Consider the following 55898-nt stretch of genomic DNA (forward strand, 5'->3'; position numbering starts at 1 on the left):
GCCCCCCACCCCCCGCCCGACCCCGTTGATCATGAAGTTAGCGGCGGACGGCGTCCGATTTGTCGCCGCCAACTTCATGATCGACGAGGAGGACGGCGGGCGCGGGGGTCAGCCGGCCAGGTGGTTCCAGCGGGGTTCCAGGTCGCTCCAGGTGCCCTGGTCGGCCACCGTGCCGTCGATCAGCACCACCACCCGGTCGGCCCGCACCAGCGCGGCCCGCTTCGCGGTCGAGCCGACCACTGTCACCCCGTGCTCGCGCAGTGCCGCCCACAACGCCAGCTCCGTGCTCACGTCCAGCGCCGACGACACGTCGTCTGCCACCAGCAGTTCGGTACGCGGGGCGAGCGCCCGGGCCAGCGCCAGCCGCTGGAGCTGACCGCCGGAGAGCCGGGTGCCCTTGTGCCCGATCAGCAGCCCGAGCCCGCCCCCGGCGGCGGCCAGGTCGTGTTCGAGCTGGGCGGTCGAGACCGCCCCGGCGGCGTCCACCTGGTGGCCGAGCGCGATGTTGTCGGCCACCGTGCCGGAGAGCACCCGGGGTAGCTGCCCCACGTACCCGACCTGGTTGGGCCGCAGGAACATCTCCGGCTCGGTGACCGGGTCGCCGTTCCAGCGCAGCTCGCCGACGTGGTGCACGATCCCGGCGAGCGCGCGCAGCAGCGACGACTTGCCGGACCCGACCGGGCCGACGACCAGCACCAACTGCCCGCGTTCGACCACCAGGTCGACGTCGCGGACGGCGAGCGTGCCGTCGGAGTGCAGCGCGCCGAAGCCGGACAGCTCCAGGCGGCGCAGCGGGTGCCGGGGCGGCGGCTCGGGCGCGGGCGCGGTGCCGGCGACCAGGTCGAGCCCGGGCACCGGCGCCGCGTACACGGCCTCGCCGGTCATCGCCACCGTCCGCCTGGTCCACACGCGCGCCGACGGGTACTGCGACACCAGCGACGCGGTGGTCCACGCGAACCAGCGGGCCGCGCCCAGGGTGGAGACGGCCACGAGCGTGGCGCCGGCGGACAGCTCACCGGCCAGGTAGAGCGCCCACGCGCCGATCGGCAGCAGGCCACTGGCGACCGACGGGGTGGACCGGGCCCACACCTGCATCGCGATCTCGCGTCGCTGCCGCTCGCTGCGTACCTCGTCCAGCCGGGCGAGGTGGCGCAGCACCGGGCGGGTCGCGCCGGCCAGCTTCACCGTCCGGGCGGCGGACAGCGCGGACACCAGCGCGGTGGCGAACGCGGCGCGCGCCTTCACCGTGCCGGCCGCGGTGCGTTCCAGCCGGGGCCCGAACAGCGTCGCCGCCAGCCCGGAGACCACCATCGTGCCGACGAAGAACAGCGCCGGTACGAGACTGCCGGTCACCAGCGTCATGGTGATCACGATGGTCAGCGAGATGAACTGGTCCATCAGGTTGTCGGCGAGGTGCACCACCCGGTCGGTGTCGCCGCCCTGTGCGACCACCTCGGCCGGGGTGTGCCCGCTGACCCGGCGCGCGCCGGTCTGCCCGTGCACCAGCCGGGCGCTGATCCGCAGCATCTGCCGGATCCACCACTGCGGGAACCACAGGTTCGTCAGGTACGGCAGCGGCAGGACCACGAGCAGCGCCGCCACGATGCCCAGCGCGGGCAGCCACGGGTCGCCGCCGCCGACCAGATCGGCCCAGAGCCAGGGCAGCACCGCACCGTCCATCCCGAGCACCGTCATCACGATGAACAGGGCGACCGAGACCAGGCCGTACCGCGGGTCGTTGGTGCCCAGCCGGAGGATCTCCCGCATGGTCCGCGCGGGGGGCGTGGGCGGCGCGGGTGGCGGGTCGGCGCGCGGCACGGCGGCCGGCCGCGTCGCGGGCGCGGCCGGCGTGGCTGGCGCGTCGTCCCAGGCGGGCGCGTCGAGCAGGTCCACGCCACCGCGCCGGGAGCCCACTCCGGCGTACGCCCCGGCGTGGCTGGTGGCGAGCAGCTCGGCGAAGCGGGCCGACTCGCGCAGCGGACCGGCCTCCAGCACCGCGCCGTCGGCCATCACGACCACCTCGTCGCAGCGGCGCACGGAGGAGAGCCGGTGCGCGATGACGATGCCGATCCGGTCCGTGAGCAGCCGTTCGGTGGCTTCGCGTACCCGGTTCTCGGTGACCGGGTCGAGCCGCGCGGTGGCCTCGTCGAGGATCACCACGTGCGGGTCGCGGACCAGGATGCGGGCGAACGCGACGAGCTGCTCCTGCCCGGCGGAGAGCACGTAGCCGCCGTCGCCGAGCCGGGTGTGCACGCCGTCGGGCAGTTCGGCGATCCAGCCGGCCAGGCCCAGTTCGGTGAGCGCCCGCTCGGCGGCGTCCAGCAGTTCCGGGTCGAACAGCGCCACGTTCTCGGCGAGCGTGCCGGCCAGGATCTCGGTGCGCTGCGGCACCACGGCGATCCACCGGCGCAGTTCCTCCACGTCCAGGTCGACCAGGTCGGTGCCGCCGAGGAAGACGGTGCCGCGGGGCACGTCCACCGCCCGGGTGAGCACCTTGGCCAGCGTCGACTTGCCCGAGCCGGTACGCCCGACGAGCGCGTACGAGCGGCCGCGGACGAAGTCGAGGTGGACGTCGCGCAGCGCCGGCCCGCGCTCGTCCCCGCCGGCCGGGTAGCGGTAGGTGAGCCCGCGCACGGTCAGGTCCCCGTCGACCGGGGTGGCCCCGCCGTCCGGCTCCTGCGGCGACCCGGCGAGCAGCTGCACCCGGCCCCACGCGCCGAACGCCTGTTGCAGGTGCGGCACCCAGCGGGCGATGTGCTCGACCGTCGCGCCGAACGCGATGGCCAGCAGCCAGATCGCGGTCAGCCGCGCGGCGTCGACCCGGCCGGTGGCGAGCGCCCACGCACCGCCCAGCACCACGCCCGCGATGCCGACCCGGACCGCGCCGGCGGCGGCCGCGGTGACCCGGGCGGAGAGCCGGAACACCCGGACGCACCGGGTGATCACCTCGGCCGCACGGCGGGCGTAGAGGCGCAGCACGTACGGCCGGGCGAGGCTGGTGCGCACGTCGTCCTGCCCGTGCACCGCCTCCTCCATCACGGCCGCGAGGTCGGACCACGCCTCCTCCTCGGCCATCCGGGCCGGGGCGATCCGGGCGGTCGGTCGGCGCAGCGTCACCGCGAGCAGCGAGGTGAGCACGATCATGCCGACACCGGCGGGCCACCAGACGATCAGCGCGCTCACCGTCGCGAGGGCGCAGACCGCGAGGCCCTGCGCCAGCCGTACGCCGGTGTTCCGCATCTCGGCGGCGACCTGGTAGACGTCGTTGTCGATCCGGTCGAGCAGTTCGCCGACCGGTGTGGTCTCCAGGGTGGGCAGGTCCTGGCCGAGCGCGACCCGGCAGAGCCGCCGTCGCACGTCGGCCGACCAGTCGGCGGTGAGCCGGGCCATGATCAGGCCGATCAGCAGGTCGGTGACGACAGCGGCGACGAGCGCCACGGCGAGCGCGACGAACCAGCCGGACGAGCGGTGCACCAGCACCGGCCCGGCCAGCGCGGAGGCGGCCGCCTGGCCGGCGGCGCCGAGCACGATCAGCAGCAGGACCGCCGCCATCCGGCGGGGCGCCGTGGCCCAGAGATCTCGGAGCAGGCGCATGGAAGGTCCTCCGGACTCGGATCGGTGGGGGCGGTGCCCTCAGCCTCACCCTTCCGGCGGTCCGGAATCAACCGAATTACCGACCGCTGGTCAGGTGCGGGCGACCCGCCGGACGATGCCGAGCAGCGACTCCTGCACCTCGTCGATCGGCCGCTCCGGCGAGAAGACCAGCCAGTCCACGGCCACCACGAGCCCGACGCCGAACAGCGCCGAGCTGGCGGTACGCACGTCCAGGTCGGCCGGGAGGTCACCGCTGTCCACTCCGGCCTTCACGGTCTCGGCGATCACCGCGATGGCCTCGCCGCGCAGCAGCCGCAGCGTCTGCTGCCACTCCCGGTTGGTCCGCCACATCTCCGAGAGCAGGAGCTGGGCGAAGGCGCGGTAGCGGCGGATGTACTCCAGCTGGGCGCGGACCAGCGCGCCGAGCGCCTCCAGCGGCGGCAGCCCGTCGACGGCGGCCCGGAACTCGGCGGTGAGCAGGCCGATGCCGTGCCGCAGCAGCTCCTCGAACAGGACCGTCTTGGACTCGAAGTTGTAGTAGACGGTCCCCTTCGCCACGCCGGCCCGGGCCGCGATGTCGTCCACGGTGGTGGCCGAGAAGCCCTGCTCGGCGATGAGGTCCACCGCCGCCACGAAGAGGCGCTGGCGGGTGTCCTCGCGCCGGCGTGTCCGTCCGTCCGTCACCGGCTCATCCTCACATGGTCAGTTCGGGGTGCAGCTTGGCCGGGGTCAGCCGCCGGGAGCGGCGGGCCGCGCCGACGGTCAGCGCCATGGCGCCCAGCCCGAACGCGAGCAGCACCAGCGCGCCGGTGACCACGGGTGCGGTCGTACCGCCGTTGATGGTGTGCCGCAGGCCGTCCACCACGTACGTCATCGGCAGCCAGGGGTGGATCGCCTGGAAGAAGCCGGGCGAGGTCTGCACCGGGTAGGTGCCGCCGGACGAGGTGAGCTGGAGCATCAGCAGCGCCAGCGCGGCCAGCCGCCCGGCCGGGCCGAGCGCCACACCGAGCAGTTGCATGATCGCGGTGAACGCCAGCGAGGTGAGGGCGAGCAGCCCGAAGGTGGCGGGGCCGTGCCTCGGGTCGAGCCCGAGCCCGAGCGTCACCACCGTGTAGAGCACCGTGACCTGGGCCAGGCCGATCCCGGCGGCGGGGAGCCACCCGGCGAGCACGACCCGCCAGCCGGGCGCGCCGGACATGACGTGCCGCCGGTTGACCGGCCGCAACAGCATGTAGGTGATCATCGCGCCGACCCAGAGCGCCAGCGACAGGAAGTACGGGGCGAAGCCCACGCCGTACGAGCCGGCCGGGTTCTGCGAGTCGCGGATCAGGCCGACCGGGTCACCGAGGACGCCGGCGCGAGTGGCCGCGTCGTCGTACCCGGGCAGTTTCCGTTCCCCGGCGGCGAGCCCGTCGGCGAGGTCGCCGGCGCCGCCCTCCAGCCGGGTCAGCCCGTCGACCAGGCGGTTGCTGCCGCTGCCGAGCTGGGCCAGGCCGCCGTCGAGCTGGCGGGCGCCGGTGGCGAGCCGGTAGAGGCCGCCGCGCAGCTCGTTCGCGCCGGTCGACGCGTCGCCCAGCCCGTCGCGGAGCTCGGCGCTGCCCTGTGCCAGCGTGGCGAGCCCGCCGGCCAGCTCGTTGACCTTCGCGCGGGCGGAGGCGACGTCGTCGGCCAGGTGCGGCGCGGCGGCGGCCACCTCGCGGGCGGTCTTCGCCACGTCGGTCATCTGCTTGCGCAACGTGGCCATGTCGGTCTTGTCCAGCGCGGCCGCCACGGAGCGGGCCTGCGTGACGGCCCGGTCGGCGGCCTTGCGGGCGGCGGCGAATCCGGGATCGTCGGCCAGTTCGGGGTGTTCCTTCGCGACCGCGTCGAGCCGGTCGCGGACCTCCTCGGCGCTCGCGACCACCTCGGCGGCCTTGCCCGGCAGCGCGTCCAGCCCGGCGGCGAGCTGCTGCGCGCCGTCGGCGACGAGCGTGGCCGCCTTCTCGATCTTGTCGGCGTTGCGGCGCAGCACCGGCTCGTACCTGTCGGCGGCGGCGTTCACGGTGGCCGCCGCGGCCTTGGTCTCGGTAGCGGCGCGCCCGGCGCCGTCGGCGAGCTGGGCGGCGCCGGTGCGCAGCTGGTCGAGGCCCTTGGCGAGCTTGTCCGCGCCCTGGACCGACTGGTTCAGTCCACCGGCGAGCTGCCCGGCGCCGTCCCCGGCGTCACCGAGCCCGTCGGCGAGCTGGTCGGCGCCCCGCTGGGAGCTGCCGAGCCCGTCGGCGATCTTCCCGGCGCCGTCGGCGGCGCGTCCGGTCTCGGCCTTGGCGTCGGTGAAGCCGATCAGCATCTTGTCGAAGTAGCTGGCGGCGGTGCTCTGCGCGGCGGCGGCCCGGATCTCGCTGAACGCCGACCGGGCGAGCAGGCCGGAGAGGTAGTTGGTGGCGTCGTCGTTGACGACCTTCAGCTCGCCCTGCCGGGCCGGGCGGTCCGGTTCCGGGCCGGCGGCGAGCGTGGCGGAGAAGTCCTGCGGGATGGAGAAGACCAGGTGGTAGCGCCCGTCGCGCAGCCCCTTGGTGGCGTCGGCCTGGTCGGTCACGGTCCAGCCGAACACCTTGCGGTCGAGCAGTTCCTCGGTCAGGTCGCGGCCGGCGTGCACCTCGCTGCCGTCACCGGCGGTGGCCGGGCGGTCGGCGTTGACCAGGGCGACCGGGATCCGGTCCATCTTCCCGTAGGGATCCCAGAACGCGTACAGGTAGAGGGCGCCGTAGAGCAGCGGGACGATGGTGAGCACCGCGAGCGCGGCGCGTGGCAGCCGGCCCCGGGTCATCCGGCGCAGCTCGAACAGGGCCAGTCGCAGGACGCTCATGCGGGCACCTCGGCGGGCTCGGCGGGAACGGTCAGGGCGGGAGCGGGCTCGTCGGGAACGGTCAGTGCGGGAACGGGCAGGGCCGGGTCGCCGATGCGGTGCACGGTGGCGGCGACTCCGGGTTCGACGGCGCGGGCGCTGGCGACGACCGCGTACCCCTGGTCGGCGAGGCGTTCCAGCGCGCCCCACATCCACTCCCGCTCGGGGCGGTCGGCGCCGGCGTCCACGTCGTCGGCGACGATCAGGCTGGGGCCGCCGAGGCTGGCCAGCACCAGCCCGAGCACCTGGCGCTCGACCGGGGTGAGGTCGCGGCCGTACCGGTCGGGGTCGAGCGGCGCGTCGGTGAGTCCGGCGCCGGCGATGGCGGCGGCGTAGGCGTCGCGGCGGTAGGCGCGGCGGGCCCGTACCGCGGCGACCGGAACCAGCCGGCGCCGGCGGCGCGGCACCGGGCCGAGCAGCAGCAGGCGTTCGGTGATGTGCTCGGCGACGGTGAGCGTCGGGTCGGGTTCGTGCACGCCCGCCACCTGGCCGAGCGCGGCCGGGCCGCGGCGGCGCAGCTCGCCGTGGTTGTGCGGGAAGCGCCCGGCCAGCGCCAGCAGCAGCGAGGTGCGCCCGCTGCCGGGCGGGCCGGTGACGGCGTGCAGCTCACCGCTCGCGGCGGTGAGGTCGACGTCGCGGTAGACCCAGCCGCGGCGGGTGCGCAGCCCCAGGCCTCTGGCCTCGACGATGTTCATCCCGACCCCGAATTCCGAACTGACTAGTCAGTATAAAAACATGCCCAGCATAGCGTCGGGTGTCCGGTTCGGGGCGTCCGGCGGGAGTGATCCTCAGAACAGCACTGTGGCGAGCGTGCCGACCGGGCGGAAGCCGCAGCGCTCGTAGACCCGGCGGGCGGGCAGGTTGAAGTCGTTGACATAGAGGCTCACAGTGGGCGCGACCCGCTCCAGCGCGTCGCGGACCACGGCGGCCATCGCCGCGGTGGCGATGCCCCGGCCACGCCACTCGGGCGCCACCCAGACGCCCTGCACCTGCGCGGTCCGGCGGGTCACCACTGCGAGCTCGGCCTTGAACACCACCCGCCCGTCGACGAAGCGGGCGTAGGCGCGGCCGGCGCGCACCAGCTCGGTCACCCGCCGCCGGTAGCCGCGCCCGCCGTCCTCGGCCAGCGGCGACACCCCGACCTCCTCGGTGTACATCGCCACCGCCGCCGGGAACAGCAGGTCGACCTCGCTGCCGCGCACCCGCCGCACGTGCGGGTCGGGCCCCACGGCGGGCAGCGCGTCCGTCGCCAGCAACGGCTGGTTCGGGCGTACGTCCCGGGCCGGGCCCCAGTGCGCGGAGAGGCGGTCCCAGAGCCCGAGCACCGCGTCGGCCCGCCCCACGATCGAGGAACAGAGCCGCTCCTCGGCGCTCAACTGGTCGGCGAACGCGGTCACCGCCGACTCGGACGCGAGCACCGGGGTCAGGTTGCCGCCCAGCCAGCAGATCGACTCCAGGTGCCGGCGGGAGCCGTACCCGAGGATCCGCGCCTCGGCCCGCCACCACGCCAGGCCGCGTGCCGCCACCCGCTCGGCGACCTGCGCGCCGGCGTACGGGTCGAGGTCGAGCAGCCGCTCGACCGCGCGGCGCTCCGACTCCCCGAGTTGGCGTACCGGCACCGTGAGCACGGCTACCAGCCTGCCAGATCCACCCCGGCGCGCGCGGGCCGACCGGGCACCTGCCGCACCGCGCTCAGCCGGCCGGCGCCGGCACCGGTTCGGGCGTGGCCGGACGGGTCCGGGCGGCCCATCGCACCACGGGCGGCACCAGCGCGCCGAGCAGCATGAACACCACACCGAGCACCAGCCAGCCGGGCACGCCCCAGCCGATCGCGAGCGTGGTCACCACCACCGGGGCGACCATCGAGCCGAGCTGCATGCCCATCCCGTACGCGCCCTGGTACTGCCCGTGCGCGTGCGCCGGGGCCAGGCCGAAGGAGATGCCCCAGCCGGCCGCCGCGTGCCACAGCTCGCCCACGACGTGCACCAGCGCGCCGCCCAGCAGCAGCGGCACCGCCGCCGCGACCGGTACGCCGCCACCGGCCGCGAACAGCGCGCAGGCGACCGCGAGCAGGACACCCGCCCGGCGGGCGGCCCGGCCCGCGCCGGTCAGGTCCTCGGTGCCCCGCGAGGCGCGGACCTGGAACAGGATCACCACCACCGTGTTGACGAGCAGGCAGGCGGAGATGAGCCAGTTCGGCGCCGTGGTGTGCCCGGCGATCCAGAGCGGCAGGGCGATGTTGATCAGCGAGAAGTGCATGGACATGAGCCCGTCCAGCACGGTGAAGGCGAGGAACGGGCGGTCCCGCAGCGCGATCAGCCGTGGCCCGTGCGCCGGGGCGGGCATCGGCGGCACCGGCGGGAGCCGCAGCAGCACCGCCGCCGCCAGCACGTACGTGGCGGCGTCGAGCAGGATCAGCGTGACGTACGCGCCGCGGGTGTCGGCGGCGAGCGCGAACCCGGCCAGCACCGTGCCCACCGAGATGCCGACGTTGGTGACCGCGCGCAGGTAGGCGCGGGTGCGTACCCGCTGGTCGGGCGGGACGGCACCGGCGATCAGCGCGCCCCGGGCGCCACGGGTGCCCGCGTCGGCGACCGCCATCAGCACGCCGACGACCAGGAAGCCGGTGAACGAGCGCACCGCCACCAGGGCGGCCGTGCACCCGGCCGAGGCGAGCAGCGCGGCCATCTGGAGCCCGCGCGGCCCGAGGCGGTCGGCGAGGTAGCCCATCGGCGTGCTCGCCACCAGGCTGACCAGCGCGGTGAGCGTGAGCGCCACGCCGACCTGGGTGACCGACAGCCCGACCGACCGGGTGAGGAACAGCGCGCTGGCGGTGAGCCAGGTGCCCCGCCCGACGGTGTTGACGAGCGTGGAGAGGGCGAGGGTCCGGGACGGGCCCGGTTCGGGAAGCAGGCGCACACCGGCACCCTAGCAAGACGTACGTACGGTTTTCAGCCCCGTTTACGTGACGTCTTGTCGGCGATGCATTGCCGATATATCGTTGATGCATCAGCGATGCCACGACGGAAGGAGAACCGATGGGTTTCCATCGACGCATGCACGCCATGCACGACGAGATGCGCCGCCGCGGCGGCTTCGGCTTCCCGCCCGTACCCCCGGGTCCGCCGCCCTTCTCCCCCGGACCGCACGGTCACGGGCGGGGCCGGGGCGGGCGCGGACGCGGCCGGCGGCCCAACGTGCGCGGCGCCGTGCTGGCCCTGCTCACCGAGCGGCCGATGCACGGCTACGAGATGATCCAGGAGATCGACTCCCGTACCGGCGGGGCCTGGCGGCCCAGCCCCGGCTCGATCTACCCGACGCTGCAACTGCTGGAGGACGAGGGGCTCATCGCGACCGCCCCCGACTCCGAGGGCGGACGCAAGCGGTTCGCGCTGACCGAGGCGGGCCAGGCCGAGGCGACCGGCGCGGCGCAGACCCCGCCCTGGGCCGAGTTCGCCGAGCAGACGGTCAACAGCTGGCACGACATCCGCGACGCCGGCGCCCAGGCCATGCAGGCGCTGCGGCAGGTGATGACCACCGGCACCGACGACCAGCGCGCCCGGGCCGCCCAGGTGCTCGACGAGACCCGGCGCAAGCTCTACGCCATCCTCGCCGAGTCCGAGTGAGCACCGCCGCCGCGACGGCACGCCGGCCGGACGACGACCGGCGTGCCGTCAGGCGCGGCGCGCGGTGACGAGCAGGTACTCCCAGCGCATCACGCCGCCGTCCAGGTGCCGGGCCGCCAGGTCGGTCAGCGCGCGGTCGAGACCGGCCGTGCGCTCCGGATCGCCCGCGTTCGCCCGGTAGACCGCCACAGTCGGTCCGTAGTGGGTGGCGAAGAAGTCCCGGAACTGTCCGGGCGTGGCGAACCGGTCCACCACCACGACGTCGCGCCCCAGCGTGAGCGCGTCGACCCGGTCGCCGAACAACTCCCGGACGTGGTTCTCGTCGCCCCAGAGCGGGGGCGGCTGCGCACCCGGCGGCGGTGGCGGCGCATACGGCCGCATGGCCGCGAACAACTGGCCCACGAAGCCCTCCGGGGTCCAGTTGACCAGGCCGATCGTGCCCCCCGGCCGGCACACCCGCAGCACCTCGTCGGCGGCCGCCCGGTGCCGGGGCGCGAACATCACGCCCACACAGGACAGCACCGCGTCGAACGCGGCGTCCGCGTACGGCAGCGCCTCCGCGTCCGCCTCCTCCCAGGTCAGCGCCAAGCCCTCCCGCTCGGCCTCCGCCCGCCCGATCGCCAGCAACTCCGGGGTGAGGTCGCCGGCCACCACCTCCGCACCGGCCCGGGCCGCCGGCAGAGCCGCGTTGCCGGTCCCGGCCGCCACGTCCAGCACCCGCATGCCCGGCGCCACCCCCGCGGCCCGCACCAGCGTCGCCCCCAGCTCCGGGATCACCTGCGCGGCCACGGCGGCGTAGTCGCCCATCGCCCACATCGCGCGGTGCCGGGCCTTCACCGCGGCGTCCTGTTCCCGTTCCTCGATCATTCGTCGCTCCTCACCTGTCGTCCCTGCACAGGACGCTAGGCAGCGGACGACCCCACCCCCAGTACGAGATCTGTACCGCTCCCGACAGGCCGCTGGCCGGGTCGGCGGGCCGGGCGTAGCGTGCCCGCCATGGGGGCCTCCTACCACCAGTTCTGCCCCGTGGCGAAGGCCATGGAACTGCTCGACGAGCGGTGGACGCTGCTCGTGGTCCGGGAGCTGGTCAGCGGCTCGGAACGCTTCAACGACCTGCGCCGGGGCCTGCCCCGGATGTCGCCCACGCTGCTGTCCCGCCGGCTGCACCAGCTCGTCCGCGCCGGAGTGGTGGAGCGGCGGGTCGACGGCGCCGACGTGCGCTACGTCCCGACCGCCGCCGGACGCGAGCTGCGGCCCGTGCTGGAGGCGCTCGGCGCCTGGGGCGTGCGCTGGATCGGTGAGCTGGGCGACGCCGACCTGGACCCGAAGCTGCTGCTGTGGGACATGCACCGGCACGTCGACCACGACGCGGTTCCGCCGGGGCGTACCGTCGTGCGGTTCCGCTTCCGGGACGTGCCGGCGGCGCAGCGCGACTGGTGGATGGTGATCGCCGCCGGCGAAGCCGACGTCTGCGACATCGACCCCGGGCACGACGTGACGGTGACCGTCACGGCGGACCTGCGCGCCCTGGTCCAGGTCTGGATGGGCGACCTGGAGTGGGCCCTGGCGCTGCGCGGCGGCGCGGTGGAGGTGACCGGACCGGAGGCGCTGCGGCGCGCCGCGCCGGGCTGGTTCACCCTCTCCCCCTTCGCGGCCGTGCCCCGGCCCTGAGACGGCGCGTGCGGCCGCCCCCTGCCGGGAACGGCCGCACGGCGACGCGGAGAACAGATCAGTGCACGGTGACTGTGGCGCCACCCGGCACCAGGTCGCGCAGCTCCTCGGGGATCTCGGCGCCCATCTCGTCGGCGATGCGCAGCGCCTCCTCGATCAGCGTCTCCACGATCTGCGCCTCCGGCACTGTCTTGACGACCTTGCCCTTGACGAAGATCTGGCCCTTGCCGTTGCCGGAGGCCACACCCAGGTCGGCTTCGCGGGCCTCACCCGGGCCGTTCACCACGCAGCCCATGACCGCGACGCGCAGCGGCACCGGCAGGCCCTCCAGCCCGGCGGTGACCTCCTCGGCCAGCTTGTAGACGTCGACCTGCGCCCGGCCGCAGGACGGGCAGGAGACGATCTCCAGGCCACGCTCGCGCAGGCCCAGTGACTCCAGGATCGCGGCGCCGACCTTGATCTCCTCGACCGGCGGGGCGGACAGCGAGACCCGGATGGTGTCGCCGATCCCCTCGGCCAGCAGCGCGCCGAACGCCACCGCCGACTTGATCGTGCCCTGGAACGCCGGGCCCGCCTCGGTGACGCCCAGGTGCAGCGGGTAGTCGCACTTCTCGGCCAGCAGCCGGTACGCGCGGATCATCACCACCGGGTCGTTGTGCTTGACCGAGATCTTGATGTCCCGGAAGCCGTGCTCCTCGAACAGCGAGCACTCCCACAGCGCCGACTCCACCAGCGCCTCGGCGGTGGCCTTGCCGTACTTGGCCAGCAGGCGCTTGTCCAGCGAACCCGCGTTGACGCCGATCCGGATCGGCACGCCCGCGTCGCCGGCGGCCCGCGCGATCTCCTTGACCTTGTCGTCGAACTGCCGGATGTTGCCCGGGTTCACCCGCACCGCGGCGCAGCCGGCGTCGATCGCCGCGAAGACGTACTTCGGCTGGAAGTGGATGTCCGCGATCACCGGGATCTGCGACTTCTTGGCGATCGCGGGCAGCGCCTCCACGTCGTCCTGCGACGGCACGGCGACCCGGACGATCTGGCAGCCGGACGCGGTCAGCTCGGCGATCTGCTGGAGCGTGGCGTTGACGTCGGCGGTGAGGGTGGTGGTCATGGACTGCACCGAGACCGGCGCGCCCCCACCGACCGGCACCGAACCGACCATGATCTGGCGGCTGGCCCGGCGCGGGGCCAGCGGCGGCGGCGGTACGGGGGGCATACCGAGACTGACAGCGGTCACTTCAGGCACTCACCTTGAGAAGAGCGTGATGGGGTTGATGACATCAGCGGTGACGGTGAGCAGCGTGAACGCGCCACCGATCAGGATCACCGCGTACGTGACGGGCATGAGTTTGAGGTAGTCGACGCGGCCGGGATCGGCGCGGCCGATGCGCGCGTAGAGCCAGGAGCGCGCCCGTTCGAACCAGGCGATGGCGATGTGGCCGCCGTCCAGCGGGAGCAGCGGCAGCAGGTTGAACACGCCGATGAAGAAGTTCAGCGACACGAACAGCATGAAGAACACCAGCCAGGCGTTGTTCTCCACGGCCTCGCCGCCGAGCCGGCTGGCGCCGACCACGCTGATCGGGGTGTCCACGTCGCGCTCGCCGCCGGTGATCGCGTTCCACAGCGCGGGCACCTTCTGCGGGATGCGCTGCATTGCGTGCGCGGTCTGCACGGCCATGGTGCCGGTGAAGTCGGCGGTCGCGCCGAACGCGGCGACCGGGCCGTACTCGACCCGGGTCGGGGTGGTGGGCGAGAGCGCCACGCCGAGCGCGGACACCGCCGAGGTGGCGCCCTTCGGGTCGCCCAGCGGCGGACGCTGCACCGAGGCCAGGTCGACCCGCGCCTCGTCCGGCTTGCCGTCGCGCACGAAGGCGACGGTGGCCGTACCGGGCGGGGTGGCGCGGACCACGTCGAGCATGTCGCCCCAGGTGGAGACCGGCTTGCCGTTCACCGCGGTGATCCGGTCGCCGTCCTTGAGCTGGGCCTTCTCGGCCGGGCTGGCCGGGTCGCCGGACTCGCAGGCGCGGGCCGCGTTCTCCACCACCACGCACGGCGCGATGGCGATCACCGCCGGCTCGGCCCGGAAGCCGGCCTCGGTGCTGGGGAACTTCGGGTTCGGCAGCCCGACCGACACCGCGATGATCCAGAGCGCGATCAGGGCCAGGGCGAAGTGGGTGATCGAGCCTGCGGACATCACGATCGTCCGCTTCCACACCGGGTAGCGCCACATCGCACGCTTCTCGTCCCCCGGCTCGACGTCGTCGTCCTGTGGGGTCATGCCGACGATCTTGCAGAAGCCGCCGAGCGGGATGCCCTTGATGCCGTACTCGGTCTCGCCCCGCTTGAACGACCACAGCGTCGGGCCGAAGCCGACGAAGTAGCGCGTGACCTTCATCCCGAACGCCTTGGCGGTCAGCATGTGCCCCGCCTCGTGCAGGCTCACCGAGATGAGGATCGCCAGGGCGAACAGCACCACCCCGAGCAGATAGCTCATCGAGCTCCTTCCACCGACCCGACGATGATCTCCTGGGCGTGCGCCCGTGCCCACGACTCGGCGGCGAGCACGTCCTCGACGGTACCTGGTTCGTCGAAATCGGGAGCGTCCTCCAGCACCCGCTGGAGGGTGTCGACGATGCCGAGGAACGGCAGCCGGCCCGCGACGAACGCGGCCACGCACTCCTCGTTCGCCGCGTTGTAGATCGCCGGGCGGCAGCGCCCGGCCTCGCCCGCCGCCTTGGCCAGCGCGACCGCCGGGAACGCGGCGTCGTCGAGCGGGAAGAACTCCCAGGTGTGTGCAGTGGTCCAGTCCACAGCCGCGGCGGCGCCGGGCACGCGGTCCGGCCAGCCGATGCCCAGCGCGATCGGCAGCCGCATGTCCGGCGGGCTGGCCTGGGCGAGCGTGGAACCGTCGGTGAACTCGACCATCGAGTGGATCACCGACTGCGGGTGGACCATCACCTCGATGTCGGCGTACGGCACGTCGAACAGCTCGTGCGCCTCGATCACCTCCAGCGCCTTGTTGACCATCGTGGCGGAGTTGATCGTGACGACCGGGCCCATGTTCCAGGTGGGGTGCGCCAGCGCCTGCTCCGGCGTGACGGCGGTCAGCTCGTCGCGCCGCCGCCCCCGGAACGGGCCGCCGCTGGCGGTGACCACCAGCCGCCGCACCTCGCCCCGGGCGCCGCCGCGCAGGCACTGCGCCAGCGCCGAGTGCTCACTGTCAACAGGAACGATCTGGCTATGACCCGGGTGCCGCGACAGCGCGGCCTTGACCAAGGGGCCGCCGGCCACGAGAGACTCCTTGTTGGCGAGCGCGAGGGTACGCCCGGCGTGCAGCGCGGCCAGCGTCGGCGGCAGGCCCAGCGAGCCGACGACCCCGTTGAGCACCACGTCGCACGGCCACTGCGCCAGCTCGGTCATCGCGTCCGGCCCGGCCACGATCTTGGGCAGCTTGAAGTCACCGCTGGCCCAGCCGCGCATGCTCGCCTCGGCGTAGAACGCGAGCTGGAGATCCTGCGCGGCGGACGCGCGGGCCACACCGACCGCGTCCACGCCCAGCTCCAGCGCCTGCGCGGCGAGCAACTCCACGTTGCCGCCACCCGCGCCGAGGGCCACCACCTTGAAGCGGTCCGGGTTGCGCTTGACGATGTCGATGGCCTGGGTGCCGATCGAGCCGGTCGAACCGAGCAGCACGAGATCTCGGGGAGTGGTCACCGGACCATTGTTCCCCAGCGCCTCACCCCGGTTCGTCCCGGAGTGCCCGCCGACATGATCGACTCCACTTCGCCGAGGTGGCGGCATCAAGGTTGCCGCGATGCCACCACTTCGGCGATCCGGTGTCGATCACGCCTGCGGCGCCGCCTCGTGAGGCTACGAGGGCGCGATCGTTCCGTCGGGCGCGGTGAGGTGCTCCAGGTGCCCCAAGGGCAGATGCGAGGGCTGCCACTCCAGGAACAGCGCGGTGGCGTCGTCGTCGAGCTGGTCCTGCTGGTAGGCGAGGACGGCGCGCACCAGCCGGCGCATCGTCTCCGGGCTGGGCAGCCGCTCGTTGAGGGAACGCTCGACGAAGTCGACGAGCCGGTCCAGCCCGAACCGTTCCCCGTCGTCGCCCCGGGCGTCGGTGATGCCGTCGGTGTAGGCGAGGATGCGGTCGCCCGGGTGCAGCGCCTCCTCGTGCGCCCGCGGGCGCCGCGTCGACAGGTTGCCCAGCCCGAGCGGCAGCGCGGTCGGTCCGGGCAGTGCCCGGACGGCCTTGCCGTCCCGCAGCAGCATGGCGCCGGGGTGGCCGGCGTTGATGATCCGCAGCACGCCGGTCCGCCGGTCGAGTTCGGCGAGCAGCGCGGTCGCGAACAGGCCGGGGTGTTCGGAGCGGACCCACCTGTCGATGCTGATCGCCGTGTCGACCAGGTCGAGACCGGTGCGCCGGGCGTTGCGGTACGCACTGACCACGAGCGAGGCCATCGCGCTCGCCTTGATCCCGTGCCCGCAGGTGTCGAAGAGCCCGACGCTGAGCACGTCACCGTTGAGCGCGTAGTCGAAGATGTCCCCGCCGACGTCGTAACACGGTTCGAGGATGGCGGTGATCACCAGTTCGTCCGTCGCGAAGGTCAGCGGCGGCAGCAGCCCCCACACGGTCTCGGCGGCGACCTGCATCGGCAGGCGACGGCGGATCCGTTCCACGACGTCGCCGTAGAGCCGGCGGTTCACCAGGACCTGAGCGACGGCGACCGCCACCTCCCAGGCCGGCCGGTCCAGCGCGGGGTCGCCGGCGCGCGACGACACGATCTCCAGCGCCCCCAGCCGTTCGCAGCCGAGCAGCAGGGGCACCCAGAGCCGGTCCGGGCGGTCGGGAGCGCGCTGCACCTGGAGGCCGGTGAACGCCCGGCCGGCCAGCGTCGTCTCGATCGTGAGCTCGTCCCGAGGCGCGCCCGCGCCGACCAGGGGTACGAGCGAGGACTGCGTGTAGTCGGCCAGGTAGATCACGATGTCGGTGGCCCCGATGGCGGGCGCGACCCGGTTCACCAGGAGCGACAGGTCGTCCGGGCCGCCCCGGGCGGCGTGGAGGTGCAGCCAACGCGCTGCGTCGCCACCGTCGACCATCCGTGCCTCCCCCGTGTCCCCACCACCGTAGGAGGCCGAGGGCGAACTGCCAACGGCACGGCTCAGGCGGGGCGCTCCAGGACGAAGGTCTCCAGTTCGACCCCGCCGTACCAGTCGGTGCGCACGCCCGCGTGCGTCATGCCGAGGCGCCGGGCCACCGCCATCGACGGGTCGTTCCCGGCCATCACCACCGCGTACACCCTCGGGGTGCCGGTGGCGAACTCGCGTTCCAGCACCGCGCGGGCCGCCTCGGTGGCGTAGCCGCGGCCCTGGGCGTCGGGGTGCAGGTGCCAGCCGACCTCGATGTCGTCGGTCAGGGTGACGCCGTCGCGACCGGGTAGCGGCTTGAGCAGGATGCTCCCCGCCACCGGCCCGCCGTCGCGCGGCTCGATCGCCCACAGGCCCCAGCGGCCGGCGTACGGCGCCCAGCGCTCCCGCCACATCCGGACCCGTTCACGCGCCTCGGACGGGTCGGTCATCCGCCCCTTGCCGCCGCCCAGCCAGCGCATCACCTCGTCCCGGGAGTAGATGTCGTAGACCCGGGCGAGGTCGTCGGGCGACTCGGTCCAGTCCCGTAGCACCAGCCGGTCGGTCGTGGCGATCGTCATGCCGCCGGATCGTAATGCGTGGCGCGGGGTCGTACGGGGAACGAGAGGGCGATGGGCGACGGGTGGGAGCGGACGAAGCGGATCACGGCTGCGGCGTTCCGGCCGGTCCGCGGCCGGGACCTGTCGCTGCACGCCGCCGCGATCACCTTCTACGGCGCGATCGCCGTGGTGCCGGTGGCGCTGCTGGCGATCTGGCTGACCGGGCTGCTCGCCGGGGCGGACCGGGTACGGCGGCTGACCGGGTACGCCATCGACACGCTGCCCACCGAGATCGGCGCGCACCGGGCGGCGGCGGCGCTGGTCGAGGCCGGGCTGGGACTGACCCCGCTGCTGGCACTGGCCTCGCTGCTGCCGGCCTCCCTCTACGGCGAGGGACTGCGCCGCGCCTTCGTCTCGGTGGCCGAGCCGCGCGCCGAGTCCGGCGCGCTGGTGGGCTGGCGGGGCCGCCTGCTGCTGCTCCCGCTGCTGGCGCCGGCGCCGGTGCTGCTGCTGTCGATCCTGCTGGGGCTGCCGATGACCACCCGCCTGGTGCGCCAGGGCGGCTGGATCGGCGCGCTCGGCGTGGTGCTGTCGTTTTTCGCGGTGTGGCTGGTGCTCACGCCGGTGCTGATCTGGGTGTTCCGGGTGGTCGGCCCGGCCTCCCCGGACTGGCTCGCCACAGTCGTCCTGGGCTCGTTCACGGCGGCGAACCTGTCCGGCTTCGTGCACGGCTTCGTGCTGTTCTGCTCGCTGCCGCTGGACCTGGGCGTGCCGTTCGGCGGGTTCGACGAGATCGGCGGCGGCGTGGCGGTGCTGCTCTGGCTGTACCTGTTCCACGTGATCGTGCTGTCCGGCTACTCGGCCACGCTGGCGGCGAGCCGGTGGCGGGCCACCCGGGAGGCGGCCCGCGCCTGACGGCTGCGGTCAGCGCCGGAACGGGCCGCGCACCTCGTACGTGATGCCGCCGGTGCCGGCCCGGGCGCCGCTGGTGCCGCGCTGCGAGGAGAAGTAGAGCCGGCTGCCGTCCGGGGAGAACGCCGGGCCGGTGATCTCCGACTCGGACTGCCCGAGCAGCCGCAGGAACGGCGTCACCACACCGGCCGGTGTGATCACGTTGATCTCCATGTCGCCGCCGTCCTCGGCCACGTAGAGGTCACCGCCGGCGGTGCCGGTGATGTTGTCGACGCCGGTCAGCGGCGCGGCCCCGGCCGGCACCAGCGAGTCGTCGTACGCGAGGTCGAGCCGCTGGTTCACCGCGTCGTACGCCCACACCCGGTTGTCGCCCTTGGTGGTGAACCAGCAGGTGTCGTCGGCGTACCAGCAGCCCTCGCCGCCGTCGAACGTCTGCGCCGCGGCCACCTGGTAGCGGGTGGGCACCGGGAACCCGTCGCGGTCCGGCAGGTCCCGCCAGGTCACCGGCCCGGTCACCTGGCCGTCCGGGGCGCAGAGCACCTGCACCCGGCCGGTGCGCAGGTCACCCCAGGTGTCCGGGACGAACCGGTAGAAGCAGCCGTCCCCCTCGTCCTCGGTCAGGTAGACCACCCGCCGCACCGGGTCGCAGGCCGCCGCCTCGTGCTTGAAGCGGCCCATCCGGGTCCGCTCCTCGCCGGACCGGCCACCGGCCGGCCAGGTCTCGAACACGCGGCCCAGCGGCACCTCCTCGCAGGACAGCCACGTCCCCCACGGGGTCGGCCCGCCCGCGCAGTTGACGTTCGTGCCACCGAGGATCCGGTACGCGGCGGCGATCGCGCCGTCGGCGGCGAACCGCACCGCCGAGGCGCCGCCGACGAGCGGCACCTCCGAGTTGGAGACGTAGATCCAGCCGTCGCCGGCCGGGAAGCAGGCGCCGCCGTCGGGCGCCGGGTGCCAGGTGTACGAGGTGCCCGCGACCCGCTGACCGGAACGCGCGATCACCCGGCTGGTGAAGCCGGCCGGCAACTGGAGGCTGTTGGCGTCGGCGGCCAGCAGGTCGCCGTACGGGCCCGGGCCGGGCTGGGCGGGCTGGGCCGGGGCGGCCGCGGCGGCCCAGAGACCGCCGGCGAGAGCGGCGGCGCCACCGGCGGCTGTGGCGCGCAGGACGGTACGACGATCCATCGGGGATTACCTCCCGGGGGCGGTGGGTGTCCCGTCGACGGTAGGACGAAAATGCATCGACAACTGCCACTATAGGGTGAACGCGGGGTGACGGCCGTCCGGCGTCAGAGGCCTTCGACGTACCGCTTCGCGTCGGCGAGCGACATGTGCGTGTGCTCCCGCACCACCTTGATCGCCTGGATCTTCTTGCCCCGGTACAGCAGCCGCGCGGCCTCGGCCCGCACCGCGTCGTTGACGCCCTTTCCCGGTGCCGGCGGGCCGGGCGACCAGGTTCCGCCGGACGCCAGCACGTCCACCGCCCGCTTCGCGTCCAGCAGCGACAGCCCGGTCTGCTCGCGCAGCACCTTGACCGCCTCGACCGTACGCCCCGCGCGGGCCAGCCGGAGCACCTCGGCCTGCCCGTCGCCCGCCGGGCGGTCCGGGGCGACCAGATCCCGGGGACGGCCGCGCCGCAACGCGAGCAGGAGCAGGAACACCACCACGACGAGCGCCACCGCGAGCGCGATCTGGACAGCCGGGGACATGCCCGGAACGGTAGCGCCCCGGCGCGAACCCTCCCGCCTGTGCCCTGCCGCCGCTACGCTCCGGTCCCATGAGCGACGCGAGTGAGCTGCCGTCCCGCGCCGACGTCGTCGTGGTCGGCGCCGGGCACAACGGCCTGGTCTCGGCGATCCTGCTGGCCCGCGCCGGCCTGGACGTCCTCGTGCTGGAGGCATCCGGGGTGATCGGCGGGGCGACCCGCACCGAGAATCCGTTCCCGAAGGTGCCGGGGCTGCGTCACTCCACCGGGTCGTACCTGCTCGGGCTGATGCCGCCGGAACTGCTGGCCACGCTCGACGTGACCATCCCGGTGCTGCGCCGCGACCCGCACTACTTCCTGCCCACGCCGGGCGGGCTCGGCTCGCCGTACCTGCTGGCCGGCAGCGACGTGGCGGCCGGCCGGCGGCAGCTCGCGGAGATGTTCTCCGCCGCCGACGTCGCCGCCGACGACGCGCTGCACGCCGAGCTGGCCCGGTTGCGGGAGGATCTCGCCCCGGCGTGGCTGGCCGAGCCGCTGCCGGTCGAGGAGACCGCCGAACGCTACGTCCGGCCCGCGCTGCGGCAGGTCTTCGTCGACCTGGTGCGCGGCTCGGTGGCCGACCACCTGGCCCGCTTCGACTTCCGCTCCGAGCTGCTGGTCAGCATGTACGCGGTCACCGACGGGCTGTCCGGGCTGAACGCCGGCCCGGACGACCCCGGCACCGGGCACAACTTCCTGGTCCACAACATGTGCCGGCTGCCCGGCGCGGACGGCACCTGGATGATCACCCGGGGCGGGATGGGCACCGTGTCGCGCACGTTCGCCGAGGCCGCCGAGCGCGCCGGGGCGCGGATCGTCGCCGACGCGCCGGTCACCGCCATCCGGCTGACCGGGGGCGCCGCCGCCGGGGTGACGCTCGCCGACGGCCGGGAGGTCGACGCCTCCGTGGTGCTCGGCGCCTGTGACCCGTACCGGCTGATGGAGCTGCTGCCCGACGGCGCGCTCCCGGCGGAGCTGGGCGCGCGGATGGCGGCGGTCCGCCGCACCGGCACCACGCTCAAGCTCAACCTGGCGCTGACCGGGCTGCCGCGCTTCTCCTGCCTGCCGGACGACGCGCCGAGCCCGTTCGGCTCGACCATCCACCTGCTGCCCGGCTCGGCCTCGCTCGTCGGCGACGGCGGGGAGTCACCCATGACGGCGCTGCGCGGCATGTGGGCGGACGTGCGGGCCGGACGGCTGCCGGACGAGCCGACGATCGAGTGGTACCTGCACACCACTGTCGACCCGTCGCTGTCCGACGACGCGGGACACCACTCGTCGGCGTTGTTCGTGCAGTCGGTCCCCTACGAGCCGGCCGGCACCACCTGGGACGCGGCGCTGCCCGGGTACGTGCAGCGGCTGCTCGCGATCTGCGAGCGGTACGCCCCGGGCGCCGCCGACCTGGTCGCGGACGCGGTGCCGCTGCCGCCGCCCGGCATCGAGGCGCACTTCGGCATCACCGGCGGGCACATCCACCACGTCGACAACGCGGTGTCGTTCACCGACCGGATGCCGTACGCGACGGGTGTGGACGGCGTGTACGCGGGCAGCGCCGGCTGCCACCCGGCGGGCAGCGTGATCGGCGCGGCCGGGCACAACGCGGCCCGGCGCATCCTCGCCGACCTGGGCTGAGTCCTCACGGCGTGTCGGGCGCCTCCTGGCCGGCCGGCGGGAGGTCGCCCGGCCCGCGCACCAGGTAGACGCCGACCAGCAGCAGGTACGCCAGCAGGCTCAGCACCGGGTCGACGAACACGATCGCGAACGCGACCAGGTAGAGCAGCGGACCGAGGCGGAACCGGCGGGCCACCGCCCGCGCCAGCCTCGGGTCGAGGCCCGGTTGCAGCAGCCCGCGGCGGCGCGCCCACCACCAGCTCAGGTTGAAGAACAGCGCCTCACCGAGCACCACGCCCGCGTACAGCGCGGCGGTCAGCCGCTGGTCGTCGACGGTGCCGCGCAGGTTGTCCGCGAGCAGGTCGGCGGTGAACGGGATCGCCGCCACGAACATCAGCAGCAGCAGGTTCAGCACCAGCAGCATCTGGTCGACCCGGCGGACGTACCGCCACATGTTGTGGTGGGTCAGCCAGACCTGGCCGACGATGGCGAACGTGATCACGTACGCCAGGTAGGCGCGCCACTCGTGCAGCAGCGCGGCCGGCAGCCCGTCGTCCTGCGGCGTGTCCGGGTCGAACGACAGCAGCTCGACGGCCATCAGGGTGAGCACGATGGCGATCACCGCGTCGCTGAACGCCTCCACCCGGGAGGCGTCGCGCGCCATCTCGTTGCCGCGCCCGAACCGGTACGCCGGTTCCCTGTCCGCACCCGTCACGCCGCCCCCTCCCGACCGATGGTCGCGTGCCGGGGGCGGCGGACGGGGCGGAAACCGTCAGATGGCCGCTTCCCCGGCCGGTGCCGGGGTCTCCACGTCGGCGCGGTGCGCACGGATCTTGTGCCCGACGCTGGTCAGGCAGCGCCCGCTGGCCAGGTCGAACTTCCAGCCGTGCAGCTGGCAGGTGAGCTGGTCGCCGTCGACGATGCCGAACCGGCTCAGGTCCGCCTTCAGGTGCGGGCAGCGCCGCTGCACCACCCAGCCGTCGAGCGTGATGTCCTCGGCGTCGACCGCCCGCTCGTGCTCGTCGTACCAGCCCTCGGCGTACTGGAGGCGCTCCTCGGACAGGCACTTGAAGAAGGCGTAGACGAACTCGTTGTACTGGCCGATGCGGGCCGCGGAGAAACGGCAGGACAGAAACAGCGAGTTGACCCAGTCCACCTCGCCGATGTGCAGCAGGTGCTCGATCAGCGCACGCTCGGTACGGAACCGGTAGCGGACCTTCTCGTCCGCGTACGGCCGGACCTCCTTGCCCGGGAAGTCCACCACGATGGATTCGACGCTCTCTCCGTCGTAGCCGACCAGGTCGAAGCGGACCGGGCCGCCGACGCCCTTGGCCAGGTAGATCGACTCGTCCAGCAGCGGCTCGATCCGGCGCTTCATCTCGCCCAGCACGTCGACCTCGGGGTGCCGCCAGGACGCCTTCTCGGCCTCGATCACGCCGCGCTTGCGCTCCCGCATCTCCTCCAGGTGGGCGACCTTGTTCGCGAAGAACTCCTCCACCGGCACCGGGTGCGTGGTGGTCGCGCCCTCGGTGGTGACCTCCGCGACGCTGCCCGGCAGCAGCACGATGCCGTTGGTGCCGCCGACCTTGGCGTACTCGGCCAGGAACACCGACTGGTCGGGGAAGATGTTGCCCTCGTCGCCGAAGATGTCGTTGAACTGCCACAGCTCGTCGTCGAGGAAGCACGGCGGGCCGGCGATCGGGAAGACGTGGTCGGCCTTCAGGTCGTCGATGTAGCGCCAGGTGCGGTCGAACTGCCGGTCCCGCTTCTGCTTGCCGAACGCGGTCTTCGCCGCCTGCGGCAGCTCGTAGACCATCGGGTACCAGATCGCGCCGGAGAACTGGAGCATGTGCGCGTGCACGTGGCCCAGCTCGGCGAACACGCTCAGGTCGGTCGGCCGGGCGTCGTTCTGGTTGAGCAGCCGCACGCCGTCGTACTCGACCCAGAGCGAGGAGTCGCCGATCGGGCCGTCGGTCGGGCTGGTCAGCGCCTGGATCATGATCTTCAGGCCGCCGGGCAGCTCCACCACCTGCTCGTTCGGGGCCTTGAGGAACTTGGTGAAGCCCAGCTCCCGGAACTCGTCCTCCATCTCCGAGGTGGGGAACTCGGGCAGCAGGACTGTGGCGTCCTTGGACACGAAGTCACGCAGGTGCTTCGCGTCGAAGTGGTCCCGGTGCAGGTGCGACACGTACAGGTAGTCGACCTGACCCAGGGTCGCCCAGTCGAGGAGGGAGTTGTCCGGGAAGGGGAACCACGAGGCGAAGTAGGCGGGGTTGACCCACGGGTCGCACAGGATGCTGCCCGCGGCCGTGTCGATCCGCATGCTGGCATGCCCCGTACCGGTCACTCGCACCGCAGTCCTCCTCAAAAAGGCATCAAGGTGTACGTCAAGACGCTACCGGAGGCAGTGTGCTCGCCGTCCCGCGACGCCGGTAGTGGCCATCCGCCCCCACCGGTACGGGACCAACGACCCGGGCCGGCCGGGCCGCCCGCTGTCGCCCGCCCGGGTCATCCCCGGCACAGGAGGTCGGACCCTGCGCCGGGCCCGGTTGGGGGCGTGCCAGACTGATCGGAGATCCGATCGCGAGGGAAGGACCGACAGTGGCAGGAGACGAGCCGGTAACCGCGCCAGATCAGCACAAGCCCGGACACCGCAAGTCCGGACGGATCGGTGCGGTGCTGTCGGCGTTGGCCTTGGTTCTGATGGCGTTCTGCGGGATCGAGGAGGGCCGGGTGGAGCACATCTGGCTGTTCGGGATCGCCGGACTGCTGATCGCCATCGTCATCGGCGACGCCGTGCTGCGCCGCAACGGCCTGCGGTCCTGACGCGCGGCGCCCACGGTAGTGCGCGAAGGGCCCGCCCCCCGGTGAGGGGGCGGGCCCTTCGTCGTCTCGCGGCCGGGGTCAGCGGCCGAGCAGGATGTCCTGCACGTCCTTGAGCGCGGCGTCGACCTCGGCCTCGAAGTAGCCACCGGGCACCAGCCCGAAGCGCAGCGTGTCGAGTTCCTTCGGGTTCACCGGCATCGGGTTGCGCCCCTGCATGCCGCCCAGCAGCGTCTCGAAGAACCGGTCGACCTGATCCGGGTCGTAGCCGCTGCCGAACCGGCGGACCTGAAAGCTGCGCCGGATCTGGTCGACCCGGTGCAGGTCACTGCCGGGCGGACCGGCCATCGGCGGTCCCACCATCGGCGGCCCGGCGACCGGCGGACCCACGAGCGGCGGGCCGGTCATCGAGGGGCCCGGGCCGTAGCCCTGGTCCGGCGGACCGTAACCCGGGTCGGGCGGCCCGTAGCCGGGCTCCGGTGCGCCGTAGCCCTGCTGCGGCAGCGCCGGCGGGCCGCCGGGGCCACGACCACGCAGCTCGCGCTCGGGCATGCGGATCTCGGCGGTCATGTCGGCACGCGCGCGCCGGCCGGCCTCGAACCCGTCGAACCGCTCCTCCTGGCCGTACCCGCCGGGACCGCTGTCCGGCGGACCGTAGCCACCCGGGCCGCTGTCCGGCGGACCGTACCCACCGGGGCCGCTGTCGGGCGGACCGTAGCCGCCGGGGCCGTTGTCCGGCGGACCGTAGCCACCCGGGCCGGGCGGCAGGCCGCGCGGCGGCGGGCCGCCGTGCCCCATCGGCGCACCCGGACCCATCGGGCCGGGACCACCCGGGCCGCGGGGGCCGTCGTAGCCGCCGCGCGGGCCGTCGTAGCCACCGGCGAACGCGCCGGTCGGCTCGTCGTAGCGGTTGCCGTAGCGGTCGGCGGGCGGGCCGGGCTGAGCGGGCATCTGCCGGGGCGGCATCGGCGGCTGCGGCACCGGCGACATGCCCCGGTCGTCGCGCATCGGCGGGCCGAGCCGGTCGGCCATCCGGGGATCGCCACCGCGCCCGGCCGGTGCGCCACCGCGCTCCTCCAGCTCGGCGAGCTGCCGCTCGACCCGGTCGAGGTGCAGGTCGACCTGCCACTCGTCGTAGCCGTTGAACCGGACCCGGAAGACGACGTCGTGGACCTCCTGGGAGGCCACGGGCGCGCCGATCGGCTGGCCGTCGAGTGTCGCCTCGACCCGGTCCAGGAAGGCATCGACCTCGTCGACCTTGTAGCCCCGGCGGAGCGCCTTACGCCGGAAACGCTGACCCTGACTCGCCACTATGTCTCCTGGTCTCGTACCGCTACGCCGTTGCCGCGCCTGAGTCGCCGTCCGTGTCCCCGGCGGCGGCGAGCTGCCCACAGGCCCCGTCGATCTCGCGTCCCCGGGTGTCGCGCACCGTGGTCGACACCCCGGCGTCGCGCAACCGCCGGACGAACTCCCGCTCGACCGGCTTCGGGCTGGCGTCCCAGCGGCTGCCCGGAGTCGGGTTGAGCGGGATCAGGTTCACGTGGGCCAGCTTGCCGGCCAGTAGCCGCCCGAGCAGATCGGCTCTCCACGGCTGATCGTTCACGTCCTTGATCATCGCGTATTCGATGGACACGCGACGCCCCGTCGTGGCCGCGTAGTCCCACGCCGCGTCCAGCACCTCGGACACCTTCCAGCGCTGGTTGACCGGGACGAGTTCGTCGCGCAGCTCATCATCGGGGGCGTGCAGCGACAACGCAAGGGTCACCGAGAGGTCTTCGCTGGCCAGTCGGCGGATCGCCGGCACCAGGCCCACCGTCGAGACGGTGATGTGCCGCTGCGACAGGCCCAGCCCCTCCGGCGCCGGGGCGACCAGCCGGCGGATCGCCGCCACCACCCGCGAGTAGTTGGCGAGCGGCTCACCCATCCCCATGAACACCACGTGCGACAGCCGCGGCGGCGACCCGGCGACCGCGCCGGAGGCGGCCACCCCGGCCAGGTAGACCGCCTGGTCGACGATCTCGGCGGTGGACAGGTTGCGGGTCAGCCCGGCCTGGCCGGTGGCGCAGAACGGGCAGGCCATGCCGCAGCCGGCCTGGCTGGAGATGCAGACGGTCACCCGGTCCGGGTAGCCCATCAGCACGCTCTCCACCAGCGAGCCGTCGTGCAGCCGCCACAGCGCCTTGCGGGTCGCGCCGTCGTCGCAGGCCAGCTCGCGTACCGGGGTCAGCAGGTTGGGCAGCAGCTCGCCGGCCAGCCGCTCCCGGGTCGCCGCCGGCAGGTCGGTCATCCGCTCCGGGTCGCGCACCAGGCGGCCGAAGTAGTGGTTGGAGACCTGCTTGGCGCGGAACGCGGGCTCACCCAGCTCGGCGACGAGCGCCTGCCGGCCCGGCAGGTCCAGGTCGGCGAGGTGGCGGGGAGGCATCGCGGGCCGGCGGCCGCGGGCGTCGGGGTCTACGGAGATCAGCGGGAGACTCGTCATGGCGCGTCCAGTCTGACACGCTCCCGCCCGGACGCACCCGTCCGTACGTGTCGAATCGCCCCCGGCCACCCGGTCCGCAGCGGGTCGCCGCCGTGACGCATGCCTCAGCTCACCACCGGGACGAAGACCGCGAGCAGCAGGTAGGCCACCGGCACGGCGAACAGGATCGAGTCGAGCCGGTCCATCAGACCGCCGTGCCCGGGCAGCAGGTTGCTCATGTCCTTGACGCCGAGATCCCGCTTGATCATCGACTCGGCGAGATCACCGAGCACCGCCGAGACCGAGATCGCCATCCCGAACAGCGCACCCCACCAGGGGGCCACGTCGAACAACGCCCACAGCAGCGCCGCGCTGCCCGCCGCCGCGGCCGTCACCGAGCCGGCGAAGCCCTCCCAGGACTTCTTCGGGCTGATCGTCGGTGCCATCGGGTGCTTGCCGAAACTCACGCCCGCGGCGTACCCGCCGGTGTCGGAGAGCACCACCGCCGCCAGCGTCACCAGCACCCGCAGGGCCCCGTCGTCGGGCGCCGCCGCGAGCATGGCCGCGAACCCGGCGAGGAACGGCACGTACACCGCGATCAGGGTGGCCGCGGTCAGGTCGCGCTGGTAGTTGCCGGGCCCGTCGCCCAGCCGCCAGATCATCGTGCCCAGCACCGTGACCAGCAGCCCGAGGCACAGCGCGTCGGGGCCCGCGTACCAGGCCAGGCCCACTGTGATCACGCCACCGGCGACGAGCGGCGCCAGCGGCGGGTGGGCGCCGCTGCGGCGTACCGCGCGGGCCATCTCCCAGATGCCGATCCCCACCGCGGCCGCGAGCACGGCGAGGAACGCCGGCATGAAGAAGAACAGCGGCACCACGACCGCCGCGCCGAGGGCCACCCCGACGCCGATCGCGGCCGGCAGGTTGCGCCCCGCCCGGGAAGCCTTCGGTGCGGTGGTCGGCGGACGCTCCGCGCTCGCCCGACGGCGTCCCGGCCCGCGGCGGCCGGCCGGCGGCTCGGGCGTGGGTGCGGGCTCGTCGCGTACCGCCGGGATCTGGTCGGTGGGCTCGTCCCGGACCGGCGCGATCTGCGCGGTCGGGTACTCGTCGTCGCGGGCGGGCTCGCCCCACGGGCCGTCGTGCTCCGGCCCGTCCGGCCGGGCGCGGTCACCGGCCGGCGGTCCGTCGTACCGGCCCGGGCCGTCGTGGTGCCGCGAGGTCGTCGGGTACGGCCCGGCGTACGTGTCCGGAGCGGCATAGGTGTCCGGAGCGGCATAGGTGTCCGGACCGGCGTACGGGTCCGGGCCTGCGCCGGGACGGGCGTAGGTGTCCGGCTCGGCGGGGTGGGTGTGCGCGGCCGGGCCGGGCCGCCATGGGCCGGGCTCCAGATCGGTGTCCGGCCAGGGCAGGGCCGGGGCGGCCGGGCGGTCCCAGCCGCGCGACTCGGTGTTGCCGTAGGGGTCGGGGTGGGACATCACGCACCGGCAGCCGGTACGAGAGCCACCACATGACGCAAGACCAAGACCATCCCCTACCGGCGTGAGACTTCCTGTTTTACCGACCGAGGGCCGGGCGACTCCCGCCGTTCACCCCGTGGTGGTCGGGAATCGTGCCGAGCCTACTGCACCCGCCGCGGCCCCGAGGGTGTGCGCCGCCGGGCACGACGACGGCACCGGGCCGCCGCCCGGGCGGGCGACGGCGGCGCGGTGCCGTGCGAGATACGCGGGTGCTCAGACCTCGAGCAGCTCGCTCTCCTTGTGCTTGACCAGCTCGTCGACGTTGGCGACGAAGCGCTGGGTCAGGTCGTCCAGCTCCTTCTCCGCGCGCCGGCCCTCGTCCTCGCCGACCTCGCCGTCCTTGACCAGGCGGTCCAGCTCTTCCTTGGCCTTGCGGCGGATGTTGCGGACGGCGACCTTGGCCTCCTCGCCCTTCTGCCGGGCGACCTTGATCATGTCGCGGCGCCGCTCCTCGGTCATCTGCGGCAGGACGATGCGGAGCTGGTTGCCCTCGTTGTTCGGGTTGGCCCCGAGGTCCGAGTCGCGGATCGCCTTCTCCATGGCGCCCAGCTGCGAGTTGTCGTACGGCTTGATGATCACCATGCGCGGCTCGGGCACCGCGATGGACGCCATCTGCGGCAGCGGGGTCGGGCTGCCGTAGTAGTCGATGACGATCCGGGAGAACATGGCGGCGTTGGCGCGTCCGGTACGGATGCCGCCGAACTCCTCCTTGGCGTGCTCGATGGCACGCTCCATCTTCTCCTCCGCCTCGAGGAGGGTGTCGTCGATCACCGGTCTCCTCGCCTCCTTCTGTCGCTCGTCGTGTGTGGTGCGGGTGCTGCCGTGGCAGAGGGACCGCTGCCGGTCCGGCGGGCCGGTCAGGCGGTGATCAGGGTGCCGATCTTCTCGCCGCCGACGGCCCGGACGATGGTGTCGTCGCCCTGGGCGCCGAAGACCAGCATCGGCAGGCCGTTCTCCATGCAGAGGCTGAACGCGGCGGCGTCGGCCACCCGCAGATTACGGCGCAGCACCTCGGAGAAGGTGATCGAGTCGAGCTTGCTCGCGGTCGGGTCGATCCGGGGGTCGGCGGTGTAGACCGCGTCCACGCCGTTCTTGCTCATCAGGACCACGTCCGCGCGGATCTCCAGCGCCCGCTGGGCGGCCACCGTGTCGGTGGAGAAGTACGGCATGCCGGCGCCGGCGCCGAAGATGACCACGCGGCCCTTCTCCAGGTGCCGGATAGCGCGCAGCGGGATGTACGGCTCGGCGACCTGGGCCATGGTGATCGCGCTCTGCACCCGGGTCTCGATGCCCTCCTTCTCCAGGAAGTCCTGGAGGGCCAGGCAGTTCATGACCGTGCCCAGCATGCCCATGTAGTCGGCGCGGGCGCGGTCCATGCCGCGCTTCTGCAGCTCGGCGCCGCGGAAGAAGTTGCCGCCGCCGACCACCACCGACACCTGCACGCCGCGGCGTACCACTGTGGCGATCTGGCGGGCGATGCCCTGCACGACGTCGGGGTCGACGCCGATCGCGCCGCCGCCGAAGACCTCACCGGAGAGCTTCAGCACCACCCGGCGGGACCGACCGGGCGGAGGGGCGGTCGGGTCCTCCGCCGCCAGGCTCCGGTCACTCACAACCTGCGTCATCCGCCCCGCCCCTTCTCCCCGCGCATCGCGCGAGCGTCGCGTACGTGCCCCTGCCGACCCTATGTGACGAGGAGGCCGCGGTGCCTGTCGCGTACACCGGTGGCCTCCTCGTCGACGTTCTCCCCTGTGCCCGGGCCGGACGGCCCGGTGCGGCGGCTCAGGCCTGGCCGACCTCGAACCGCAGGAAGCGGGTCACCTCGATGCCGGCGTCGGCCAGCACCTGCTTGACGGTCTTCTTGTTGTCGGCGACCGACGCCTGCTCCAGCAGGACGAAGTCCTTGAAGAAGGCGTTGACCCGGCCCTCGACGATCTTCGGCAGCGCCGCCTCGGGCTTGTTCTCCTCGCGGGCGGTCTGCTCGGCGATGCGCCGCTCGGACTCGACGGTCTCGGCCGGCACCTCGTCACGGGTGAGGTACTTCGGCCGCATCGCGGCGATCTGCATCGCCACGGCGCGCGCGTCGGCGTCGGCCGCCTCGTCGCTCTTGCCGGTGAACTCGACCAGCACGCCGACCGCCGGGGGCAGGTCCTGGCTCTTGCGGTGCATGTAGACCGCGGTGGTGCCGTCCAGCTTGGCGAAGCGGTTGAGCACCAGCTTCTCGCCGATCTTGGCGGACTGCTCCTGGATCAGGTCGGCCACGCTCTTGCCGTCGATGCTGCTGGCGAGCAGCTCCTCGGCGTTGGTGGCGCCGCTGGCCACGCCGTGCTCGACCAGCTGCTGGGCCAGCGCGATGAAGGCGTCGTTCTTGGCGACGAAGTCGGTCTCGCAGTTGAGCTCGAGCAGCGCCTGGCCGGAGTGGGCGATGAGGCCGTTGGCGGCGGTGCGCCCGGCCCGCTTGCCGACGTCCTTGGCGCCCTTGACGCGCAGGATCTCGACGGCCTTGTCGAAGTCGCCCTCGGCCTCGGTCAGCGCCTTCTTGGAGTCCATCATGCCGGCGCCGGTGAGGTCGCGGAGCTTCTTGACGTCCGCGGCGGTGAAGTTGGACATGACTCTCTCTTCGGTGTCAGTGAGGTGGTCTGGGGTGCTGGTTACCCGGTTCCGGGCCGGATCTGCCCGGCGTACCCGTCGCGTCCCCACCGCCGGGAATCCGGCCGGTGGGGACGCGACGGCGAGATCACTCCGCGGAGGCGGTCGCCGGCTGCTCGGCGGCCGGCGCGGCCTGCTCGGCGGCCGGCGCGGCGGCGGCGGGCTGCTCGTCAGCCTTCTTCGGCTCCTCGAGCAGCTCGCGCTCCCACTCGGCCAGCGGCTCGTCGGCACCGACCTGGCCGGCCTCGGGCTTCTCGTCCGCGCCCCGGTTGCGGCCGGAGCGGGCGATCAGACCGTCGGCGACGGCGGCGGCGACGACCTTGGTCAGCAGCTCGGCCGAGCGGATGGCGTCGTCGTTGCCCGGGATCGGGAAGTCGACCTCGTCCGGGTCGCAGTTGGTGTCGAGCACCGCGATCACCGGGATGCCCAGCTTGCGGGCCTCGTCGACGGCGATGTGCTCCTTCTTGGTGTCGACGATCCAGACCGCGGCCGGGAGCTTCTGCATGTCCCGCAGACCACCGAGGGTCTTGGTGAGCTTGATCTTCTCGCGGGAGAGCTGGAGCGTCTCCTTCTTGGTGTAACCGGCGGCGGTGCCGCTCAGGTCACCCAGGGCCTCCAGCTCCTTCATCCGCTGCAGCCGCTTGTACACGGTCTGGAAGTTGGTCAGCATGCCACCGAGCCAGCGGTGGTTGACGTACGGCTGGCCGACCCGGGTCGCCTGCTCGGCGATGGCCTCCTGGGCCTGCTTCTTGGTGCCGACGAACAGGATGCTGCCGCCACCGGCGACGGTGGTGCGGACGAACTCGTACGCCTTCTCGATGTAGTCGAGCGTCTGGCGCAGGTCGATGATGTAGATACCGTTGCGCTCGGTGAAGATGAAGCGCTTCATCTTCGGGTTCCAGCGCCGGGTCTGGTGCCCGAAGTGCACACCGCTTTCCAGCAGCTGACGCATGGTCACGACGGCCATGGTGGGTTACTCCTACGTTGTCCCTGGTTGTCCGTCCGGCCGGCGGCCGGACGCCTGGCGCCCGGTCGCCGGCCAGGGTGGGCCCGATACGTCAGACCGGGACCAGGGAGGCCGTCGCCCCACGGAGGAGACCGTGGAGAGGGCACGCGAGGTCGACCGCACGAGGCGGTCGCCAGTCGACCAGTGTACGCGCCCTCCCCGCTGCCCGGCCCCCGGGTGCGGGAGGCCGCCTTGACCGACCCCGGGGACGGCCTTGATCGACTCCGGCCTTGATCGACGCCATTACGGCGAAGTGGCGGTGTCAACCTGTCGGTGACACCGCCACTTCGCCGTACTGGGGTCAGCGGGCGTTCGCCGCTCAGCCCGCCGCCAGGGCGGCGGCCAGGAACAGCACCAGGCCGACGGTCAGGTACGCCGTCGGCGGGCGCAGCCAGCCCCGGCTGCCGTCGGCGAGCGCCAGCCCGCCGGTGCGCAACCCGTACAAGCCGGTGCCGAAGATCGGCAGCCCGACCACCAGGAAGATGCCCACCACCACGTGCGACGTCGACACCGGGTCGCCGAACAGGCCGTGCAGCAGCACCCGCACCGCCGGCACCTCCAGCACCAGCACCATCACCGCCAGCAGCACCGCCAGCGCGGGGCGCCGGGTCCGGTAGACGCCGTCACCGGGCGGCGGCCCGTCCGGACGCGGCAGCACCGCGGGCATCGGGCCGGTCGGCATCTCCAGCGGGTTCGGGGTCGCCGCCGGCTGGGCCGGGCCGCCCGGACGCTCGCCGATCCGCAGCGGGGTGGCCTCGCCCGGGTTCAGCCGTGCCGCGGCGGTCGGTTCGGCCCCGCCGTCCGGGCCGGTGGTTCCCGGTGCCGGCTCGACGACCGGGTAGCCGCCGATCGGGCTGAGCCGCGGCTTGTCGACGCCGGCAGCGCTCCGGGCGTCGACGCCGGGGCCGCCGGCCGGGTCGCTGCCGTGAGCGATGAGGCCGTACGGGTCGGTGCCGGCCGGGGCGGCGCCGGTCAGCGGGGCGGCCGCCGGCGTACCGAGCGAACTCGACAGCGGGTTGCCGTGCGCGGCGGTGCCGAGCGCGTCGACGCCGCTGCGGGACACCGCGCCGAGCGGGTCGTCCGCGCCACGGGCCGCCGACTCGCGAGCCGCGCGGCGGCCGGCGCGCGATCCGGGCAGCTCACCGGAGACCTCCGGGTCGTCCGGCCGCTGCGACCGCCAGCTACTCGTGTCGTCCACCAGCGGATCGGCGGCGGAGTACCGGCCCGGCTCGGCGTATCGGCTGTCACCGGCGCGCTGCTCGGGCGTGCGGTAGTCGTCGTCGCGGTAGCGGGGCTCGCCCGCGGCGCGCCAGTCCGACTCGTATCCCCGGTCGCCCCATCGCGACCCCTGCTCATCCTCAGAGTAGCTCCGTCGTCCGTCCACGACCGGCACGGTATGCGACCGGCTCCAGCCGCGCCATTCGGGTCACCGGGGATCGGCCCAGGTCAGCGCCGATGCCGCCGGGTCGCCGACGGGACACGGTCAGTAGCCGTACGGCGTGAACGTCGGCGTGACGTCCGGGTACGGGAAGTCGTCGGGGAAGGCGGGCACCACCCCTTCACGGTTCAGCACGGCGACCAGGAAGTGAGCCAGGCAACCGTCGAACAGGTGCCACTCGTCGAAATCCCGCCGCGGAACCGGAAGCGTGAGGCCGAGCGAGCGCTCCACCGCCGGCCAGTTCGGCGGCGCGCTCAGCCGGGCGGGAGGCGGCACCACCCGCGCCAGCCGCTCGACGTACCGGTTCATGCGAGTCTGAAGTCACTTCTGGTGACCCCGTACTCGTCGGGCACCACCAGGCAGCTGAATCGCCGGCCCGGGAGGCCGGACTCCTCGACACCCAGATTCAGGGCGAGCACGGCCGCATCCGTCTTCCGAAGCCTGGATCCGGCGTCCGCCTCGCGGAACTCCGCGATCCCGCCCCGCGTACCGACCACGACGTATTCGACTCTCCGGCCGGCGCCGTGTCCGTCGCGGTCATGGCGGGCATCCTGCGGCTGCCCACAGATGCCGCAGGTCGAAGCGTCGATGGACGTGTTCCGAGCCGTCACGGCATTCCCTTCGCGGTCGCGTCGGCTCATCATGCCTCCGCATGGCCGCTCCGTAGCCGATCGGGCTCATGATCGTCGTTCCGTCCACAGGCGGCACCTTGTCCACAGGGCGGCCCTTCACGGCGCCCCTGCTCGCGGCCGCCGGTCGCATCCTGGCCGGCATGACGAACCGGAACCGAGCCGTCGGGGCGTACGGCGAGCGGTGCGCGCTACGGCACCTGATCGAGACGGGCCTGCGCCCGGTCGCCCGCAACTGGCGCTGTCCCGAGGGCGAGATCGACATCATCGCCTGGGAGGGCCCGGTCCTCGCCATCTGCGAGGTCAAGACCCGCCGTGGCGAGCAGTTCGGCTCCCCCGCCGAGGCCGTCGTGCACGCCAAGGCCCGCCGGCTGCGCGGCCTGGCCGCCCGCTGGCTCGCCGAGACCGGGACCACCGCCGACGAGGTCCGCTTCGACGTGCTCTCCGTCCGGCTCCCGCTCACCGGCCCCGCCCGCGTCGAGCACGTCCGCGGCGCGTTCTGACATGGGGTACGCGAAAGTGCTCAGCGTCGGCCTGGCCGGAGTCGCCGGGCACCTCGTCGAGGTCGAGGCCGACCTGGCGCCCGGACTGCCCGCCGTGATCATCTCCGGCCTGCCGGACACCGCGCTGCACGAGGCGCGCGACCGGGTCCGCGCCGCGATCGTCAACTCCGGCCAGAAGTGGCCCAACCGGCGCATCACCCTCAACCTGCTTCCCGCCACCCTGCCCAAGTACGGCTCGGCGTTCGACCTCGCCATCGCGCTCGCCGTCCTGGCCGGCTCGGGCGAGCTGCCACCGGTCGCCCTGGACGCCACTGTCGTGCTCGGCGAACTCGGCCTCGACGGCGCGGTACGCCCCGTCCGCGGCACGCTGCCCATGGTCGCCGCCGCCGCCCGCGCCGGGCACACCCGCGTCGTCGTGCCCGCCGGCAACGCCGCCGAGGCGGCAGTCATCCCGGGCGTACGGGTGCACGCCGTCGACACCCTGCACCGGCTCGTCGCCCACGTCCGCGACGGCAGCCCTCTGCTCGCCCCGCCCGCCCACGTCCCGGCCGGCGGCACGGCCGGGCCCGACCTGGTCGACGTGGCCGGGCAACCGCTCGGGCGGCGCGCCCTGGAGATCGCCGCCGCCGGGGGCCACCACCTCGCGCTGCTCGGTCCACCCGGCGCCGGCAAGACCATGCTCGCCGAGCGGCTGCCCTCGATCCTGCCGGAGCTGGACGACGAGGCAGCCCTGGAGGTGACCGCGCTGCACTCGATCGCCGGCCTGCTGCCACCCGGCGGCGGGCTGCTGCGCCGTCCCCCGTTCCAGGCGCCGCACCACACCGCCACGGTGCCCGCGCTCGTCGGAGGCGGTTCCGGGCTGGCCCGGCCCGGCGCGGTGTCGCTCGCCCACCGCGGGGTCCTGTTCCTGGACGAGGCGCCCGAGTTCGGCAAGAGCGCGCTGGAGGCGTTGCGGCAGCCGCTGGAGAGCGGCCGGGTGCGGGTGGCGCGTACCCGCGGTGCCACCGAGTACCCGGCCCGCACCCAACTGGTGCTGGCGGCCAATCCGTGCCCGTGCGCGAAACCCTCCGGTGACGTCGACTGCGAGTGCCCGCCGCTGGCCCGGCGACGCTACCTGGGGAGGTTGTCGGGTCCGCTGCTCGACCGGGTGGACGTGCAGGTCAAGCTGAAGGCGGTACGCGCGGCGGAGCTGCTGAGCACCGACGCCGCGCAGGAGTCCTCGGCCACCGTCGCCGCCCGGGTGGTCGCCGCGCGGCACGCCGCCGCCGATCGCTGGGCGGCCACCGGGCACCGGGTGAACGCCGACGTCCCCGGCCCGGACCTACGCCGGCCGCCGTGGCACCTGCCCGCCCGGGTCACCAGGGATCTGCGCCACCGGCTCGACACCGGTTCGTTGTCCGCGCGCGGCTACGACCGCGTACTCCGCCTCGCCTGGACCATCGCCGACCTGGACGGGCGGGACCGGCCCGGCCACGACGACGTGGCGGAGGCCATCCAGCTCAGGACCGGGGAGGTCGCGTGAGCGCCGACGACCGCCGGCTGGCGCGGGTGGCGCTCACCTGGCTCGCCGAGCCCGGCACCCGGTCGGTGTACGCCCTGGTGGAGCGGATCGGGCCGGTCGCCACGCTCGACCTGCTGCTGTCCGGCGAGGCGCCGGAACGGGCACTCCGGTCGGCCGTCGCGGCGCGCGGCGCCTCCGGTGACGCCCGGGCGGTCGCCGCGGAGGCGCTGGCCCGCGGCGAACGGCTCGGCGCCCGGCTGGTCACCCCCGAGGACGACGAATGGCCCGCTCAGGTCGGCGACCTGCGCCGGCTGGCGCTGTCCGGGGCCACCCGGCGGGTCGACGTGGAGACCGATCCGCCGCTCTGCTTCTGGGTACGCGGGGCGTGGCCGCTCGGTGAGGCGCTGGCGCGCTCGGTGGCGGTGGTCGGCGCCCGGGCGGCCACCCCCTACGGCGCGCACATCGCCACCGAGCTGGGCTACGGCCTGGCCGACCGGGAGTGGACAGTGGTCTCCGGTGGGGCGTTCGGCATCGACGCCGCCGCGCATCGAGGCGCGTTGACGGCGGGCGGGCGCACCGTCGCCGTGCTCGCCTGCGGCGTGGACCGCCCGTACCCGATGGGCAACGCCGCGCTGTTCGACCGGATCGCCGAGACCGGCCTGCTGGTGAGCGAATGGATTCCGGGCGCGGAGCCGCTGCGGCCACGGTTCCTCATCCGCAACCGGGTGATCGCGGCGGCGACGAGCGGCACGGTGCTGGTCGAGGCCGCCGCCCGCAGCGGCGCCACCCAGACGCTCAACCGGGCGCTCGGCCTGCGCCGGCCGGCGATGGTGGTGCCCGGGCCGGTGACCTCAGCGATGTCCGTCGGCGGGCACGAGGTGCTGCGGGAACGGCCGGAGGCCCGGCTGGTCACGAACGTCGCGCACGTGCTGGAGGAGGTGGGACGCATCGGGTACGACCTGGCCCCGCCCGCCCGGGCACCCGAGCGCCCGCGGGACCGGCTCGACGAGGAGGCCACCCAGGTGCTGGAGGCGCTGCCGCGCCGCCGGGCGCTCGACCTGGAGAGCGTCGCGGCACGCGCGGGCGTGGATCTGCGTACCGCCATGCGCAAGCTGTCCATGCTGGAGGAGCTGGCGATGGTGGTGCGCCGCGACGGCGGCTACGCGCTCGCGCCGCCGTCGGCCGCACGCACGTGAACGCGTCAGTCGCCTTCGAACCGGATCTCGGCGTCGCGGCGCTCCGCGCACCGGCGGACGAGCCGGGCCAGCCGGTGGACGTGGTCGACCTCGGCCGGCGCCCCGGCCACCTCGGCCAGGCACCGCAGCTCGGCCAGCAGCTGCGACATCCGCTCGGCGCCCACTGTCAGCTCGCCGAGCGGGTCGACACGGTCCAGCAGCGGGGTCCGGCCACCGCCGCGGACACGCTTGAGCAGGTCGAGCAGCACGTCCTGCGGGTCCGCGACGACCTCGATCGAGACGTACACGGGCCGGCGGCGACTGTCACCCGCCGACACCTGCCGGTAGAGGACGGCGTCCACTCCCACTCTCGGCCCTCCTCGTAGCGGCGTCACCGTCACGGGGACGCGTTCGCCTGATCGCGGCCGGATCGACCCTCCGTCGGGGCCGGCTCGGCCACGCTGCCCGCCGGTCGCCGCACCGGAGCGTGCCGCAGCATGAGTTTCCCCTGTCCAGACCCGCTTCTGCCACCCCCGTCCCGCGCGTCGGCACTGATCCGGCACCGGAAGGGCGCGTCCGACGTGGCGGACGGCACACGCCGGTCGACCGGCCGACGCCGGACGGCGGAGTGACGGCCGGGCCGGCACGGTGAACGGCGGGGACGGCGGCACGGCCGACGAGGGCACTTCCGCCTTACGCTGGCACGGTGATCGTCGTCCGCCGCCGCCGCGACCGCGTACGCCCGGACCGGGTGCCGCGGTGAGTCAGCGGCGGCGCGGCACGCGGGACGCGCACGAGGAGCTGCCCGCGTCGATGCGCGAGGCGGTGGACGACTTCGCCGACCACCTGTCGCGGGTCCGCAACCGCTCCGTCCACACCGTCCGGGCGTACGTCACGGATCTCGTGTCGCTCCTGGACCACGCCGTCCGGATGGGCTGCGCCGAGCTGCCGGAGCTGGACCTCGCCGTGGTTCGTAGCTGGCTGGCGAAGCAGCGGACCATGGGCGCGGCCCGGACGACGATGGCACGGCGCGCCGCCGCGGCCCGGACGTTCAGCGCCTGGGCGCACCGGGCCGGCCTGCTCGCCGACGACGTGGCCGCACCGCTGGCCAGCCCCCGGGCCCGGCGGGAACTACCCACCGTGCTGCGCGCCGACCAGGCCGCCGCCCTGGTGGAGGCGCCCTCGCAGCAGCGTCCGGGCCCGCCCGGGGCCGACCGCTCGACGGTCCACCCCGACGGCACCGGGCTCGGACCCGACGACGGAACGATCGCCGAGGCGGCCGGCGACGGACCGCCCGACGCGGTGCTGCTGCGCGACCGGCTGCTGCTGGAACTGCTCTACGGCACCGGGGTACGCATCAGCGAGGCGTGCGGCCTGGACGTCACCGACGTCGACCAGGCCCGCCGGGTGGTACGCGTGCTGGGCAAGGGCGGGCGGGAGCGGTCGGTGCCCTACGGAGTGCCGGCCCAGCGGGCGCTGGACGCCTGGCTGCGCGACGGGCGGCCCGCCCTGCTGGCCCCCGGCTCGGGCCGGGCGCTGCTGCTCGGGGCGCGGGGCGGACGGCTCAACCCGACCACCGCGCGGCGGATCGTGGCCGGGTGGGCCGGGGCCGCCGGGGTGCCGCGCGTCACGCCGCACGGGCTGCGCCACTCGGCCGCCACGCACCTGCTCGAAGGCGGCGCGGACCTGCGCGCTGTACAGGAGTTGCTGGGGCACTCGTCGCTCGCCAGCACGCAGATCTACACGCACGTCTCGGTGGAGCGGCTCCGCGCCGCGTACCGGCAGGCGCACCCTCGCGCCTGACCGCCAGGGGCGCGCAGGCAGCGTCGGTGGAACGGTCTGCGGGCGGAATCCGCCCAGCGCATGATCCATCTCGGGCTAGGATCGACGGATGACGGTGCCGCAGCCACCCGAGCCGATTCCCGGGGCTCGGCTGCTCTTCTCCCTCGATCCCTCCGTCAGCCATCTCAACCACGGCTCGTTCGGCGCCGTACCCATCGCCGTGCAACGCGCCCAGCAGCGCCTGCGCGACGAGATGGAGGCCAACCCGCTGCGGTTCTTCACGCAGGGCCTGGTCGACCGGATCGCCCACGCCCGGCGGCACCTGGCCGCGTTCCTCGGCGCGGACCCGGACGGGACCACGCTCGTCGGCAACGCCACCACGGGCGCGGCCGTCGTGTTGCAGTCGCTGGCGCTGCGCCCCGGCGACGAGATCGTGACCACCGACCACGGGTACGGGGCGGTGGCGCTGTCGGTCGCCCGCGAGTGCGGCCGCACCGGGGCGGTGTCCCGCACCCTGCCGGTGCCGCTGACGGCCACCGACGAGGAGGTGGTCGAGATCGTCCGCAACGGGCTGCGCCCCGGGCGTACCAAGCTGCTGATCGTCGACCAGCTCACCTCGCCGACCGCCCGGCTGTTCCCCACCGCGGCGATCGTCGCGGTGGCCCGGGAGCAGGGCGTGCCGGTGCTCGTGGACGCCGCCCACGCGCCGGGCATGCTGCCGGCCACCGTCGCGTCCGTCGGCGCCGACTTCTGGGTCGGCAACCTGCACAAGTGGGCGTACGCGCCGCGCGGCACCGCCGCGCTCGTGGTGACGCCGCAGTGGCGGGAGAAGATCCAGCCGCTCGTCGTCTCGTGGGAGCAGGACAGCGGGTTCCCGGTCCGGGTGGAGTGGCAGGCGACGCTCGACTACACCGGCTGGCTGGCCGCCCCGGTGGGCCTGTTCACGTTGCGCAGCCTCGGCGTGGACCGGGTACGCGCGCACAACGCGGCGCTGGCCGCGTACGGGCAACGGGTCGTGGGGGACGCGCTCGGTGTGGCGCCGGAGCGGCTGCCGGAGCCCGGCGGACCGGCGGTCGCCATGCGGCTCGTGCCGCTGCCGCCCGGTGTCGCGACGACGCTGGATGCGGCCCGGGAGCTCCGGGCCCGGATCGCCGACCGGCTCTCCGCCGAGGTGTCGGTCGCCGGCTGGAACGGGCGCGGCTACCTGCGGCTGTGCGGCCAGGTCTACAACACCCCCGACGAGTACGACCGGCTGGCCGTCCGGCTGCCCACGCTGCTCGCCCAGGACTGAGCCGCGCGCCGCCGACCGGCGCCGCCGCCGATCAGCCGGCGACAACCGCGGAACCGTCGGAGACGGGGTGCAGCGGCAGCAACCGCACGCGGCCGAGCCCGAGCAGGGCCAGCGGATCGAGGTATTCGGTCTCGCGCCGCAGGCCCCAGTGCAGGCAGGCCGCCTCGGTGCAACCGGGATGCCCGGCGAGCAGGTCGCCGACCGGCGTACCGGCGTCCACGCGGGTACCGGCGGTGAGCCGGGAGCGGACCGGTTCGTAGGTGGTGCGCAGCCCGTCGGCATGGCCGACGGTGAGCACGGGCCGGCCGGCGACGGTGCCGGCGAACAGGATGGTCCCGGCACCGGCCGCCAGCACCGGCGCACCGGGTGCGGCGGCGAGGTCGACGCCCCGGTGCCCGGACAGCCAGGGCTGCGGCGGCGGGTCGAACCGCCGCACCACCCGGGGAGCGCCCGGCAGCGGCCACCGGAACCGCCCACCGGGCGCAGCCCGAATTCCCGCCCCCGAGACACCCGCCACCGGGTCACCGGCTGCCGAGGCACCCGCCGCGGAACCGGCGAACGGCCCGGCCGAGGACGACAGTGGCCCGGCCGAGGACGACAGCGCCGCCCGGGACGGCGCGGAGGCGCCCGGCAGGCAAGCCGCGAGGAACAACACCGACAGCACGGCCCGGCCGGCCGGAGAAATCGAGGTACGCACGCCGGACACCCTGCCCACCACGGGCACCGTCCCGCGAGCACCGCGCGACCGCCCTGTGGACGACGCGCCGGCTGTGGACGGTCGCCGGAATCGGGGCCGATCTGCTACAGCCCGGACGCCTATGCTGGCCGGGTGACGAAGGACTGGTACGCCTGGCACAGCGACTACGACCAGCCCGAGTCCGCACTGGCCCGGCGACTCGCCGAGGTGCGGCATCGTGTCTCCGACGCGCTGGACGTGGCGCCGCCCGGCCCGCTGCGCGCGTTGAGCCTCTGCGCGGGTCAGGGCCGCGACCTGATCCCGGTGCTGGCCGCCCATCCCCGGGGCGGCGACGTGACCGCCCGCCTGGTCGAGCTGGATCCGCGCAACGCCGACCTGGCCCGCCGGGCGGCCGCCGACGCGGGGCTCACCGGCGTGGAGGTGGTGACCGGGGACGCCTCGCTGACCGACCGCTACGCCGACCTGGCCCCGGCGGATCTGGTGCTGGCCTGCGGCATCTTCGGCAACATCACCGACGACGACATCCGGGCCACTGTGCGGCACTGCGCCTCGCTCTGCGCCACCGGCGGCACGGTGCTGTGGACGCGGCACCGGCGCGAGCCGGACCTGGTGCCGGTCATCTGCGAGTGGTTCGCCGAGGAGGGCTTCGAGCCGGTGGCGGTGAACAGCCCGGCCGACGGTGTGGGCGTCGGCGCGCACCGCTTCACCGGCACGCCCCGCCCGCTGGCGCCGGGCGTGCGGATGTTCACGTTCGTGGGCTACGACGTGCTGGAGCGGACGGAGCAGTCATGACCACTGTGGACGACGTCAGCCGGCCCTCCCGGGTGGCCGGGCCGGACGAGGCGATCAGTGCCGAGGAGCTTCAGCTCGCCGCGCGTAACCACGGCATCCCGCTGGAGGCGCTGCGGTACGACGTGACCCCGGCGGGCCTGCACTACCTGCTCATCCACTACGACATCCCGGACGTCGACCCGGCCGCGTACGCGCTGAGCGTGTCCGGCGCGGTCGAGCGTCCACTTCGCTTGGACCTGGCGGCGCTGCGCGACCGGCCCCGGGTGACCCACCGGGTCACGTTGGAGTGCGCTGGTAACGGCCGGGCGCTGCTGCATCCCCGGCCGGTCAGCCAGCCGTGGCTGGTGGAGGCGGTGGGCAACGCCGAGTGGACCGGTACGCCGCTGGCGCCACTGCTGCGCGAGGCCGGCCTGTCCGGCGACGCGGTGGACGTGGTGTTCACCGGCGCGGACCACGGGGTGGAGCGCGGTGTCGAGCAGGACTACCAGCGGGCGCTGCCGGTGGCCGACGCGCTACGCGAGGAGGTGCTGCTGGCGTACGAGATGAACGGCGCTCCCCTGCTGCCGCAGCACGGCGCGCCGCTGCGCCTGATCGTGCCCGGCTGGTACGGCATGGCGCACGTGAAGTGGCTGCGCGACATCACCGTGACGACCGAGCCGTTCGACGGCTACCAGAACGCGGTGGCCTACCGGTTGCGGCGTGACGCCGACGACCCGGGCGTGCCGGTGACCCGGATCGAGCCGCGTGCGCTGGTGCGTCCGCCCGGGTTCCCGGACTTCATGTCCCGCACCCGGGTGCTGCGGCCGGGACCGTGCACTCTGGACGGCCGCGCCTGGTCCGGTCACGCGCCGGTGACCTCGGTCGAGGTGACTGTCGACGGCGGCGGGACGTGGACGCCCGCGGTCCTTGACGAGCCGGCCGGTGGCGAGTGGGCGTGGCGCCGCTGGTCGGTGAACTGGACGGCGACGCCGGGGCGGTACGTGCTCGGCGCCCGGGCGACCGACGCGTCGGGGCGTACCCAGCCGGTCGAGCAGCCGTGGAACCGGGGCGGGTTCGCGAACAACCTGGTGCAGCGGGTCGAGGTGGTCGTGCCGGCGGAGTGATCCCGGGCGGTCAGCCGCCGACGGTCAGCTCCCGAATCCGGAATCTGCGGGAAGCGAGATGTCGGGCTTTTCGAGCTCTTCCACATTGACGTCCTTGAACGTCATTACTCGAACATTCTTGACGAAACGGGCAGGGCGGTACATGTCCCACACCCAGGCGTCGTGCATCTCGACCTCGAAGTAGACCTCGCCGTCGGAGTTGCGCACGTGCAGGTCGACCTGGTTGGCCAGGTAGAAACGGCGCTCGGTCTCCACCACGTAGGAGAACTGGCGGACGATGTCCCGGTACTCCCGGTAGAGCTGCAGCTCCATCTCGGTCTCGTACTTCTCGAGATCTTCCGCGCTCATCGCACTCCGCCTTCCATGACCACATCTTCCCCCACCGACGCCGGAGGTCGCGGCTGCTCGCCCAACGCCACGCCGACGGTACCCCCTGACGCGCCGCAGTGCCCCATCGGCTCGTCCGGGCGGCCGGCGAACGCTCCGGGCCCGAGACCCGGCAGCCCGGCCGCGGGCTCGGGCCGCGCCGCGTCGGCGCCCACCGGTCGGCGGGCGCGGGGAGGCCGGCCGTCCCGTCCGGAGACGGCGGCCACGTTCACGTACGAGAAGCGGTGTTCCCCGCAGGGCCCGAGCGCGCGCAGGGCAGCGCTGTGCTCGGCGGTGATGTAGCCCTTGTGCTCGGCGAAGCCGTAGCCGGGGAACCGCCCGTCCAGTTCCACCATGATCCGGTCCCGGGTGACCTTGGCCAGCACGCTCGCCGCCGCCACGCACGCGGCCACCCGGTCGCCCTTCCAGACCGCCAGGCCCGGCACGTCCAGCCCGTCGACGCCGAAGCCGTCGGTCAGCACGTACTCCGGGCGGGTGGTGAGCGAGGCGAGAGCCCGGCGCATCGCGGCGAGGTTGCACACGTGCAGCCCGCGGGCGTCGACCTCCTCGGCCGGGATGATCACCACTGCGTACGCCAGGGCCCGTGCCACCACCTCGTCGTAGACGCGCTCGCGGGCGGCGGGGGTGAGCAGCTTCGAGTCGGCCAGCTCGTCGATCTCGCCGCGCCGGCCCTCGGGCAGGATCGCGGCGGCGGCCACGAGCGGCCCGGCGCAGGCGCCTCGACCGGCCTCGTCGGCGCCCGCCACGTGCCGGAAGCCGCGCCGTTGCAGGGCCCGCTCCAGCGCGTAGAGGCCGCCGTCGCGGCGCACCACGGTGCGCGGCGGGGTCAGCATGCGCCACCACCCGCCAGCACGGCGCCGAGCCGGCCGGGCAGGTCCGGCGGGTAGTAGCGCTCGGCGGAGGCGGCCAGCTCGGCGACCGGCCACCAGCGGTACCCGTGCACGCTCGCCCGTTCGACGTCGTTGAAGCCGGCCGTGTCGACCTCCCAGCCCGTCACCCGGACCAGATAGAACTGCTGTTCCTGGCGGTACCAGACGCCGTCGAACGGGAACTCGACGGTCTCCGCCCAGACCGGCGCGCCCAGCTCGGCCGGGGCCATGCGCAGGCCGGTCTCCTCGGCCAGTTCCCGGGCGGCGCCGTCGGCCGGGGACTCCCCCGGGTCCAGCCCGCCGCCGGGGGTGAACCAGTAGCGGTGACCCGGCCGGGCCGGATCACTGCCCTGGAAGAGCAGCACCCGGTCGGACGCGTCGACGAGCAGCACCCGGGCCGCGCGACGAGGGGTGTAGACGGTCACCGCACCAGCCTGCCAGACGCCTGCGACGAACGACCACGCCCTCCCGCCGCCGAGCCGGGGCCGGCGTGCCGGAGCGTGGCGCGGGCCGGCTCAGGGATTGGGGATCCCGTCGAACTGCTCGGGGACGCTGAGCCAGGTCGCGCGACTGACCGGCCAGAAGATGGTGAAGGCCCGGCCGACGACCTCGCCCTCGGGGATGGTGGCGACGTTGATGTCCTCGCCCGACTGCTGCCAGTGCTCCAGCGAGTCGCCGGACGCCTCCCGGTGGTCGCCCATGACCCACAGGCGCCCCTTCGGCACGGTGACGTCGAAGTCCTGGTCGGCGGGCTTGTTGCCGGGGAAGATGAACGGCTCGTCGATCGGCTTGCCGTTGATGACCAGCCGCTCCTGGCCGCCGGTGCGGTCGCAGCAGACCACGTGATCGCCGCCGACGCCGATCACCCGCTTGATGAAGTCCTCGCCGTCGGGGTTGCCGCTCCACTCGGTGGGCGCCTTGAAGACGATCACCTCACCCCGGTGCGGCGAGCGGAAGTCGTAGACCAGCTTGTTGACAAGCACCCGATCGTCGATCTTGAGGGTGTTCTCCATGGACGGCGACGGGATGAAGAAGGTCTGCAGCACGAAGGCACGCACCAGCACCGCGACCAGGATCGCCACGCCCAGGAGGATGGGCAGCTCCTTCCAGAAGGAGCTGCGGGGCTTCTCGGTCTGCTCGTCGATCACGGGAGGAGCCTACGTCGCCGGGTACGGCGCGGTCGCCCCGAACCCGCCAGAACGGTGAGCGTCGCCGCGACCGGGAGGATCAGGACGACACCGCCGACCGGGTCGGGATCCACCGGCACCGGCCCCGCGGGCGCGGCGTCCGCGCGGGGCACGCTGGTGAACGTCTCCGGTACGGACAGAGTGGTCCACCGCTGCGACGGCCAGACGATCATGAAGGCGCGGCCGACCACGTTCTCGATCGGCACCGGCCCCTGACATCGGGCATCCTGCGAGACCAGCCGGTGGTCACCCATCACGAAGATCTGCCCCGGCGGCACCACCACCTCGGTGAACTGCCGGGACCGGCACTCCTTGGGATTGGGCGGCAGCTCGACCGGGGAGTCCTCGGAGACGTACGCCTGCTCGTCCAGCGGCACCCCGTTGACCACCACCCGGCCGTCGTCGCAGCACCAGACCTTGTCGCCCGGTACGCCGATGACTCGCTTGATGAAGTCCTTCTCGCCGGGGCGGCTGACGCCCACCAGGTCGCCGAGCGTGCGGCCGACCCGGCCGGCGAAGTTGGCCGGCGGCGCGGGCGCCTCCTGGGCGACCCAGCGGTCGGTGCCCCGGAACACCACCACCTCGCCGCGGACCGGGTCGCGGACGTCGTAGACGACCTTGTTGACCAGCACCCGGTCGCCGACGAGCAGCGTGTTCTCCATCGACCCGGAGGGGATGAAGAACGCCTGGAGCAGGAAGGTGCGGATCAGCACCGCGAGGCAGAACGCCACGATCAGCAGCAGCGGCAGCTCCTGCCAGAGCGGCATCTGGCGGCGGCCGCGGCGGGCCCGCCGGCGCCAGGGATCGACGGCGCCGTCCTCGTCAACCATCTGCACCATGCCACTCTCCGGTCCGCGGAAACGACACTACCGCCCGGGAGTCTCCTCGGAGACCCCACGGGCGGTAGTGGACCGTTTCGCACCGTCCGGCTGCGCCCGTACCGACCAGGGTAATGCGGTCTGGTCGATACGACATCCGCGCAGCTCGGGCGGCGTGGCGTACGGACGTCAGTTCGCCGGCTGCTTCTCCCGCAGCTCCTTGATCTTGGCCTTCTTGCCGCGCAGCTCACGCAGGTAGTAGAGCTTGGCGCGACGCACGTCACCGCGGGTCACGACCTCGATCCGGTCGATGCCCGGGCCGTTGAGCGGGTAGGTCCGCTCCACGCCGACGCCGAAGCTGACCTTGCGGACCGAGAAGGTCTCGCGCAGACCGTCACCCTGGCGGCGGATGACGACGCCCTGGAAGATCTGGACCCGGGACCGGTTGCCCTCGACGACCCGCGCGTGCACCTTGACGGTGTCACCGGCACGGAAGTCGGGCAGGTCGGTACGCTTCGACTGGGCGTCAAGGGCGTCCAGGATGTTCATCGCTGTGTCCTCGTGAGGCTCACGGCGCATCGTCAGTCGATGCGCGGATGGGTGATTCTGACCCCCGGGTGGTGACCGGCGAGACCGGCCCCGGTCGAGGGTCCTCGCAACCGCCCACGGCGCGGACGGATGCGGCAACCCCTCTACTTTGCCACATGCCCCGGCGGCGAGGAAAATCCGCCCCGGTCCAGCGTCGCCCGGTCCCGCTTGTCGAGCGTCTCCGGGGCCAGCGCGCCGATCATGTCGGGGCGCCGGGCCGCGGTCCGCAGCAGAGACTCGTCCCGCCGCCAGCGGTCGATCCTGGCGTGGTCGCCGGAGCGCAGCACCTCGGGCACGTCCAGCCCGCGCCAGCTCGCCGGCTTGGTGTAGAGCGGTGCCTCCAGCAGCCCGTGCGCGTGCGACTCCTCGTCCAGCGACCCGGCGTTGCCGAGCACGCCGGGCAGCAGCCGGGTGACCGCCTCCAGGATCACCAGCACGGCCACCTCACCGCCGAACAGCACGTAGTCGCCGAGCGAGACCTCGGTCACCGGCATCCGGGTCGCCGCGTGGTCCAGCACCCGCTGGTCGATGCCCTCGTACCGGCCGCAGGCGAACAGCAGGTGCGACTCGGCGGCCAGCTCGTGCGCCAGGGCCTGGGTGAACGGGACGCCCGCGGGCGACGGCACGAGCAGCCGGGGCAGCGTGTGCCCGTCCGGGCTCAGCTCGCCGGGCGCCAGCGCGTCCAGCGCCTCGCCCCACGGCTCGGGCCGCATGACCATGCCCGGACCGCCGCCGTAGGGCGTGTCGTCGACCGTGCGGTGCACGTCGTGGGTCCAGGTCCGCAGATCGTGTACGGCCAGCCGCAGCGTGCCGTTCGCCCGGGCCTTGCCGATGAGCGAGAGATCCAGCGGGGCGAAGTACTCGGGGAAGATCGACACGATGTCGACGCGCATGCGGTGGCTCCAGCTAGAGGTCGAGCAGACCGCCGGGCAGGTCGACGACGACGCGACCGCCGGCCAGATCCACCTCGGGCACGATCGCCTTGACGAACGGGACCAGCGCGGTACGCCCCTCGGGGCGCCGCAGCACCAGCATGTCGGACGCGGGCGCGTGGTCGATGCGGGCGACCTCGCCCACGTGCTCGCCGTCGCGGGTGACCACGGTGAGCCCGACCAGCTGGTGGTCGTGGAACTCCTCCGGGTCCTCCGGCGGGGCGACGTCGGCGCTGTCCACGCCGAGCAGCGTGTTGCGCAGCGCCTCGGCGACGTCGCGCTCCAGCACGCCCTCGAAGGCGACGAGCAGGCGGCCCTGATGCCAGCGGGCCGACTCGACGGTGAGTGTCGGCGGCACCCGCCAGGCGCCGGGCTCCGACGGGGTGACCCCCGGCTCGGTGGTCAACACCGAACCGGGGGCGAACCGTGCTTCGGGCTCGTCGGTACGCACCTCCACGGTGACCTCACCGCGGATGCCGTGCGGCTTACCGATCCGGCCGACGACGAGAAGCATCAGTACGAGTCGACGATGTCGACGCGTACCCCACGCCCGCCGATGGAGCCGATGACCTGGCGCAGCGCCTTGGCGGTCCGGCCGGACCGCCCGATCACCGTGCCGAGGTCCTCGGGGTGCACGCGGACTTCGAGGCGCTTGCCCCGACGGGAGTCGACCATGCGCACCCGGACGTCGTCCGGGTGGTCGACGATGCCCTTGACCAGGTGCTCCAGAGCGGGACGCAGCGGCATGTCAGGCCTGCTCGCCGGACTCGGCACCGGTCTGCTCCTCGGCCTTGGGGGCCTCGGCCTCCGGCTTGGCGGCCTTCTTGGCCGGCTTCGCCGGGGTGTCCGCCACGCCGGCGGCGGCCTTCGCCTCGGCCTCGTACGCCGCCTTGCGGTCGGCCCGCTCGGGGGCGACCTTCAGCGGCGGCGGGGCGGGCAGGCCCTTGAACTTCTGCCAGTCACCGGTCAGCTCCAGCAGGCGCTGCACGGCCTCGCTCGGCTGGGCGCCGACCGAGAGCCAGTACTGGACCCGCTCCGACTTGACCTCGATCACCGAAGGGTCTTCCTTCGGCTGGTACACACCGACGAACTCGATCGCGCGACCGTCACGCTTGGTGCGCGAGTCGGCGACGACGATGCGGTACTGCGGGTTGCGGATCTTGCCCATCCGCAGGAGCCGGATCTTTACGGCCACAGTTGTTTCGCTCCTGTTGCGATCTCACCGGCCCGTACGGGCGGTGTGGCGGGTGAGCGCCGACCGGCACAGTGGGGTTTGGGCCGGAGACTGCTCGGTGAACTGGCGACGCGCCCGGGTTAGAGGGCGCCGGACGCGCGCCGGATACCAGCGACCCATTCTGCCAGATCCGGCCCGGAACTCTCACACCGGACCCGGACACCACGCCCGGGGCGGGGCGGGCCGTGACGGAGGACACCGGTTCAGCGCACCGGCGGGCGGTCCCACCCCGGCGGAAGTTCGTCCGGTACGTCCCATTCCGCGGGTGGAGTGAAGTCGCACCAGGTGCCGTCGAACGGGAACTCGCCCGCCTCGGCGATCCGGATCACCCGCTCGCCCTCGGCGCGTACCGCCTTCTCGTCGGTGACCCAGTAGTGCTCCGGGAACGCCAGCCGCTCGGCGAACTCGTCCTCGTCCTTCCACTCCCAGCTCAGGTCCGGGTGGACCACCACGTCGAGGTCCTGGTCGACCATGTCGACCCCGGCCACCGCGCCGTCGTCCCAGCGGACGCCGGGCTCCTCCAGGTTCACGTACCAGTTCTGGAAGCGCCCTGCCGCGTCGCGGAACCACCAGACCGAGTGGGCCGCGCCAGTGGGCAGGAACTTCAGCACCGGGGGACCGTTCCACAGCCCCTGCGCGAGCCGGTAGGACGACGTCACCCACTCGGCGAACGGCACGGCCCGCATGCCCAGGCCAGCCTCCGTCACCTCGTGCGCGACGGGCGCCGTCCGCGCCACCCAGAGCAGCAGGCCACGCTCGTCGTCGGAGACCACGCGGGCCGACCGGACCCAGCCGATCCGGCCGTGCCGCACGTTCCGATGCAGGATCAGCCGCCCCGGCGCGAACCGGCCGGCCGGATCGCCGGGCCGCATCTCAGTACGCGCGGGCGAGGATCGCCACCAGGTCGGGCTCGTCCTCCGAGTCCGGCACCGAGCCGTCGGCGCGCACCAGGCAACGGACCGTCACGCCCTGGCCGTTCGCCTCGGCCTCGCCCTCGACGCCGACCGCCGACCACGGCACCCGCGCCCAGCCGGTGGCGGACGCCTCGATCGCCTCGGCCAGCGTCGACACCTCGACGGTGCGGGACCGGCGGAACTCCAGCGCCTGGTCGTGCAGCGCCCGCTGGTCGGCCTCCAGCGCGGCCAGGACCGCGCCGACCACGTCGGCGACGGGCGTCGGGGCCTTCGAGCCGTCCGTACGCCGGACCACCACGGCGTTGCCGGCGGCCAGGTCACGCGGGCCGACCTCGACGCGGACCGGGTAGCCGCGCAGCTCGGCGTCGACGGCGCGGCGGCCGAACGCGGTGTCGGTCCGGTCGTCGAGCGCCACCCGCACCCCGGCGTCCCGCAGTGCGTCGTGAAGCTTCCGGGCCGCCTCACCGACGCCGTCGCCGTCCTTGACGATCATCACGTACGCCTGGACCGGCGCCAGCTTCGGCGGCACCCGCAGCCCGTTGTCGTCGCCGTGGCACATGATCAGGCCGCCGAGCATCCGGGTGGACGTGCCCCAGGAGGTGGTCCACGCGTGCTCCCGGCCGCCCTCGGCCGAGGAGTAGCTGATGTCGAACGCCTTGGCGAAGTTCTGGCCCAGCTCGTGGCTGGTGCCCAGCTGGAGCGCCTTGCCGTCGCCCATCATGCCCTCGCACGTGTACGTGGCGGTGGCGCCGGCGAAGCGCTCCCGGGCGGTCTTCAGGCCGACCACGACCGGGATGCCGAGCACGTTGACCATCAGGTCCTCGTACGCCTCGTGCAGGATCCGCCGGGCGTAGGCGCGGGCGTCCTCACGGGTCGCGTGCGCGGTGTGCCCCTCCTGCCAGAGGAACTCACTGGTACGCAGGAAGATCCGCGGGCGCAGCTCCCACCGGACCACGTTGGCCCACTGGTTGAGCAGCAGCGGCAGGTCGCGGTACGAGTCGATCCACTTGGCCATGAACTCGCCGATGACCGTCTCGCTCGTGGGGCGCACCACCACCGGCTCGGCGAGCTGCTTGCCGCCACCGTGCGTGACCACTGCCAGCTCCGGCGAGAAGCCCTCGACGTGCTCGGCCTCCCGCTTGAGGTAGCTCTCCGGGATGAACAGCGGGAAGTACGCGTTCTCCGCGCCGGCCGCCTTGATCCGGGCGTCCATCTCGGCCTGCATCCGCTCCCAGATGGCGTAGCCGGCCGGTCGGATCACCATGGTCCCCCGGACCGGGCCGTTGTCGGCCAGCTTCGCCTTGGCGATCAGGTCCTGGTACCAGCGGGGAAAGTCCTCCGCACGGGGAGTGAGCACGCGTGCCATGACCGCACATCCTATGCGTCCCGTGACGGGTCGCCGCAGCCGGGCGCGCCCGCACTACCATCTGCCGTCATGCTCTCCCCCAGCCCCGACCCGGCGCCGGCGCCGGCGCTGGCGCCGCTCGCCGCCCGCTGGGTGGCCTGGGTGGCCGCCCACCGCCAGCCGGTCAACCCGCTCAAGGACACCACCGGCCGGCACGGCGGGCGCCACCAGCCAGACGACGTGTGGTTCCTCGCCGGCACGCAGGGCGGCGGGGTCGCCCGGCGTTGCGTGGTGCCGGCGGGTCGCCCCCTGTTCTTCCCGGCGATCTGCTGCTGGCGGGTCGGCCGCCGGGACGGCCCGGTCGCGCCGATGCCCCACGCCGGCGGGCACGCCGAACTGGACGGGGTCGCGGTGCCGGTGCGGCCGGCGGGCTCCCCCGCCTCGTTCCCGGTACGGGGGTTCTTCAACAACGTCGTCACCGCGTGGCCGTGGCCGGTGCACGTCTCCTGCTGGGGCCTGTGGGGTCTGGTGCCGCCACCCGCGCCGGGGACGCACCACCTGACCTTCGGCGGCCACGACGACGGAACGTTCCGGGTCGAGGCGGAGTACGAACTCGAGGTGCGCTGACGAGCGCCCGTAGACTTCGATCACCATGCCTAAGCCGAGGAATGTCACACCGGTGCGCGAGTCGATCGTCGACGCCGCCCGTTCGCTGACCGTCACGACCGGCTGGGCCGGGGTCCGGATGGGCGCCGTCGCGAGCGCGGCGGGGGTGAGCCGGCAGACGGTCTACAACGAGTTCGGCACCAAGGCGGGCCTGGGCGATGCGCTGGCCCGGCACGAGGTGGACCGGTTCGTCGGCCAGGTCCGGTCCGCGCTCGACGAGCACGACTCGGACGTCCGCGCGGCCGCGTACGCGGCGATCCACCGCACCCTCGCCTCGGCCGCCGAGAACCCGCTGGTCCGGGCGGTGCTGACCAGCACCCGGGGCGGTTCGGAGGAGCTGCTGCCGTACCTGACCACCCGGTCCGAACTGGTGCTCGCCGAGGCCGCGGCGGCGCTGCTGGAGTGGACCGGGCACCGCCTGCCGGACGCCGACCCGGCGGCGCTGGCGTTCGCGGCGGACAGCGTCGTACGCCTGGTGGTGAGCCACATCGTGCTGCCCGGCGGCCCGGTCGAGGAGACCGCCGACCGGCTGGCCGACCTGGCGGTGCGCCTGTTCGTGATGGCGGCGACCGCCCGCTAGGCCCGCCGCCCGCGACGGCCGCTCAGCGGACGACCCGGCCGCGCAGCACGATCCGGCTGGGCGCGCGGACCACGCGCAGGTCGCGGCGCGGATCCTCGGGGTAGACCACCAGGTCGGCGAGGCCGCCCTCGACCAGCCCGGGGAAGCCGAGCCACTCGCGGGCCCCCCAGGAGGCGGCCGCCAGCACGTCCGGGGCGGACATCCCGGCCTGCTCGTGCAGCAGCAGCATCTCCTCGGCCGCCAGGCCGTGGTCGATGCCGCCGCCCGCGTCGGTGCCGACGTAGATCGGCACGCCCGCCTCGTGCGCGGCGCGCACCACCTCGGGGAAACGGTCCCGCAGGGCGAGCATGTGGTCGGCGTACCCGGGGAACTTGGGCCGGGCCTGCTCCGCGATGTGGCCGAACGTCCGGATGTTGATCATCGTGGGGACCAACGCGGTGCCCTGCCGGGCCATCAGGTCGATCAGGTCGAGGCTCAGCCCGGTGCCGTGCTCCACCGAGTCCACCCCGGCCCGCACCATGATCTCCACGGCCGACTCGGAGAAGGTGTGCACCGCCGCGCGTACCCCGGCGGCGTGCGCGGCGGCGACCGCCGCGGTCATGGTGTCGGCGTCCCAGGCCGGCGCCAGGTCCCCCACCCCCCTGTCGATCCAGTCGCCGACCAGCTTGACCCAGCCGTTGCCGGCCGCGGCCTGCGCGGCCACCGTCGCGGCCACCTCCGCGGCGCCGACCTCCACGCCGATGTCGCGCAGGTAGCGCTTCGGCGGCGCGACGTGCCGGCCCGCGCGGGACAGTCGCGGCAGGTCCGGCTCGTCCTCCAGTTCGGGGTACGGGTACGGCGAACCGGCGTCGCGGATCGCCAGCACGCCCGCGTCCCGGTCGATCCGGGCCAGCTCCCGGGCCTGGTCGAGCGAGGTGATCGGGCTGCCGCCGCGGGCGATGCCGATGTGGCAGTGCGCGTCGGTCAGGCCGGGAAGGACGAAACCGCCGTCGGCCACCGTCTCGGCACCGGGCACCGGTTCGAAGGTGACCCGGTCGCCGACCAGCCAGACGTCCCGGACCTCGTCGTCGGGAAGGAACACACCGCGCACGTGCAGAGCCATGTGCACAGTCCTACCCGATCAGTCCTCCTCGCCGGCGAGCAGGTCGTTGCGCCGCGCGGTCAGCGCTGGCAGGTCGACCGAGACCTTCCAGGGCCGCTCGGTGACGAACAGGTCCTCGGTGTGTGCCAGTTGCTCGTACTCGCGGGCGGCGCCGTCGAGCGTGTACTCGGTGAGTGCGATCCGCTCGTGCTGCGGATCCACCACCCAGTAGGAGCGGACCCCGGAGCGGGCGTAGACCTTCGCCTTGTCGTACAGGTCGCGGAAGTGCGACGTCGGCGAGACGACCTCGACGGCGAGCAGCGCGTCCTCGACCGGGACCGGCGACCGGGCGGCGTGCTTGCGCCGGATCACCACCACGTCCGGGCGCGGCTCGTTGCGGCGGTCGACCCGCATGGACAGGTCGATGCTCACCAGGAACTCCGGCGGGCAGTTGACCTCAAGCGCGAGCAGGAGACGGACACACAGGTCCTGGTGCAGGGCGGTGGGCGACGGCACGATCAACCTTCCGTTGATCAGTTCGTACGGAAGGTCCTTGGGCAGTTCGCCCAGGTCGTCGACCGTCCACTCGTGCCGCTCCGGCAGGATCGGGGCCGCGGTCATGACATCTCCTTCCAGGGGGCGAACTGACCCTAGGTGATGATCACATCGCCCACCGTCACCGACACGCTAGCGGGCGCCCTTGTCGCCGCCCTTGCCCAGCTTGTTGAAGTCGATCTTCGGGAGCTTGAAGCCCGGCGGCAGGCCCTGCCCACCGGCCAGGTCGCCCGGGTCCAGGCCCGGCGGGAGCTGCGGCATGCCGCCCGGGAAGCCGCCCGGCATCCCGGCGCCGGTACGCGGCCGCCCGCCGCCCTTGGTGCCCTTGCGCTTGTTCTTCGGCGACTTGGTCGCCTTGCGCCGGCCACCGCCGGGCAGGCCCATCATGCCGCCCATCTGCTTCATCATCTTCTGCGCGTCGGCGAAGCGGTTGAGCAGCTGGTTGACGTCCATGACGGTGACGCCGGAGCCGCCCGCGATCCGGGCCCGGCGGGAGCCGTTGATGATCTTCGGGTTGGTGCGCTCGGCCGGGGTCATCGACCGGATGATCGCGGTGACCCGGTCGAAGTGCTTGTCGTCCAGCTCGGCGAGCTGGTCCTTCATCTGCCCCATGCCCGGCATCATGGCCAGCACGTTGGCGATCGGGCCCATCCGCCGGACCGCGATGAGCTGGTCGAGGAAGTCCTCCAGCGTGAAGGTCTCCCCACCCATCAGCTTGGCGGTCATCTTCTCCTTCTGATCGGAGTCGAAGGCCGCCTCGGCCTGCTCGATCAGAGTGAGGACGTCGCCCATGCCGAGGATCCGGCTGGCCATCCGGTCCGGGTGGAAGACGTCGAAGTCCTCCAGCTTCTCGCCGGTGGAGGCGAACAGGATCGGCTGGCCGGTCACCTCGCGGACGGAGAGCGCGGCGCCACCGCGGGCGTCGCCGTCGAGCTTGGACAGCACCACGCCGGTGATGCCCACGCCGTCGCGGAACGCCTCGGCGGTGCGCACCGCGTCCTGACCGACCATGGCGTCGATGACGAAGATGACCTCGTCGGGCTGGACCGCGTCGCGGATGTTCGCGGCCTGCTGCATCATCTCGGTGTCGATACCGAGCCGGCCGGCGGTGTCGACGATGACGATGTCCCGGGCGGCGCGGCGGGCGTGCTCGATCGAGTCGCGGGCCACCTGCACCGGGTCGCCGACGCCGTTGCCGGGCGCCGGGGCGTACACCTCGACGCCGGCCCGGCCACCGAGCACCTGGAGCTGCCCGACGGCGTTGGGACGCTGGAGGTCGGCGGCGACGAGCAGCGGCTGGTGGCCCTGGCTCTTGAGCCAGCGGGCCAACTTGCCGGCGAGCGTCGTCTTGCCGGAGCCCTGGAGGCCGGCCAGCATGATCACCGTCGGGGGGTTCTTGGCGAACTGGAGCCGCCGCCCTTCGCCGCCGAGGACGTTGATCAGCTCCTCGTTGACGATCTTGACGATCTGCTGCGCCGGGTTGAGCGCCTGGGAGACCTCGGCGCTGCGCGCCCGCTCCTTGACGTTCGCGATGAAGCCCTTGACCACCGGCAGGGCGACGTCGGCCTCCAGCAACGCCATCCGGATCTCGCGCGCGGTGGCGTCGATGTCGGCGTCGGTGAGCCGGCCCTTGCCGCGGAGCTTGGTGAAGATCC

General features: G+C 73.6%; 57 protein-coding genes (1 of these 57 running past the window's edge). 14 read left to right on the forward strand and 43 right to left on the reverse strand.

The window, feature by feature from the left end; translation table 11 throughout:
- Positions 1-108: 108 nt before the first annotated feature.
- The 6 genes from M8C11_RS10275 to M8C11_RS10300 all read right to left on the reverse strand — a co-directional run bounded on the left by M8C11_RS10275 (position 109) and on the right by M8C11_RS10300 (position 9397).
- Positions 109-3594, reverse strand: coding sequence for an ABC transporter ATP-binding protein (locus M8C11_RS10275; RefSeq protein ID WP_252449383.1), 3486 nt, complete (start codon positions 3592-3594; stop codon positions 109-111).
- A 90-nt stretch (positions 3595-3684) separates the two neighbouring features.
- On the reverse strand, positions 3685-4278 hold the full coding sequence (locus M8C11_RS10280) for a TetR/AcrR family transcriptional regulator (RefSeq protein ID WP_128137142.1): 594 nt from the start codon (positions 4276-4278) through the stop codon (positions 3685-3687).
- 10 nt (positions 4279-4288) lie between these two features.
- Positions 4289-6439 carry a YhgE/Pip family protein gene (locus M8C11_RS10285; protein WP_252449384.1) on the reverse strand — a complete coding sequence of 717 codons (2151 nt, stop codon included), beginning with the start codon at positions 6437-6439 and terminating at the stop codon, positions 4289-4291.
- Positions 6436-7173: an ATP-binding cassette domain-containing protein gene (locus M8C11_RS10290; RefSeq protein WP_252449385.1), complete on the reverse strand. Its 738-nt coding sequence runs from the start codon at positions 7171-7173 to the stop codon at positions 6436-6438. The genes M8C11_RS10285 and M8C11_RS10290 overlap by 4 nt, the downstream gene beginning before the upstream one ends.
- Positions 7174-7266: 93 nt before the next feature.
- Entirely contained in the window at positions 7267-8106 is an 840-nt protein-coding gene (locus tag M8C11_RS10295; protein WP_252449386.1) for a DUF4081 domain-containing GNAT family N-acetyltransferase, read from the reverse strand.
- 64 nt (positions 8107-8170) lie between these two features.
- Positions 8171-9397, reverse strand: coding sequence for an MFS transporter (locus tag M8C11_RS10300; protein WP_120571144.1), 1227 nt, complete (start codon positions 9395-9397; stop codon positions 8171-8173).
- Positions 9398-9516: 119 nt separating this feature from the next.
- On the opposite strand from M8C11_RS10300, the gene M8C11_RS10305 reads away from it, so the two are divergent.
- Positions 9517-10104: a PadR family transcriptional regulator gene (locus M8C11_RS10305; protein WP_252449387.1), complete on the forward strand. Its 588-nt coding sequence runs from the start codon at positions 9517-9519 to the stop codon at positions 10102-10104.
- A 48-nt stretch (positions 10105-10152) separates the two neighbouring features.
- Here M8C11_RS10305 and M8C11_RS10310 read toward each other — a convergent pair whose 3' ends face one another.
- On the reverse strand, positions 10153-10971 hold the full coding sequence (locus M8C11_RS10310) for a class I SAM-dependent methyltransferase (RefSeq protein WP_252449388.1): 819 nt from the start codon (positions 10969-10971) through the stop codon (positions 10153-10155).
- Between the two features lie 129 nt (positions 10972-11100).
- Between M8C11_RS10310 and M8C11_RS10315 the strand changes: the two genes are divergently transcribed.
- Entirely contained in the window at positions 11101-11775 is a 675-nt protein-coding gene (locus M8C11_RS10315) for a helix-turn-helix domain-containing protein (RefSeq protein ID WP_252449389.1), read from the forward strand.
- 58 nt (positions 11776-11833) lie between these two features.
- On the opposite strand, the gene ispG is transcribed toward M8C11_RS10315, so the two are convergent.
- From ispG to M8C11_RS10340, 5 genes are all read right to left on the reverse strand, one after another.
- Positions 11834-13009, reverse strand: coding sequence for a flavodoxin-dependent (E)-4-hydroxy-3-methylbut-2-enyl-diphosphate synthase (ispG, locus tag M8C11_RS10320; RefSeq protein WP_030504228.1), 1176 nt, complete (start codon positions 13007-13009; stop codon positions 11834-11836).
- Positions 13010-13018: 9 nt separating this feature from the next.
- Positions 13019-14266: an RIP metalloprotease gene (locus tag M8C11_RS10325; protein WP_121685507.1), complete on the reverse strand. Its 1248-nt coding sequence runs from the start codon at positions 14264-14266 to the stop codon at positions 13019-13021.
- Positions 14263-15486 (reverse strand): 1-deoxy-D-xylulose-5-phosphate reductoisomerase, encoded by a 1224-nt coding sequence (gene dxr / locus M8C11_RS10330; protein ID WP_252449390.1) that lies wholly within the window; start codon positions 15484-15486, stop codon positions 14263-14265. Before dxr ends, M8C11_RS10325 begins: the two co-directional genes overlap by 4 nt.
- Before the next feature lie 156 nt (positions 15487-15642).
- Entirely contained in the window at positions 15643-16872 is a 1230-nt protein-coding gene (locus M8C11_RS10335; RefSeq protein WP_135243782.1) for a PP2C family protein-serine/threonine phosphatase, read from the reverse strand.
- Positions 16873-16934: 62 nt separating this feature from the next.
- Positions 16935-17480: a GNAT family N-acetyltransferase gene (locus M8C11_RS10340; RefSeq protein WP_252449391.1), complete on the reverse strand. Its 546-nt coding sequence runs from the start codon at positions 17478-17480 to the stop codon at positions 16935-16937.
- A gap of 51 nt (positions 17481-17531) precedes the next feature.
- Between M8C11_RS10340 and M8C11_RS10345 the strand changes: the two genes are divergently transcribed.
- Positions 17532-18374, forward strand: a complete 843-nt coding sequence (locus M8C11_RS10345; protein WP_252449392.1) for a YhjD/YihY/BrkB family envelope integrity protein — start codon at positions 17532-17534, stop codon at positions 18372-18374.
- A gap of 9 nt (positions 18375-18383) precedes the next feature.
- Here the strand turns inward: M8C11_RS10345 and M8C11_RS10350 are convergent, their stop codons facing one another.
- Together M8C11_RS10350 and M8C11_RS10355 are read right to left on the reverse strand one after the other, a co-directional pair.
- Entirely contained in the window at positions 18384-19553 is a 1170-nt protein-coding gene (locus tag M8C11_RS10350; protein WP_252449393.1) for an alkaline phosphatase PhoX, read from the reverse strand.
- A gap of 104 nt (positions 19554-19657) precedes the next feature.
- The gene (locus M8C11_RS10355) at positions 19658-20077 is read right to left on the reverse strand and encodes a 50S ribosomal protein L7/L12 (protein WP_252449394.1); all 420 of its coding nucleotides are present in this window, start codon (positions 20075-20077) and stop codon (positions 19658-19660) included.
- A gap of 68 nt (positions 20078-20145) precedes the next feature.
- Here M8C11_RS10355 and M8C11_RS10360 point away from each other — a divergent pair, with 68 nt between their 5' ends.
- Entirely contained in the window at positions 20146-21744 is a 1599-nt protein-coding gene (locus tag M8C11_RS10360) for an NAD(P)/FAD-dependent oxidoreductase (RefSeq protein WP_252449395.1), read from the forward strand.
- Between the two features lie 4 nt (positions 21745-21748).
- Here M8C11_RS10360 and M8C11_RS10365 read toward each other — a convergent pair whose 3' ends face one another.
- The gene (locus M8C11_RS10365) at positions 21749-22387 is read right to left on the reverse strand and encodes a TMEM175 family protein (RefSeq protein ID WP_199733249.1); all 639 of its coding nucleotides are present in this window, start codon (positions 22385-22387) and stop codon (positions 21749-21751) included.
- A 108-nt stretch (positions 22388-22495) separates the two neighbouring features.
- Positions 22496-24076 carry a Rieske 2Fe-2S domain-containing protein gene (locus tag M8C11_RS10370; RefSeq protein ID WP_252449396.1) on the reverse strand — a complete coding sequence of 527 codons (1581 nt, stop codon included), beginning with the start codon at positions 24074-24076 and terminating at the stop codon, positions 22496-22498.
- Positions 24077-24324: 248 nt separating this feature from the next.
- On the opposite strand from M8C11_RS10370, the gene M8C11_RS10375 reads away from it, so the two are divergent.
- Entirely contained in the window at positions 24325-24549 is a 225-nt protein-coding gene (locus M8C11_RS10375) for a hypothetical protein (RefSeq protein ID WP_081635946.1), read from the forward strand.
- A 78-nt stretch (positions 24550-24627) separates the two neighbouring features.
- Here M8C11_RS10375 and M8C11_RS10380 read toward each other — a convergent pair whose 3' ends face one another.
- The 10 genes from M8C11_RS10380 to M8C11_RS10425 form a co-directional block, all read right to left on the reverse strand.
- Positions 24628-25857 (reverse strand): DivIVA domain-containing protein, encoded by a 1230-nt coding sequence (locus M8C11_RS10380; protein ID WP_252449397.1) that lies wholly within the window; start codon positions 25855-25857, stop codon positions 24628-24630.
- Between the two features lie 22 nt (positions 25858-25879).
- Complete coding sequence (gene rlmN / locus M8C11_RS10385) at positions 25880-27025, reverse strand: 23S rRNA (adenine(2503)-C(2))-methyltransferase RlmN (RefSeq protein WP_252449398.1); 1146 nt, start codon at positions 27023-27025, stop codon at positions 25880-25882.
- A 104-nt stretch (positions 27026-27129) separates the two neighbouring features.
- Positions 27130-28479 carry a phosphatidate cytidylyltransferase gene (locus M8C11_RS10390; protein ID WP_252449399.1) on the reverse strand — a complete coding sequence of 450 codons (1350 nt, stop codon included), beginning with the start codon at positions 28477-28479 and terminating at the stop codon, positions 27130-27132.
- Between the two features lie 255 nt (positions 28480-28734).
- On the reverse strand, positions 28735-29292 hold the full coding sequence (frr, locus tag M8C11_RS10395) for a ribosome recycling factor (RefSeq protein ID WP_091419619.1): 558 nt from the start codon (positions 29290-29292) through the stop codon (positions 28735-28737).
- Positions 29293-29378: 86 nt separating this feature from the next.
- Positions 29379-30146, reverse strand: a complete 768-nt coding sequence (gene pyrH, locus M8C11_RS10400; protein WP_013284607.1) for a UMP kinase — start codon at positions 30144-30146, stop codon at positions 29379-29381.
- Positions 30147-30303: 157 nt separating this feature from the next.
- A complete protein-coding gene (tsf, locus tag M8C11_RS10405) occupies positions 30304-31131 on the reverse strand; it encodes a translation elongation factor Ts (RefSeq protein ID WP_030269902.1) in 828 nt (275 codons plus the stop codon).
- 127 nt (positions 31132-31258) lie between these two features.
- Positions 31259-32137 carry a 30S ribosomal protein S2 gene (gene rpsB, locus M8C11_RS10410; protein ID WP_120571161.1) on the reverse strand — a complete coding sequence of 293 codons (879 nt, stop codon included), beginning with the start codon at positions 32135-32137 and terminating at the stop codon, positions 31259-31261.
- Between the two features lie 358 nt (positions 32138-32495).
- Entirely contained in the window at positions 32496-33569 is a 1074-nt protein-coding gene (locus M8C11_RS10415) for a hypothetical protein (RefSeq protein WP_120571162.1), read from the reverse strand.
- Positions 33570-33659: 90 nt separating this feature from the next.
- Positions 33660-33923 carry a hypothetical protein gene (locus M8C11_RS10420; RefSeq protein ID WP_252449400.1) on the reverse strand — a complete coding sequence of 88 codons (264 nt, stop codon included), beginning with the start codon at positions 33921-33923 and terminating at the stop codon, positions 33660-33662.
- Positions 33920-34255, reverse strand: a complete 336-nt coding sequence (locus M8C11_RS10425; RefSeq protein WP_252449401.1) for a hypothetical protein — start codon at positions 34253-34255, stop codon at positions 33920-33922. Before M8C11_RS10425 ends, M8C11_RS10420 begins: the two co-directional genes overlap by 4 nt.
- 131 nt (positions 34256-34386) lie before the next feature.
- On the opposite strand from M8C11_RS10425, the gene M8C11_RS10430 reads away from it, so the two are divergent.
- From M8C11_RS10430 to M8C11_RS10440, 3 genes are read left to right on the forward strand one after another with little or no spacing between them, the layout of a single operon-like run.
- On the forward strand, positions 34387-34746 hold the full coding sequence (locus M8C11_RS10430; protein WP_252449402.1) for a YraN family protein: 360 nt from the start codon (positions 34387-34389) through the stop codon (positions 34744-34746).
- A 1-nt stretch (position 34747) separates the two neighbouring features.
- On the forward strand, positions 34748-36268 hold the full coding sequence (locus M8C11_RS10435; RefSeq protein ID WP_252449403.1) for a YifB family Mg chelatase-like AAA ATPase: 1521 nt from the start codon (positions 34748-34750) through the stop codon (positions 36266-36268).
- The gene (locus tag M8C11_RS10440; RefSeq protein WP_252449404.1) at positions 36265-37443 is read left to right on the forward strand and encodes a DNA-processing protein DprA; all 1179 of its coding nucleotides are present in this window, start codon (positions 36265-36267) and stop codon (positions 37441-37443) included. Before M8C11_RS10435 ends, M8C11_RS10440 begins: the two co-directional genes overlap by 4 nt.
- 5 nt (positions 37444-37448) lie before the next feature.
- On the opposite strand, the gene M8C11_RS10445 is transcribed toward M8C11_RS10440, so the two are convergent.
- Positions 37449-37790, reverse strand: a complete 342-nt coding sequence (locus M8C11_RS10445; RefSeq protein WP_121685494.1) for a hypothetical protein — start codon at positions 37788-37790, stop codon at positions 37449-37451.
- Between the two features lie 445 nt (positions 37791-38235).
- Here M8C11_RS10445 and M8C11_RS10450 point away from each other — a divergent pair, with 445 nt between their 5' ends.
- Entirely contained in the window at positions 38236-39225 is a 990-nt protein-coding gene (locus M8C11_RS10450) for a tyrosine recombinase XerC (protein ID WP_252449521.1), read from the forward strand.
- An 88-nt stretch (positions 39226-39313) separates the two neighbouring features.
- A complete protein-coding gene (locus M8C11_RS10455; RefSeq protein WP_252449405.1) occupies positions 39314-40495 on the forward strand; it encodes an aminotransferase class V-fold PLP-dependent enzyme in 1182 nt (393 codons plus the stop codon).
- A 31-nt stretch (positions 40496-40526) separates the two neighbouring features.
- On the opposite strand, the gene M8C11_RS10460 is transcribed toward M8C11_RS10455, so the two are convergent.
- Positions 40527-41192 (reverse strand): peptidoglycan DD-metalloendopeptidase family protein, encoded by a 666-nt coding sequence (locus M8C11_RS10460; protein ID WP_252449406.1) that lies wholly within the window; start codon positions 41190-41192, stop codon positions 40527-40529.
- A 132-nt stretch (positions 41193-41324) separates the two neighbouring features.
- Between M8C11_RS10460 and M8C11_RS10465 the strand changes: the two genes are divergently transcribed.
- Together M8C11_RS10465 and M8C11_RS10470 are read left to right on the forward strand one after the other, a co-directional pair.
- The gene (locus M8C11_RS10465) at positions 41325-41984 is read left to right on the forward strand and encodes a class I SAM-dependent methyltransferase (RefSeq protein ID WP_252449407.1); all 660 of its coding nucleotides are present in this window, start codon (positions 41325-41327) and stop codon (positions 41982-41984) included.
- Positions 41981-43087 (forward strand): sulfite oxidase, encoded by a 1107-nt coding sequence (locus M8C11_RS10470; RefSeq protein ID WP_252449408.1) that lies wholly within the window; start codon positions 41981-41983, stop codon positions 43085-43087. Before M8C11_RS10465 ends, M8C11_RS10470 begins: the two co-directional genes overlap by 4 nt.
- A 24-nt stretch (positions 43088-43111) precedes the next feature.
- Here M8C11_RS10470 and M8C11_RS10475 read toward each other — a convergent pair whose 3' ends face one another.
- The 12 genes from M8C11_RS10475 to proS form a co-directional block, all read right to left on the reverse strand.
- The gene (locus tag M8C11_RS10475; RefSeq protein WP_011905215.1) at positions 43112-43435 is read right to left on the reverse strand and encodes a DUF2469 domain-containing protein; all 324 of its coding nucleotides are present in this window, start codon (positions 43433-43435) and stop codon (positions 43112-43114) included.
- Positions 43432-44307 (reverse strand): ribonuclease HII, encoded by an 876-nt coding sequence (locus M8C11_RS10480; RefSeq protein ID WP_252449409.1) that lies wholly within the window; start codon positions 44305-44307, stop codon positions 43432-43434. Before M8C11_RS10480 ends, M8C11_RS10475 begins: the two co-directional genes overlap by 4 nt.
- Complete coding sequence (locus M8C11_RS10485) at positions 44301-44768, reverse strand: NUDIX hydrolase (protein ID WP_252449410.1); 468 nt, start codon at positions 44766-44768, stop codon at positions 44301-44303. The genes M8C11_RS10480 and M8C11_RS10485 overlap by 7 nt, the downstream gene beginning before the upstream one ends.
- A 90-nt stretch (positions 44769-44858) precedes the next feature.
- Positions 44859-45491: a signal peptidase I gene (gene lepB, locus M8C11_RS10490; protein ID WP_120571172.1), complete on the reverse strand. Its 633-nt coding sequence runs from the start codon at positions 45489-45491 to the stop codon at positions 44859-44861.
- A complete protein-coding gene (gene lepB, locus M8C11_RS10495) occupies positions 45488-46369 on the reverse strand; it encodes a signal peptidase I (RefSeq protein WP_252449411.1) in 882 nt (293 codons plus the stop codon). Before lepB (M8C11_RS10495) ends, lepB (M8C11_RS10490) begins: the two co-directional genes overlap by 4 nt.
- Before the next feature lie 168 nt (positions 46370-46537).
- Entirely contained in the window at positions 46538-46897 is a 360-nt protein-coding gene (gene rplS, locus M8C11_RS10500; RefSeq protein WP_013284591.1) for a 50S ribosomal protein L19, read from the reverse strand.
- Positions 46898-47040: 143 nt separating this feature from the next.
- Positions 47041-47829 carry a tRNA (guanosine(37)-N1)-methyltransferase TrmD gene (trmD, locus tag M8C11_RS10505; RefSeq protein ID WP_030269961.1) on the reverse strand — a complete coding sequence of 263 codons (789 nt, stop codon included), beginning with the start codon at positions 47827-47829 and terminating at the stop codon, positions 47041-47043.
- 13 nt (positions 47830-47842) lie between these two features.
- Positions 47843-48382 carry a ribosome maturation factor RimM gene (gene rimM, locus M8C11_RS10510; protein WP_030269963.1) on the reverse strand — a complete coding sequence of 180 codons (540 nt, stop codon included), beginning with the start codon at positions 48380-48382 and terminating at the stop codon, positions 47843-47845.
- Positions 48382-48642 (reverse strand): RNA-binding protein, encoded by a 261-nt coding sequence (locus M8C11_RS10515; protein ID WP_026268109.1) that lies wholly within the window; start codon positions 48640-48642, stop codon positions 48382-48384. The genes rimM and M8C11_RS10515 overlap by 1 nt, the downstream gene beginning before the upstream one ends.
- Positions 48617-49063, reverse strand: a complete 447-nt coding sequence (gene rpsP / locus M8C11_RS10520; RefSeq protein WP_120571174.1) for a 30S ribosomal protein S16 — start codon at positions 49061-49063, stop codon at positions 48617-48619. The genes M8C11_RS10515 and rpsP overlap by 26 nt, the downstream gene beginning before the upstream one ends.
- A gap of 242 nt (positions 49064-49305) precedes the next feature.
- Positions 49306-49974: a DUF402 domain-containing protein gene (locus M8C11_RS10525; RefSeq protein WP_120571175.1), complete on the reverse strand. Its 669-nt coding sequence runs from the start codon at positions 49972-49974 to the stop codon at positions 49306-49308.
- 1 nt (position 49975) lies between these two features.
- Positions 49976-51382 carry a proline--tRNA ligase gene (gene proS / locus M8C11_RS10530; RefSeq protein WP_128136372.1) on the reverse strand — a complete coding sequence of 469 codons (1407 nt, stop codon included), beginning with the start codon at positions 51380-51382 and terminating at the stop codon, positions 49976-49978.
- A 69-nt stretch (positions 51383-51451) separates the two neighbouring features.
- Between proS and M8C11_RS10535 the strand changes: the two genes are divergently transcribed.
- Positions 51452-51988, forward strand: coding sequence for a hypothetical protein (locus tag M8C11_RS10535; protein WP_252449412.1), 537 nt, complete (start codon positions 51452-51454; stop codon positions 51986-51988).
- Between the two features lie 25 nt (positions 51989-52013).
- Complete coding sequence (locus M8C11_RS10540; protein WP_252449413.1) at positions 52014-52607, forward strand: TetR/AcrR family transcriptional regulator; 594 nt, start codon at positions 52014-52016, stop codon at positions 52605-52607.
- A 22-nt stretch (positions 52608-52629) separates the two neighbouring features.
- Here the strand turns inward: M8C11_RS10540 and M8C11_RS10545 are convergent, their stop codons facing one another.
- The 3 genes from M8C11_RS10545 to ffh all read right to left on the reverse strand — a co-directional run.
- The gene (locus M8C11_RS10545; protein ID WP_252449414.1) at positions 52630-53709 is read right to left on the reverse strand and encodes an amidohydrolase family protein; all 1080 of its coding nucleotides are present in this window, start codon (positions 53707-53709) and stop codon (positions 52630-52632) included.
- An 18-nt stretch (positions 53710-53727) separates the two neighbouring features.
- Positions 53728-54309 carry a Uma2 family endonuclease gene (locus tag M8C11_RS10550; RefSeq protein ID WP_208577172.1) on the reverse strand — a complete coding sequence of 194 codons (582 nt, stop codon included), beginning with the start codon at positions 54307-54309 and terminating at the stop codon, positions 53728-53730.
- A 66-nt stretch (positions 54310-54375) separates the two neighbouring features.
- Positions 54376-55898 carry the 3' portion of a signal recognition particle protein gene (ffh, locus tag M8C11_RS10555; RefSeq protein WP_252449415.1) on the reverse strand. Its footprint extends 31 nt past the window's final position, so 1523 of the gene's 1554 nt are visible here — the last part of the coding sequence; its start codon lies off the right edge, out of view; it ends in the stop codon at positions 54376-54378.

This window comes from Micromonospora sp. CPM1 (assembly GCF_023896895.1).
GTDB lineage: Bacteria > Actinomycetota > Actinomycetes > Mycobacteriales > Micromonosporaceae > Micromonospora > Micromonospora tulbaghiae.

Coding starts and splice junctions, on each gene's coding strand:
- M8C11_RS10425 (WP_252449401.1), bottom strand. CDS start 34,255: ATGAGCCGACGCGACCGCGAAGGGAATGCCGTGACGGCTCGGAACACG.
- pyrH (WP_013284607.1), bottom strand. CDS start 30,146: ATGACGCAGGTTGTGAGTGACCGGAGCCTGGCGGCGGAGGACCCGACC.
- rpsB (WP_120571161.1), bottom strand. CDS start 32,137: ATGGCCGTCGTGACCATGCGTCAGCTGCTGGAAAGCGGTGTGCACTTC.
- M8C11_RS10480 (WP_252449409.1), bottom strand. CDS start 44,307: ATGCTGACCCCGCCGCGCACCGTGGTGCGCCGCGACGGCGGCCTCTAC.
- M8C11_RS10350 (WP_252449393.1), bottom strand. CDS start 19,553: ATGGATCGTCGTACCGTCCTGCGCGCCACAGCCGCCGGTGGCGCCGCC.
- M8C11_RS10305 (WP_252449387.1), top strand. CDS start 9,517: ATGGGTTTCCATCGACGCATGCACGCCATGCACGACGAGATGCGCCGC.
- M8C11_RS10290 (WP_252449385.1), bottom strand. CDS start 7,173: ATGAACATCGTCGAGGCCAGAGGCCTGGGGCTGCGCACCCGCCGCGGC.
- M8C11_RS10435 (WP_252449403.1), top strand. CDS start 34,748: ATGGGGTACGCGAAAGTGCTCAGCGTCGGCCTGGCCGGAGTCGCCGGG.
- rimM (WP_030269963.1), bottom strand. CDS start 48,382: ATGCTTCTCGTCGTCGGCCGGATCGGTAAGCCGCACGGCATCCGCGGT.
- M8C11_RS10535 (WP_252449412.1), top strand. CDS start 51,452: ATGCTCTCCCCCAGCCCCGACCCGGCGCCGGCGCCGGCGCTGGCGCCG.
- M8C11_RS10315 (WP_252449389.1), top strand. CDS start 11,101: ATGGGGGCCTCCTACCACCAGTTCTGCCCCGTGGCGAAGGCCATGGAA.
- M8C11_RS10525 (WP_120571175.1), bottom strand. CDS start 49,974: ATGCGGCCCGGCGATCCGGCCGGCCGGTTCGCGCCGGGGCGGCTGATC.
- M8C11_RS10335 (WP_135243782.1), bottom strand. CDS start 16,872: ATGGTCGACGGTGGCGACGCAGCGCGTTGGCTGCACCTCCACGCCGCC.
- M8C11_RS10455 (WP_252449405.1), top strand. CDS start 39,314: ATGACGGTGCCGCAGCCACCCGAGCCGATTCCCGGGGCTCGGCTGCTC.
- M8C11_RS10310 (WP_252449388.1), bottom strand. CDS start 10,971: ATGATCGAGGAACGGGAACAGGACGCCGCGGTGAAGGCCCGGCACCGC.
- M8C11_RS10475 (WP_011905215.1), bottom strand. CDS start 43,435: ATGAGCGCGGAAGATCTCGAGAAGTACGAGACCGAGATGGAGCTGCAG.
- M8C11_RS10450 (WP_252449521.1), top strand. CDS start 38,236: ATGCGCGAGGCGGTGGACGACTTCGCCGACCACCTGTCGCGGGTCCGC.
- M8C11_RS10340 (WP_252449391.1), bottom strand. CDS start 17,480: ATGACGATCGCCACGACCGACCGGCTGGTGCTACGGGACTGGACCGAG.
- tsf (WP_030269902.1), bottom strand. CDS start 31,131: ATGTCCAACTTCACCGCCGCGGACGTCAAGAAGCTCCGCGACCTCACC.
- M8C11_RS10360 (WP_252449395.1), top strand. CDS start 20,146: ATGAGCGACGCGAGTGAGCTGCCGTCCCGCGCCGACGTCGTCGTGGTC.
- M8C11_RS10545 (WP_252449414.1), bottom strand. CDS start 53,709: ATGGCTCTGCACGTGCGCGGTGTGTTCCTTCCCGACGACGAGGTCCGG.
- trmD (WP_030269961.1), bottom strand. CDS start 47,829: ATGCGCGTCGACATCGTGTCGATCTTCCCCGAGTACTTCGCCCCGCTG.
- M8C11_RS10365 (WP_199733249.1), bottom strand. CDS start 22,387: ATGGCGCGCGACGCCTCCCGGGTGGAGGCGTTCAGCGACGCGGTGATC.
- M8C11_RS10325 (WP_121685507.1), bottom strand. CDS start 14,266: ATGAGCTATCTGCTCGGGGTGGTGCTGTTCGCCCTGGCGATCCTCATC.
- M8C11_RS10550 (WP_208577172.1), bottom strand. CDS start 54,309: ATGACCGCGGCCCCGATCCTGCCGGAGCGGCACGAGTGGACGGTCGAC.
- rplS (WP_013284591.1), bottom strand. CDS start 46,897: ATGAACATCCTGGACGCCCTTGACGCCCAGTCGAAGCGTACCGACCTG.
- M8C11_RS10355 (WP_252449394.1), bottom strand. CDS start 20,077: ATGTCCCCGGCTGTCCAGATCGCGCTCGCGGTGGCGCTCGTCGTGGTG.
- proS (WP_128136372.1), bottom strand. CDS start 51,382: ATGGCACGCGTGCTCACTCCCCGTGCGGAGGACTTTCCCCGCTGGTAC.
- rlmN (WP_252449398.1), bottom strand. CDS start 27,025: ATGACGAGTCTCCCGCTGATCTCCGTAGACCCCGACGCCCGCGGCCGC.
- M8C11_RS10285 (WP_252449384.1), bottom strand. CDS start 6,439: ATGAGCGTCCTGCGACTGGCCCTGTTCGAGCTGCGCCGGATGACCCGG.
- M8C11_RS10540 (WP_252449413.1), top strand. CDS start 52,014: ATGCCTAAGCCGAGGAATGTCACACCGGTGCGCGAGTCGATCGTCGAC.
- M8C11_RS10420 (WP_252449400.1), bottom strand. CDS start 33,923: ATGAACCGGTACGTCGAGCGGCTGGCGCGGGTGGTGCCGCCTCCCGCC.
- M8C11_RS10345 (WP_252449392.1), top strand. CDS start 17,532: ATGGGCGACGGGTGGGAGCGGACGAAGCGGATCACGGCTGCGGCGTTC.
- M8C11_RS10430 (WP_252449402.1), top strand. CDS start 34,387: ATGACGAACCGGAACCGAGCCGTCGGGGCGTACGGCGAGCGGTGCGCG.
- M8C11_RS10275 (WP_252449383.1), bottom strand. CDS start 3,594: ATGCGCCTGCTCCGAGATCTCTGGGCCACGGCGCCCCGCCGGATGGCG.
- M8C11_RS10470 (WP_252449408.1), top strand. CDS start 41,981: ATGACCACTGTGGACGACGTCAGCCGGCCCTCCCGGGTGGCCGGGCCG.
- M8C11_RS10390 (WP_252449399.1), bottom strand. CDS start 28,479: ATGTCCCACCCCGACCCCTACGGCAACACCGAGTCGCGCGGCTGGGAC.
- lepB (WP_252449411.1), bottom strand. CDS start 46,369: ATGGTGCAGATGGTTGACGAGGACGGCGCCGTCGATCCCTGGCGCCGG.